Here is a 57,671-nt window from a genome sequence, read left to right on the forward strand (position 1 = left end):
AGATTAAGCAAGATGTTGGGAGCTATGAGAGAACAAAGAGCTTTTATATAGCTCAGTTATTTGTTTTGACTAAGTTCTGTCTCTTTAACTTGTGGCTTCTCCTTTTGGTCATATGGATTTTTCAAACAGGCTCAGTTTTAAATATACTTCCTACTTCCATTATATAACTAATGAACCTCTCGTACACAGGATGGGAAGAGAGTGTTTTTGTATTTCCTATCAGGATGAGCTTTCTCCTTGGGCGGGTTATTGCAACGTTCAACCGCCTTAAATCCCTTAAGAACCCTATCTCCCCCTCATCGTTTGAGCGTACAAATGAAACTACTATTACTTCTTTTTCCCTTCCCTGGAATCCATCAACGGAGTTGACCTCCACCTTAAAATCCCTCTCAATCAGCATCTGCTTTATGAGCTTGACCTGAGCTGCATAGGGAGTAATTATTCCAATTTCCCTCCTATCGAGTCCCATTCTGTGGAGCTCTAAAGCCACCTCAACGGCAATCTTTGCCTCCTCGTAGTTCTCGTACGACGTTGAACCTGAAGGCTGAAACTCGTAGGCATTTATTTTGGACGTATCAATGAAACCAATTGGGATTTCGCAAGATAAAACGCTTTCAAACTTTTTTGGTTTGGAGAGATTAAAGTCTGCCAACGTTCTATCCTTTACCTCAGGGGCAGCAATGAGCTTACCCTCGTAGAACTCCCTGTTTGGAAACTCCATTATTCTTTCGTTCATCCTGTACTGAACCCGAAGCATTGAAGAGAGCTCCGGTTCCCTTTCTATCAGCTTCTCAAAGAGAGTCCTTTCCAACTCTTTGGCCTCTTCGCTAACAACGGTGGGAGGAAGCTGTTTGTGGTCTCCTGCAATGTAGAACCTATCGGCTCTCATTATTGGAATTAACGTCGAAGGTTCAACCTGTTGGCTTCCCTCATCAATAACAGCAATGTCAAAGTGGAATCCTTCAAGGAGCTCCGATTTAACCATTGAGTTTGTGGAGATTACAACATCAGCATCGGAAACAATTTCTCTGAGTATAGAGCTTTCCATTTCCTTTAGTGTTTTTATCCTCATATCAATTTCGTAGTTTGTCAGTATCCATTCTGCCATTGACCTCATGACCTTCTTTGGAATTCCCCTGAAGCTCTTTCCCTTTCTTCCAAAGTAAACGATTTCTTCATCGCTCATTCCCCTTCTAAGCTGTGGAACAGGTTTTGTAAACTTCTCCCTCTTCTCTATGAGTTCCTTTACCTTCTCCCAACCCTCTTTAATCTTCTTGCTCTTTTCGTGCTCCTCGTAGAGAGCATATATGGAAAATCTCTCCAACTCCTCAAGAACCCTTGCAGGATGGCCAATCCTTACAAGTTTTAACTCAGGATACTTGCTCAGGTTTAAGAGAATGTTGTCTGCAGCTATGTTTGAGTCTGCAGTGGCCAGTACCTTTTTACCCCTCTTAACAAACTGGACAATTAGCTCCGTTACAGTACTCGTCTTTCCCGTTCCGGGAGGTCCGTGAATGAGGAAAAAGTCTGAGGAACCTAAAGCCAGACTTACGGCCCTCCTTTGAGTCTCATTTAGCCTTTTATCGACCAAATCAAACTCGAAAGGTTCTGCCCTTTCTGGTATTTTTAGTCCAAGAATGATGTTTCTCAGCTCCCTCTGCCTTCCAACTGCGTGGCGGAGCTCCTCTAAATTCTCCTCCATCCTCTTAAACGTAACGTCGTTTACGTAAAGGTCTATCCTTACTCCCTTTTTATAGACCCAGTTAGGAGGTCTATTGTCAAAGGCAACAGTTATCGTCTTTTCAGTTATTCTCACAACGGTTCCCAAAAGGTCACTCTTAAGGGGATTTCCCTTACTTATCAGGACTATATCTCCCGTTGAAATCTCTGTCTCTATCGGTTTTTCCCTCCAGAACCTCACAAGGTGAAGGTGGAACTTTGTTCCGGCCTTTGTTCCCTTTAAGTCCAAAACGGCCCTTCCCAAGAGCTCCCTCTCCCTTCCAGAGAGCTTCCTTATCTCCTCCTCCTGTGCCTCTATCTCTGCTAACCTTTCAAGGTCTATCAGGTACTTAAACTTCTCCACGTAGCGATGTACTGTACATATTTCAACTTCCTCCTCCTTAGAGGGGATGAACTCCTCAAAAAGCTTACACAGACTCTCATCCTTCAAGTAGATAAGCGTTTTCCCGTTTGCAGTGCAGGTTTCTCTAACATCCCCCTTCTTAAGTCCAAACTTCTTTAGTTCCCTCTGTAATCTCTTACCCTCAAAAATTCCATCTATCAGAATTGGCAACTTTTCACTCCAAATTTGAAATTTTCACTTTACGAATTTAAACTTTTGTAGAGTTTGGGCAAAGGAGGGAGTTTTGGTCATTCACATTGTAGGAATTGGCGGAATTGGAATGTCTGGAATTGCTCTCGTTCTAAAGTCAGAAGGGTATTCTGTTCAGGGTTCAGACATCAGAAGGAGCTCCATGGTGGACAAACTTGAGGAGAGTGGTATTAGGGTTTTTATAGGGCACAAAAAGGAAAATGTAATGGGTGCTGACATTGTCATTCACTCATCTGCCGTCAAAGAGGATAACCCCGAAATAGTTGCAGCGAGGGAGATGGGGATTCCCATTATTCCGAGGGCTGACGTCCTATCGGATTTAATGAAGCTGAAGGAGGGAATAGCCGTTGCCGGAACGCACGGAAAGACTACAACAAGTTCTATGGTTTCAAAAATACTCTACGGTGCAGGACTAAAGCCGACAATTTTGGTTGGAGGAAAGCTCTCGTTTTTAGGAGGAGTAAATGCCCTGAAGGGAGAGGGAAACTGGATAGTTGCAGAGGCCGATGAGAGCGATGGAACGTTTTTGAGGTTAAATCCTACCTTTTCAGTAGTTACAAACATAGATGCTGACCACTTAGACCACTACGGAAGTTTTGAAAACCTAAAGAGGGCCTTTTTAGATTTTGCAAACAGGGTTTCTTTCTACGGAAGGGTTTTTTTGTGTACTGAGTGTCAGAACGTTAGGGAAATCGTTCCAAAGATTTACAAGAGAAAGGCAACTTACGGATTCAAGAATGCGGATTTCACAGCTGAAAACTTAACGTTTTTAAAGCTTGGAAGTCTTTTTGATGTGAAGTACAAGGGTGAAAAACTTGGAAGAGTTAAGCTCAACGTTCCTGGGAAACACAACGTTTTAAACGCATTGGGAGCTCTATCCGTTTCTTTAGAGGTAGGAGTTCCCTTTAGTGAGATTTCTGAAAACTTGGAGGAGTTTAGAAATGCAAGCAGGAGAATGGAACTCAAGGGAACTGTAGGAGGTGTTACGTTCATCGACGATTACGGCCACCACCCTACGGAGATTGAAGCATCCTACGAGGCTCTTAAAAACTCCTTTCCAGACAGGAGATTGGTCGTCCTATTTCAGCCCCATAGGTACACGAGAACCGCTCTCCTGTGGAACGAATTTGTAAAAGTTTTAAGGGAAATAGACAACCTCTACATTTGCGATATATATTCTGCCGGTGAAGTTCCTATTCCAGACGTTTCCGCTGAAAAGTTAGCAAGGGAGTGTGGAGCTCTCTACTGTGGAAGTCTCGAGGATGCCTGTAGAACCCTGAGGAGGGAGCTAAAGCCCGGAGATGTGTTCTTATCCCTTGGTGCAGGTAGCGTAACGAATGCCTTTGAACTAATCACAGGAGAGGTTAATGGAGAGAGTCTTTCTGTTTGATGGGAGCAGTCTTGCATACAGGGCTTACTATGCCCTTAAAAATAAGGGATTTAAAACGACTAAGGGATTCCCTACAACGGCGGTTTACGGGTTCATAAGGATATTTTTAAAGCTCCTGAAAGACTACAAACCTGAGTATTTGGCAGTTGTCTTCGATGCCGGAAAGAGAACATTTAGAACAAAACTGATGAAAAGTTACAAGGCTAACAGGAAGCCAACTCCGGATGAGTTTAAAGTTCAGCTTCCATACATAAAGAGATTTTTAGAGTGTCTGGGAGTAAGGGTTTTAGAAAAGGAGGGTTACGAGGCTGACGACATTATAGGTACTCTTTCAAAAAAGTTTTCAAAGGAGGGAGCTCAGGTAGTAATTGTTACTCCAGACAAGGATATGAGGCAGTTGATAGATGAGAACACCGTTGTAGTAGCAATATCCAACAAAACTGGTAAATCAAAAACTTACGACCTCAAAACATTCAAGGAGGAGTACGGTATAGAGCCTGAGCAGATTCCCGATGTTTTTGGACTTTCTGGAGACACTATAGACAACATTCCAGGAGTTCCAGGAATCGGTGAGAAAACAGCCCTTGACCTCATCAGGAAATTCGGCTCCCTTGAGAACATTTATCAAAATTTAGATAAATTGACTCCAAAGAGGAGGGAGCTCCTTGAGAAGTTCAAGGAGCAGGCATTTTTAAGCAGGGAACTTGCAAGAATAAAGACAGACGTTCCTTTAGACGTCACTATTAAAGACCTTAAATTGGAAAAGCCAAACGGAGACTGTTTGAGGGAGCTCTTATCAGAGCTTGAAATGAGGAGCGTTGCAGTTGAACTTAAAAAGCTCTTTCCAGACCTTGACTTTGGAAAAGAGATTGAGAGAGGGAGGGAGCTCTCGGAAGAGGAGTTGGAAAGGTACTTATCAGTTGGAGATCTCTTTACCAGACCTTCAGTTACGGTAGTTCCAATTGATGGGAAATTCCTAATTTCTACCCCTAAGGGTTTTTTAAAAGTTGATAGAGAAAAAGCCCTTGAAATTGTAAAAAAGTCTGGGAAAATCTTTACCTACAACTTGAAGGAGCTCTACCACAGTTTAGGGGAAGAAATCTCTAAAAGGGATGTTGAAGACCTTTCTCTTCTATACTACTTAAAGAATCCACTTTTGAAAAACTACACACCTGAAACCCTTCTTAAGGAGTTCTTGGAAAGTGTAGACCTTTCGCCGATTGAGGACTATATCCACTATACCTTTAACCTATTTGAAAAGCTCAACAGCGAGGTGAAAAAAAAGGGACTATCTGAAATTTATAAAAAGATGGAACTTCCCCTGTCCTACGTCCTTTACAAAATGGAAAAGAGGGGAGTCCTCTTTGATGTCAGTTACTTGGAAAACCTTGGAGGTGAAATAGTTGATGAGACGGAGAGTTTAAAGGAGAAAATTTACGAAGAGGCCGGAGAGGTTTTTAATATAAACTCCCCGAAACAGCTTTCCTACGTCCTATTTGAAAAATTGAAATTAAAGCCCCTTAAGAAGACAAAGTCTGGTTACTCAACGGACGTTGAAACCCTGACGACTTTAGCCCTTGAAGGAAGCAGAATAGCTGAGTATCTACTTGAATATAGGAAATTAACAAAGCTCTACGGAACTTTTGTTAAGGGAATACTCAAGCACGTTGGAGAGGATGGAAGGGTTCACGGGAAGTTTCTCCAAACGGCAACGGCAACGGGAAGGCTCTCTTCCGTAGAACCTAACCTTCAGAACCTTCCGGCTTTCGATGAGTTTTCAAAGAAAGTGAGACAGGCCGTAACGTCTTCGGAAGGTTATACCCTTGTTTGGGCAGACTACTCTCAAATAGAGCTCAGAATTCTTGCTCACCTCTCCGGAGATGAAAAATTGATAGAGGCTTTTAGAACGGGAAGGGACATACATACAGAAACGGCAAGGTACCTTTTTGGAAAGGAAGAGATAGGCGAAGGAGAGAGGAGGATAGCGAAAACCGTTAACTTTGGAATCATCTACGGCATGAGTCCCCATGGCCTTTCTGAGAGGTTGGGAATACCAATAAAGGAGGCCGAAGAGTACATAGAGAACTACTTCAACCAGTTCCCAAGGGTAAAGGAGTACATAGAGAGGACTCTGAAGGAAGCCTACGAGAAAGGTTACGTGAGGACACTTTTTGGAAGAATTAGACCCCTTCCAGAGTTAAAGGACAGGAGCTACCAGGTAAGGAGCTTTGGAGAGAGAGCTGCCGTAAATGCAATAATTCAGGGGACTGCGGCTGACATAATGAAGCTGGCTATGGTGGAACTTTACAGGAAATTGGAGGAAGAGGACAGTTACTTAATTTTACAGGTTCACGACGAAGTTGTGATTGAGGTTCCCGAGGAAAAAAAGGATAAGGTAGTTCAATTGGTAAAGGAAACTATGGAAAACTGTATAAATCTATCAGTTCCCCTCACGGCAAAGGTAGAATCTGGAAAGAGGTGGAGCTAAATCGATAGCAAAGAAACTGTATAAACATTTGCTCCATGTCTACATAGCAGAAAAGGGAAAAAAGGGTGATAGTTTTCTAGCTTTGAAAATAGATATTTTTCACTTTTCCAGAAAAAATCAAAGCAATACTAAATTGTAATTTAAGGTAATTTTGTTACAATTTTTTTGCAATGAATATTAGAAAGTTATTTATAAATTTATTGTTATTAACAATCTTAGTGGATTCCTGTTTATTGAAAGAGGAAGTCTTTGTTATAACATTCAATTCAGCTCTCACCATTCCTTTTAAAATTGCAGAAGTTTTTGGGAAATTTGAAAGTACTGATTTTAGTATTAAGATTGATATTGTAAATAAGAAAGATTTTATAAAGTTTCTCAATCTGAGTAAGTACTCTGTAGTTATTGCAGATAAGGATACTGCCAATAAATTGGTAGAATTACTACCAAATTGGTATAGAATTTGTAAAGTTGCTGAAGGAAAAAATGATACTTATTATTTACTTGCAAAGAAAAAATTTATTCTTAATAAAAAGGAATTTTCCTATTTGATAAAATCATGGAATTTTGGAGTAGATGAATTAAAGGACCCTGCAGTTCTTAAAATGATGGAGATTAAGGATTTGAACTTAAAGTTTTTTCATTGTAAAGGTTAACTATATTATGAAATTGGATAAATACTGGCTACTAACGATAATAAGCATTCTTGAGTTCATTTTACTACCGATTTTATCCTATTTCGTCACAAAGAAATCATTTGAGGGGCACATCCTTAATACCTTAATTGGAAGTGCCGAAAGTTATGTTGAAGTTTCAGCAGTTTCTGTTGGTTCAAAAAAGAGAGTTAACGAACTTATAGGTATTCTTGAGAGAGCTCCCTACATAGAAAAAGTTTATCTTAAACAACCTCCTTCTTTGGAAGGGGAATTTCTTATAAAAAAGAACTTAATTTTCCCCGATGGAAAAAAGGAAATATACATAGCCTTAGATAAAAACTTTATTGAAAGTAAATCTCAATTAATAGCTTTGAAAACATCTTTATTACTACTTTTAATCATAGTTCCTGGTAATATTGTAATCTTATACTTTATTCAAAAGTTATACTTAAAACCTTTAGATAGAATAAGACAGGACATAAAAAAAATTTCCAAAGGTCAGTTAAATAAACTTCCATACTCAAAGAATAACGATGAATTTGACCGTATTAGAATCAGTATTAATAATATGATTGAGAAAATTGAGCAAAAGAATATAAAAGAGGAGATAATATCTCAATTCATACATTTGTTAACAATAGGCAAGGGATTTAACGGAGAGTTCGTATCGTTAATTAAAAAGGTTCTTTCAATGGCTGGGTGTGATGGAGCTATTATAGGAATAAAAGATTTTGATGATTCAAATCAAGTAAGCTTGAGATTGATTATTACAAGTGAAGGGTCAAAAGTTTTTAGAAAAAAAGTAGACGATTTGGAAGGTATAGAACCTCTTCTTCTTGAAGCAAACAGAGAAATAGAAACAGATAAAGAAAATATTTTATCATCTTTTGAAAGGGAAATAGGAATAAAACATGTCTTTGCCATACCACTATCATCTTTTTCTGAAATTTTAGGCTTTACCATTTTCTTTAAGAAGTCAAAAGAACCTTTATCTGAGGAAAATAAAAATTTTTTAAGAAACATTTCTCGTTCTATAGCTATATCTACCCAAATTAGAAAGTTAATTTATAACTTAGAGAGAAAACTCCAAGAGGAAAAAGAACTAACCAAGGGAATTGTTGAGAGCTTTGTACGAGGAATTGAAATAAGGGACGCCTATACAAGAGGACATTCAGAGAGAGTTGCTTACTACTCAAAGAGAATAGCAGAAGAGTTGGGACTTACTCCAAAAGAGGTAGAAGCTACGTATATAGCGGGACTTTTACACGACATTGGAAAAATAGGAATACCGGACAGTATACTTTTAAAACCTTCAAAGTTAACAGATGAAGAGTACGAAATTATCAAAATCCATCCGGAGTTAAGCTATGAATTACTTAAGCATATAGAGCCCTTAAAGGATTCGCTTCCCGGTATTAGATATCACCATGAAAGGTGGAATGGTTCCGGATATCCTGAAGGGCTTAAAGAAAACAAGATACCCATTCAAGCGAGAATTCTAGCTATTGCAGACTCTTTTGATGCTATGACAAGCAACAGAATATACAGAAAAGGAATGGAGAAGAGAGAGGCCTTAAAAGAAATTTCTTCAAAAGCTGGGAAATTCTACGACCCCGATGTTGTAAACGTTGCTTTAAGGGTTTTCATGTACGAGACCCCTCCTGTCACTTCAGAGGAGTATTACCTGTCCTCGGAACTTTTCAAAACTTTAGAGGAAAGAAGACTCGACTACTTTTTAAGGGACCATTTAACCGGAGTATTTAGTAGAACCGCTTTAGAGTTTGCATTCTCTGTTGCAAGGGAAAGGTTTCCTCATCTGTTTGCCTTTACAGTAGATATTAGAAAGTTAAGAGAAATTAACATCAAAGAGGGTTGGAAAAGAGGAGATTACATTCTTAAAAAGACGGTAGAGCTGCTGAACTCTGAACTTCAGAATGCTGTTATTGTGAGATACTCAGGAGACAATTTCCTTGTATTTACAAATAAATTTGATTCACTCGATAGTGTAATAAGGAAGTTGGAAGCCGAACTTCAAGTAGAACTTACCTATAACGTCCTAACCCAGATAAATGATATTGAGCAGTTAAAGAAGGAGTTAACTAAGCTGGAGTTTGAAACCTAATATTTCTCTTATGTAAAAATTCTGTAAAAATTTTGTTAAAATTTTTCCAACTTACGTGGCGGGAGGATAGGATGAAAATCCATGAGTATCAGGCAAAGGAGATTTTTAAGAAGTACGGTTTACCAATTCCAAGAGGAATAGTTGCCCACAATGCTCATGAAGCGGAGTGTGCTGCAAAGGAACTTGGAACACCAGTTGTAGTAGTAAAGGCTCAGGTTCATGCCGGTGGAAGGGGAAAAGCTGGAGGAGTTAAGCTTGCAAAGTCTCCTGAAGAAGCCGGAGAAATTGCAGCTCAAATGATTGGGAGTAGACTTAAAACCTACCAGAACCCTGAAGGCCTTCCCATAAACTGCGTCCTTATAGAGGAAGGAGTAAACATTGATAAGGAGTTTTACGTAGGGTTAACTCTGGATAGAGAAGTTTCTAAACCTGTTTTCATGGTTTCAGCTGCTGGTGGTATGGAAATTGAGGAGATAGCAAAGACAAATCCTGAATTGATAATAAAGGAGCACGTTGACCCCGCAATAGGTCTCCTACCGTATCAGGCGAGAAAGATTGCATTTAAAATAGGATTGACAGATAGAAAATTGATAAGTCAATTTGTAAAAATCCTTATGACCCTTTCAAATATGTACTTTGAGTTGGATGCCTCTTTGATTGAAATAAATCCCCTTGTTAAAACAAAAGAGGATTCTTTTGTTTGCTTAGATGCCAAAATAGACTTTGACGATAATGCTCTATTTAGACATCCCGATGTTCAGGAACTTGAGGATGTAACTCAGATAGACCCGTTGGAGCTTGAAGCTAAAAAATGGGATTTGAACTATGTAAAGTTGGATGGAAACATAGGATGTATGGTTAACGGTGCCGGTCTTGCAATGGCAACCATGGACACAATTAAGTTCTACGGCGGAGAGCCGGCAAACTTCTTGGATGTTGGGGGAACTGCAACTGTAGAGAGAGTCGCAGCTGCATTTAAACTCCTCCTTTCAGACCCTAAAGTAAAGGCAATCTTTGTAAACATATTCGGTGGAATTGTTAGGTGCGATAGAATTGCTGGAGGAATCATAGAGGCCGCAAAACAGGTGGAGTTGGATAGGCCTCTAATCGTAAGACTTGAGGGAACAAACGTTGAGTTAGGTAGAAAGATGCTTGAAGAGAGTGGACTCAACATCATCCCTGCAAAGGATATGGCCGACGGTGCTCAAAAAGCTGTAAAAGCTGCAAAAGGAGAACTATAAGGAGGGGAAAATGAGCGTTTTAGTAGATAAAAATACCAAAGTTGTTGTTCAGGGATTAACAGGAAAAGAGGGGTCCTTCCATGCAAAGCAGTGTTTGGAGTACGGAACAAAAATAGTTGCTGGAGTTACTCCTGGAAAGGGAGGAATGAACTGGAGCGATGATGAGGGGAAGTTTATCGTTCCTGTTTTTAACACCGTTGAGGAGGCGGTAAAGGAGACAGGAGCCAATGCTTCTCTAATATTTGTTCCACCGGCCTTTGCTGCAGATGCCATTATGGAGGCAGCTGATGCAGGAATAAAACTTATTGTTTGTATTACTGAGGGAATACCTGTAAACGATATGGTAAAGGTAAAGAGAGCTCTCCAGGGAACAGGAGTGAGGTATATAGGGCCAAACTGTCCTGGGATTATAACTCCAGAAGAGTGTAAAATGGGAATTATGCCCGGTCACATATTTAAAAAGGGAAGAGTCGGAATAGTATCCCGTTCTGGTACATTAACATACGAAGCGGCATATCAATTGACAACGAGGGGAATTGGACAGTCAACGGTCATCGGAATCGGCGGAGACCCCGTACCGGGAACAACCCACAGGGAAGCTGTAGAAATGTTTAACAACGACCCAGATACGGATGCGATTGTTCTAATCGGAGAGATTGGTGGAACCATGGAGGAGGAAGCTGCTGAGTACATAAAGGAAAAGGTTGAAAAGCCTGTTGTTGCTTACATTGCTGGAGTTACAGCTCCTCCGGGTAGGAGAATGGGACACGCAGGAGCAATCATTACCGGAGGGAAGGGAGACGCCAAGAGCAAAATGGAAGCACTAAGGGAAGCAGGTGCCTACGTCTGTAACACTCCTGCTGAAATTGGCGAAATGATGGAGAGAGCTCTAAAGGAGAGAGGAATTATCTAAAGGAGGAAAATATGGCTGCAAAGGGTGTAGTTGTTGTTAGAGAGGATTGGTGCAAAGGGTGCAACATCTGTGCTTCAGTTTGTCCAACAAAGGTTTTAGAGCTTGACAAGGTTAGGGCAATAATGACAGTTGCCCATCCTGAAAAGTGTATTGGCTGTAAGCAGTGTGAAATGATATGTCCAGACTTCTGTATCTACGTTTTTACTCCAGAAGAGTACGAAGAAGTAGCAAACGCTTAAGGAGGAAACTATGGCTAAGCTTGAACTAAAGTATGGAAACCACGCCTGTGCAGAGGCTGCAATTTTAGCAGGTTGCAGATTTTACGCCGGCTATCCCATTACTCCATCCTCAGAGATTGCAGAGAGGATGGCAGAGCTCCTTCCAAAATACGGAGGAGCCTTTATCCAGATGGAGGATGAGATTGCCTCAATGGCAGCAATTGTCGGAGCATCATTTGCAGGTGCGAAAGCAATGACGGCAACCTCCGGACCGGGCTTTTCACTGAAGCAGGAGAACTTAGGTTATGCATTTATGACAGAAGCTCCCTGTGTAGTTGTTAACGTCCAAAGGGGAGGCCCATCAACAGGTCTTCCAACACAGATTGGACAGCAGGAGATTATGCAGTCCCTATGGGGAACCCACGGCGACAAACTCATTCCGGTCTTCTATCCGGGGAACGTTCAGGAGATTATGGAGGAAACAATCAGAGCCTTCAACTGGGCCGAGAGGTTAAGGACTCCTGTTGTTCTCCTCCTCGATGAGGTCTTAGGCCACATGAGGGAAACTGTGGATATGGAGCTCTTTACTCCCGATAAAGTAGAAATCTGGAACAGAAAGATGCCCGAAGTTCCTCCCGAGGAATACCTTCCTTACAAACCTGGAGAGGACGATGTTCCTGCAATTGCTCCCTACGGGACACCAGGTTACAGGGGACATGCAACGGGACTTCACCACGACTATACAGGTTTTCCAACAACAAACCCGGAAATGTGTGAGGAGCTCATAGAGAGACTCATCAGAAAGGTCAAGAGAAATCAGCCCGAAATGGAGAAAAACGAAGAGTATAAGTTGGACGATGCCGAATTTGCAATTGTTGCCTTCGGAACAACGGCAAGGGCAGCCAAAACAGCTGTAGACATTGCAAGGGAAAAGGGAATTAAAGTTGGACTCTTAAGGGTTGTAACAATATGGCCATCCCCTGAGGAAACACTAAACAAGCTTGCAAAACAGGTCAATGCAATACTCGTTCCGGAGCTCAACATGGGACAGTACGTATTAGAGGTTGAAAGGTGTTCCAAGGGAGAAGCTCCTGTTTACAGGCTAAACAGGGCAAACGGAAAGGTTATCTTCCCTTCAGAGATTGTTGAAAGGATAGAGGAAATAGCAAAAGCTAAAGTTTAAGGAGGAAGTTATGGCTGTTTCATTTGAAAAGATAATTGAGAAGAAGGAGTCCTACTTTAAATACTTGAGGCTTGATAAGCTCCCCACTATCTGGTGTCCAGGGTGTGGAATAGGACAGGCCTTAAAGGCAACCTGTATGGCCCTCTACGACTTAGGAATAGACAACGACCAGGTTTCAATGGTATCAGGAATCGGGTGTTCATCAAGAACTCCAGGTTACTTTGACGGTTTCACACTCCATACAACCCACGGTAGAGCTCTCGCCTTTGCAACTGGATTGAAGCTCTACAAACCTGAGCTAACAACAATCGTATTTACAGGTGACGGAGACTGTTTTGCCATTGGTGGTAACCACTTTATCCATGCTGCCCGTAGAAACATAGATATTACAGTTGTAATGATTAACAACTGGATTTATGGTATGACCCACGGACAGGTATCACCAACAACACCAACGGGAGCTCAAACAACAACAACTCCCGGCGGTAACTACGAGCCGAACTTTGACGTTGCAGAGCTTGCAAAGGCTGCCGGTGCAACTTACGTAGCAAGGGGAACGGCTTACCACGTTACAGAGCTTAAAAAACTGATTCAGGACGGTATAAAACACAAGGGATTTTCGTTCATTGAGGTCCTTTCACCCTGTACGATAATTTACGGTAGAAAGAACAGAATGACATTTGAAGAGATGTACATGTGGTTGAAGGAAAACACCATACCCCTTAAGGCCTGGGAGAAACTTCCTGAGGAGAAGAGGGCAGGAAAACTTCCAAGGGGAGTTCTCTACCATGATGACTCAAGGCCTGAGTATACAGAGGTTTACTGGAACAGGGTAAAGCAGCTTTCTGGAGGTGAAAAATGAGATACGAAGTTAGGGTTATAGGTTCTGCTGGTCAGGGTTCCATTCTGGCTGCCGTTGTTCTTGCAACAGCAGCAGCCGAAGAGGGGCTCTGGGCTACCCAAACGGCAGCTTACGGTGCTGCTATGAGAAGCGGAACATCCTTAGGTGACGTTGTTATATCCGACCAGCAGATAGACTTTCCCCAGGCTACAGAGCTTGATGCAGTTATTATTCAATCACAAGAGGCATACGACGAGATGGTAAAGGGTAAACCTATAAGATTAGACCCTGAGTGTAGTGAGGGCTCTGCAGATATACTTGCAAATGTGAAGCCGGGAGCTCTCGTAATTGTTGATGAGGACTTGGTTCAGTGTGATCTTGACTGTAACCTCTACAGGGTTGTTTCTGCCCCAATTGCAAGAACTGCTGCAGAGGTTCTCGGAAGGCGTCAGGTTATGAACATCGTTGCTCTTGGTGTTTTTCAGGTTGCAACGTCACTCCAGTTTGATGGAAAACCCCTCATATCCGAGGAGTCCTTCCTGAAGGCAATTGAGAAGAGCGTTCCAAAGAGGTTTATTGACCTTAACAAAACGGCATTCCAAGAAGGGGTTAAAATAGGAAAGGCTGCTTTAGAAAGAGTTTAGGGGGCTCTGGCCCCTTTTCTTTTTGGGGGAGGAAATGTCGCCGAGAGAAATAGCCTCATTTATGGAGAAAAATGACAAGATAGCCAAGAACTTTAACATGAAGGTTACTCATGTAGAGGAGGGGAAAGCAACTGTTGAAATGGTAGTAAGTAAGGAAATGCTGAATGCAGCGGGAGTTTGTCAGGGAGGAGCAATCTTTTCATTGGCAGACTTTGCCTTTGCAGTTGCATCGAACAGCTACGGAAATGTAGCCTTAGCGGTTCAAGCAAACATCTACTTCTTAAATCCTGCCTTTGAGGGTGAAAAGCTAACGGCCCTTGCCTACGAAAAGGAGAGAAAGAAAAAGACGGGACTCTACTGTGTAGAGGTCAAAAAGGAAGATGGAACCTTGGTTGCACTATTTACAGGACAGGTTGTCATTAAGGAAAGTAAAATAGTTGTATAATACAATTAATCTTTGATTTTGGAGGTCAGTGTGGCCAGAGCTCTAAGAACAGTTTTTGGCTTTAGAAAGTGGATAGCCTCAGTTGAGATTATTCTCTACATATTTATGTTTATAACCCTCATAATGACGGCCTACCACCACATTTTTGGAGGACACTAATTGTCAAGACCATCCTGGGACCAGTACTTTATGTCCATTGCCCAGATGGTCTCAACGAGGTCAACCTGCCTCAGAAGAAAGGTTGGAGCGGTTTTAGTAAAAGATAAAAGAATAATATCAACGGGGTACAACGGCCCCCCTTCAGGTTTAAAACACCCTGAGGAAGTTGGTTGTTTAAGGGAAAAATTAGGAGTTCCAAGTGGAGAGAGGCACGAGCTCTGCAGGGGACTCCATGCAGAGCAGAATGCAATAATACAGGCAGCTCTCCACGGAGTTTCAACGAAGGGTTCCGTTTTGTACTGTACTCACTGTCCATGCTCCCTCTGTGTAAAAATGTTAATAAATGCAGGGATTGTTAAGGTCATTTACAGGGAGGGATATCCCGACTGGCTTGCAAAGGAAATAGCAAAGGAAGCTGGTCTTCCACTCATCCAATTTGAGGATAAATAATCATATAATTAAGTTCCAACTTCACCACTGGAGGAAAGGTTTTGAGGGTAATTCTCTTATCCTGTAATACTCCCGATTTGAAAGAGATTTCCGAAAAACACAGACACTTTTCATTTACCTTTCTCGTGGATGGAATATCAAGGGCCTGTTCTCACCAACTTGTAAGGCATAGACCAGCTTCCTACAGTCAGCAGTCCCAAAGGTATGTAAGTATGGAAAATTTCCCTTACGTTAAGCCAAAATCCCTTGAGGGAATTGAAGTTTCAATGGAGGGAAGGAATTACAACTACGATGAAGTAATGGAATTTTTAGGAAAAGTTTACAGTAAGTTTGTCGAGGCTGGGGCTCCCAAAGAGGATGCGAGGTTCGTTCTTCCAAATGCCTGTGCTACAAGGGTTCTCTTTACTATGAACGGAGAGGAGTTGGTTCACTTCCTAAGGCTTAGAACCTGTTCCCGAGCCCAGTGGGAGATAAGGGAAATGGCTATTAAGATGTTAATTGAGCTGAGGAGGAAATTTCCGGAGCTCTTTAAGAACGTTGGTCCCAACTGCTACTACTTGGGTTACTGTACAGAGGGTAAAAAGAGCTGCGGAAGGCCTGATGAGGTGAGGAAATTCTTTAAAAACCTGGAGGAAGTAAATGTTCAAAATAATTGAAAAAGCAGCAGGGTTAATCGAAAAGTTGGGAGTTGAAAACTACGATATTTATGCTGTGGAGGGTATAGGAACTTCTGTAGAGGTTAAGGAGAGAGAGGTAAACAGAATAAAGAGCTCGATAACAAAGGGCTTAGCCATCAGACTTGTGTCAGAGGGAAGGTTAGGGTTTGCCTATACGAACGATGTTTCCGACGATGGAGTTAGAATAGCGATTGAGTGTGCTAAGGAAAATGCAAAAATATCGGAGCCGGATGAGTACGCTTTTTCTATGCCCCAGAAGAGTGAATTGGACTTTCCCCTCTTTGATGAAACCTTTGATGAAATACCCATAGAAAAAAAGATTGAAATTGCGAAACAGTTAGAGGAGGAGGCACTAAGTTACAGCAGCAAGATTAAAAGGGTAAGGAAAGCCTCCTATTCAGACTCTAAGGGAACTGTTTACTACTACAACTCAAACGAGAACTCCTTTTCCTATACAACTTCAAACTTTTCATTGAGCATCCTGTTGGCTGCTGAGGAGGATGGGAGCTCCCAAATGGGTTGGGATTACCAGTCAAGCAGGTTCTTCCAAAATCTCAATCCCAAACTTGTAGCTGTAACGGCAGGTAGTAGCGCTGTTGAGCTCCTTGGAGCAAAACCAATAAAGACAAAGAGGGTTCCCGTAATATTTAAAAATACGGTCTTTGCAGAGCTGATAAGCACCCTCTCTTCGGCATTCTTGGGAAACAACGTTTTAAGGGGAAAGTCCCTATTCAAGGACAGGTTGGGCTACGAGGTTGCAAGCCACGTACTAACGGTTTACGATGACCCACTAAACTTGGATGGAGCTGGAAGTTGCCCGTACGACGATGAAGGAGTAGCTACGAAGAAAAAGGCAGTTATAGAGAGGGGAGTTTTGAAGAACTTCCTGGTTGACATGTACTCTGCTAAAAAGTTGGGACTAAAGCCTACGGGAAATGGAATAAGGAGCTCGATATCATCTCTACCTACATCGGGAGTTACAAACTTGGTTGTTGAGAGGGGAGCTCTCAACCTCCAGGAGTTGGTTAAAACACCAAAAGAGGTTATTTTAGTTACGGATGCAATGGGTCTCCATACAATTAATCCAATTTCTGGAGAGTTCTCAATCGGCATAAGTGGAATTTACTTTGTTGATGGTGAAAGGGTAACTCCTGTTACAGGGATGACAGTTGCGGGAAATGTTAAAGAGCTCCTCAGTGGAATAACTGAGGTTGGTGCCGACCAGAAGTGGCTTGGAAACGTTTGTTCACCTTCTGTTTTAGTAAAAGAACTAACGGTTAGTGGAGAGTAAATGAAAAGTATTAGAAGGGAGAAATTAAAGTCGACACTTGTAAGGGAAATATCGGACATTGTAAGAAGGGAGATAGACTTACCGGAGGGAATCTTTATTACCGTTCAAGGGGTTGAACTCTCAAAGGACGGCTCAAAGGCTACAGTTTTTATTTCGGGACTTAAAAAAGAGGATGTTTTAACGGCGGTTGAAAGGCTAAACAGAGCAAGTGGATACATTCACCACCTTTTGGGCAAGAGGATTAGAGTGAGAACGGTTCCAAGACCTGAGTTTGTAGTATCTCCAGAGGTAATGTTATGAAGTTAAATAGAAAGGAAACGGCAGAGCTTATAAAAGCTATGGAAGGTGACATTCTCATAACAACCCATAAAAATCCAGATGGTGATGCCGTTGGAAGCTCGTTGGGCTGGTACAACTTCTTAAAGAAGTTGGGAAAGAGTGTAAAAATTGTTTACAGGGATAGAATCCCCTACTTCTTTGACTACCTTCCAAATGTTAACGAAGTAGAAGTGGCTGAAGAAATAAGGAGGGAGTTTGACTGGGTAATAATAACCGACGTTTCTGAGCCTAAAAGAACGGGATTCGAGGAAATACCTGCCAAGAGGTCGCTCGTTATAGACCACCACATAACTGCAGAGCCCTTTACAAACTATTTCATTGTTGAGCCAGATATATCAAGTACGTGTGAGCTCTCATACTACATAATGAAGCTTATTTCTGAGGAGCTTATAGACAGGAGTGTTGCACTTCCCATATACACTGGAATCTTAACCGATACCGGCAGCTTTAACTATTCAAACACTTCACTTGATACTCACTTGGTGGCAGCAGAACTTCTAAAAAAGGGAGTTGAGCCCTATACAGTCTATACAAGCATCTTTGAAAGAAACAGGATTAACAGGTACAAGCTCTTAGAACTTGTTCTTAAAACTCTAAAGTTTGCCCTTGACCAAAGAGTGGCCCATATAACACTCTTCAGGAAATTTTTGGAGGAAACAGGAGCGTATCCTGAGGAGTCTGAGGGGTTTATAAACTATCCGAGGTCAATAGATGGTGTTGAGGTGGCAGTCTTTTTTAAGGAAATTGAGGAAAACTTCTGGAAGGTTTCGTTAAGGTCAAAAGGGAAGATAAACGTAGCTGAAGTAGCCAAGAACTTGGGAGGTGGTGGCCACAGGATGGCTGCCGGTTATGAGAAAAGGGGGAGTATAGACAAGGTGAAGGAGGAGCTCTTTAAGGAGCTTGAACTGGCCTTTGAAAAGGAGTACTACGAAAGTATCTCTTAGAAGGGAAAGCCGAAGGATATGTGAAATCTACCCCTTCCCTGACCGGGAACTTTCTTAAGCTTGTAACCGTAATCAAACCTTAAAGGCCCAACTGGAGTAAGGTAACGAATTCCAAAACCTACAGATGAGTACCAGTTGGAAAGTTTAAACCGGGAAGGTTCTCTAAATACCCTTCCTGAATCGTAGAAGAGAGCTCCCTCCAAATTCTTGGTTAGACTTCTTCTAACCTCTAAACTAAAAAGTCCGTAAGCTTTACCGCCTATGTAGTTGCCCTTCTCATCCGTAGGTGATACTGTTCCGTACTTGTATCCCCTAATGCTCTCTGCACCACCTAAAAAGAACCGGTCCTGAACGGGAACTGGCTTTCCCCCTATGGAGTTAATAATACCTCCATTTAACCTTACTACAAATATTTCCTCTCCAATGGGAAAGAGGTAGAGAAACTTTTCCTCTGCCATAACGTAGTCTGTATCACCTCCTAAGAGAAATCCTGATAGGGAGAGATTTAAAAATGAAAGGAAACCCCTTTTAGGGTTTGATTTGTTATCCCTCCTGTCGTAAGTCTGAGAATAGACAAAGCTTCTCTTTAAAAAGGAACTTTTAGCCCTTATTGAGGTGTTACTAATTCTCTCCCTTGAAACTTCAATCCTAAAGGTTTGAAAGAAGGATTTACTCTTTCTCCTTAAAAGTTCAAAGTTGTAAGTAGTTTTGTCAGTCTTAAAACTCTCGTATATCTGCTCCTTCTTGACTATGGAGTAGGAAGTGTCCCATTTCCTGAAGGGGAATTGAGGTTTCATCACTTTAAAAACGGCATCGTAGCCCTCTTTCTGTCTGTACTTTCCAAAGAGGAAGTACTTCAGACCATAACCAAAGGGGGATGTAGAGCTTAAGAAACCATTTGTAACTATTCCAGAATCCGTTCCGTATCCTACAAACCCCTTAGTTTTTAAAAGACTTCCCTCTTGGAGAGTTATAATCTCAGAGATTGCAGAATCTGTCTTGAATTCCTTAATGTCTATCTTGGAAAAGAGCCTGCTGTCCATTAAAAGGGAGTACTGTTTCGTTACTTTCTCTTTTGAGTAAATTTGGGATGGTTTAATCAATACAAGGTTCTTTATGTACTTTAATTTTGTTCTTTTAAGGCCCTGAAAGATTACGTATCCAAATCTATACTCCTTTCCAGGAAAAATTCTAATAAAGACCCCCATTAAAACCTCATTTCCCCTCCTTCTTAACTCCTTCTTTCTGTAAATAACTTTAACATCGGGAAATCCCTTAAATCCATAGCAGTCGGAAATTTTGTTTAAGATATCTTCTAAAACTCTATCACTGTAGACAGTGGGAAGTTTTATTTCCTTGAAGCAGTTGAGTGTGTCTCCTTCAACCTTTAGTGAAACGATTCTGTAAATTGGCCCCTTTTCCACTATAAACTTAACAGTTCCTTCTTTAGAAACAGAAACATTGACCTTAGCAGATAGGTAACCTTTCCTCTTTAGATTGCTAACGAGTTCCAATTTTATAGAATTAACATCCCTTTGAGAGAAAGGTTTTCCTGTTAGCTTCTCTATTTTTCTTCTATCAACCAAATTTTCATCGATTCCCAGGAATTTAAACTCCTTAAAGAAAACTTCTGGTCCTTCGTATATTTTAAATTCAACAATTTCCTCACCATCAACTGCCCTCGTAGTTGCCTTTACAGATACAAAAGGGAACCCGTTATTTTGGTAGAAAGTTTTTATGTTCCTTACAGAGTTTTCAATCTCAAATGGGTCAACAGCAGCTGCTCTACGAAAAGTTAACAGTTTTGAGAGTTTTTTTTCTGAAAAGTGCCTGTTTCCATCAAATTTTACAATGTACTTTTTCCCAGTCTGAACAGAGATTAAGAGTTTCACCAAACCTCTATTTCCTTCAATCGGCTCAAGTCTTAGATTAACCCTTCCATTGTAGTACCCTCTATTCAGCATTAAATCAACGATTTTTTCCTTAAGTTTAGATAGAAAGGAGTACTCAGGAGTTTCTCCTGTAAGCTCCCTAATCTCATTCTCTACCTCTGATTTGATGGATGTATCACCATTAAAATTCAGTTCTATCTTTGATATTCTGTAGAGAATTAAATTCTTGACAGTGAACAGAACCACATAACCGCACTCTGTTTTTTTTACAGCATAACTGATATCGGGTTTCGAGTATCCCAGTGAGCGAATCTTCAAAAAGAGTATGTACTTGGCATTTTCTATATCGCTCTTGTTTACAGGTTTTCCAAGAAGCAAGAAGGAGACCACCTTCTTTACATTATTTACATTAGTGAGATTTCCAACATTTCCCCTAATTTCTACCTTTTTGATTAACCTATAGTCTACAATTTTTAACGTATCTCCTTTCCTTTTTACAATGTACCCTAAACTCTCGAGGAGACTTTTGGCAGAGGAAACACAGTCTGTAAATGTACAAATTCGGGAGGATTCCTTTTCTATTTGGTAGGCAATCGATTCGTCAAAACAGACCCCCTTTTCTACTTCTATTTCAAGTCCATAAGCGTTGGCAAATAGAAGAAAGACTAACCAGAAATACCCTTTACGTATGGTTCTCCTCCGTAGAAAACAGTCTTGACTTTCCCTTCCTCTTCCAATTTTTCAACTATACTTTCAACCTCTTCCTTCAGGACTCCTAAGGCATCAGCAATTTCATCAACGGGACACGGCCTCCTTACAACTATTTGATAAATCTCCTCTCTAAGTTCATTTACCGGCATTTTTCTCTTCTTAGCAACAGACTTTGCAATGATTTCTGTGTTTGGATAGTTAACTGTTTTGGCTATCTCGGAGAGCTCCTCGTACGATAGCCCCTCTACTCCGTAAGCCGGAGGCCTTACCACCGTGTTTAAATGCCACTTATCGGGGGAAATTTTATAGACCAACTCTCCTAACCTTTCAACTTCTTCCTTTTTATCGTTTATTCCCCTTACAAATAGAGTTTCTAACCATATTTTTGATTCTGTTTCACTCTTTAATCTCAAAATTCCCTCAACTACTCTGTTCACAGTTAATCCAGAAACAGGTCTGTTCAACTTTTTAAACGTTTCATCAGTTGCAGCATCAAGTGAGGGAAGAATTAAATCGATTTCCCTAACGTCGTTTATAACATCGTCCCTATGAAGAAGGGAACTGTTTGTTAAAAGTGCTAATTTAAACTGGGGAAACTCGTCCTTTATCCACTTAACCAGATCTCCCAACCTTGAAAAGAGAGTAGGTTCTCCATAACCTGAGAATGTTATATAGTCTATGTCAGGATTTCCCTTCAGGAATTCCGAAAGTTCTGACTTAACTTCATCGAATGGAACGTACTCAGCCCTGTTTAACGTCTTCTCGGTTGTGGCTCCAACTTCACAGTACAGGCAGTCCATACTGCAGACTTTGAAGGGAACGAGGTCTACTCCTAACGAAAATCCTAACCTCCTGGAAAATACAGGTCCAAAGACGTATTTCATAATTCCTCCTATTTTAAAATAAACACTCAATTTATACAAATTATCGGAGGAGGAAAATGGAATCAAGGGAACACTGGAGCTCCCGGATAGGCCTAATCCTTGCTATGGCTGGAAATGCAGTAGGCCTTGGGAACTTCCTCAGATTTCCTACTCAGGCAGCCCAAAACGGCGGTGGAGCCTTTATGATACCTTACATGATTGCCATGCTTTTAATAGCAATACCCTTAATGTGGACCGAGTGGGCAATAGGTAGGTACGGAGGAGCAAAGGGGCATGGAACGACCCCTGCAATCTTTCGGCTACTCTGGAAGAATCCGATTTCAAAGTACATAGGCGTTTTGGGTCTATTTGTTCCCTTTGTTGTCCTCTGCTACTACATATACATTGAATCCTGGACTTTAGGATACTCTTTCTATGCCCTTTTGGGACTTCTCCCCCACCCAGACCCAAGTCTGACACAGAGCGAATTTCTAAAGCCATTTGAAAACCTATTAAGGGAGTACACAAAACCGTCGGTCACAGCTTACATATTTTTTCTTATTACAGTTGCTTTTAACGGATTCATTCTCTACAGGGGAATCAGTGGAGGTATTGAAAAGTTTGCAAAAATAGCAATGCCTACGCTCTTTATACTGGCTCTGTTTTTAATGGTTAGGGTAATTCTAATAGAGACACCTCACGGAACAGCTGTTCAAGGATTGGACTTCCTATGGCATCCTAATCTGTCGGAGCTCTCAAACCCAAAGGTTTGGCTTGCAGCAGCAGGACAGGTATTCTTTACGTTGAGTTTAGGATTTGGAGCAATAATTACCTATGCTTCATACATAAAAAAGGACGATGATATAGTGGCCTCAGGGCTCTCTGCAGCTTCCCTCAACGAGCTTGCCGAGGTTATTTTAGGGGGGTCGATAGCAATTCCTGCAGCTGTTGCATTCTTCGGTGTAATTAATGCAACGTCGGTTGCAAGTAGTGGTGCCTTCAACCTTGCCTTTGTAACGCTCCCTGCACTCTTTTCTCAACTGACGGGAGGAGATATATTAGGATTCTTCTGGTTCTTTTTGCTGTTTTTTGCAGGAGCTACATCCTCTGTTGCCATAACGATGCCCATAGTTGCCTTTTTAGAGGACGAGTTTGGTCTATCGAGGAAGATTGCCGTAACTGTAACTGTAATTTTCACCTTTTTGGTGGCTCAGATACCAATTTTTATGCCAAAGGCCCTTGATGAGATGGACTTCTGGGCAGGAACGTTCTTTGTAGTTCTCTTTGCACTCCTTGAGGTTGTTGTTTTCTTTTGGCTCTTTGGAGGAGAGAGGGCATGGGAGGAGATTAACAGGGGAGCTCTCTTCAAAGTTCCTAAACTTTTCTATTACATCCTAAAGTACGTGACTCCCCTTTCTCTCTTTGCAATCCTTTCAGCCTGGACCTTAAGCCAGCTTCCTCAGAAATTAGTTACTGGTGATTTTCAGGTATGGGCAGCCCGCTTTGTAATGATTTTCATCCTTGCCCTTCAGGCTTTTATGGTTTACTTAGCAGATAGGAGGAGGAGAAATGAAGGGTAGTTCACTTCTCTTTATGGTCTTTTCCTGGATGACAGTTTTTGGATTTGTCGTTTTCTGCTTTACCGTTATTTTAAGGGAAGGGAAAAATTTGAAGGGGAAGGATAAGGAGGAGTTTGAAGAGTTTGAGGAGATAACATGATAAGACTGAGGAACTTAAGGTTAAAGAACTTCCTTTCCCACGTTCAGACAGAAATAAACTTCAACGACGAGACCTACGTTGTATTGGGAGAGAATGCCTCGGGAAAGACTTCTATCTTAAGGGGAATATTCTTTGGTCTTTTTGGTGAGGATTTGAGAAAGAGTAGGTTGGAAAAGCTCATAAACAGAAGGTCAAACAGTGGGGAGATTGAGCTGACATTTATCCACAGGGGCAACGAGTATACAGTTTTGAGGGAATTTTCTGTAAGGAGAAATACTGCAACTCTGTTTAAAAACGGAAAGCTTGAGGCAACCGGAGTGAATCAGGTTAAGGAAGTAGTCAGAAATTCACTGGGTTTGATGCCTGAAATATTCAAGAACACAGTTTTTGTTCCTCAGGGAGAAATAGTTGGGCTTTTAAAGGGAAGTCCTTTGGACAGGAGAAAAGTTCTAAATAGGCTTTTGGGGCTTGAGGAGTACGAAAAGAAACATGAGATGATAAAGAAGGAGAGGAAGGAAATTGAGGGCTTTAAGAAGCACTTAGAGGCTTCAATTGTTGGAGTGGAGAAGGAAAAGGAGGAAGGAAAAAAGTTAGAAAAGAGGATAGAAGTTTTAAACGAGAGAATAGGGACACTATCAGATGAAGTCAAAAATGAAAAGGGTGAAGTGGAGAGGATTCAAAAGGAGTTGGAAAAGTTAGAGGAGAAGAAGAATGTTTACACTCAAATCTCAACAGAATTAAGTAGTGTCCAATTAAATATTGGAAAAATCAATGAGAAAATAAAGAAGTTAAATGAAAAACTTAAGGAATTAAAAGAAAAGAAAGGAAATATTTTGAAACTTAGAGATGAGATTAGACCTCTAAAGGGAGCTGAAGAGTTAAGTGAAGTCGTTCAAGAGTTAAAGCTTTTAACTAAGGAGCATGAAAATCTGAGGAAAACTTTAGATGAAAAAAGCAAATTGTTAAGTGAAAAGGAAAGGATAAAGGAAAATTTACCAAAGTTGGAAGCTGAATTAAATAACTTAATCAGGAAAGAAGAAGAGCTAATAAAAAATAAAGAATTATTGGTAGAAAAATTTAACGATTTAAACAGGCTGAAGGATGAATTTACAAAAGTAACATCCGAAATTGAAATGAAAAAAGCCCAACTCTTAAAGCTCAGGGAAGAGATTCCAGAGGTGGACCTAAGTGAATTTGAGAAATTGAGATTCAACTTTGAGGAAAAACTCAGTAAGCTTAAGGATTTACAGGAAAAACTGAATTTAATAAGGAAGGAGAAAGAGGAACTCTCTGATAGAGTTAAACTACTGCAGAAAGGAAACTCTAAGTGCCCCGTTTGTAACGGAGATTTGACTGAGGAGAAGAGGTTAAATCTGATAGAGGAATCTAAAAATAGGTTAATCAAGGTCAGTAATGAGGAGGAGAAACTTTTAAATGAAATTGAGAAGCTGAATGGTGAAATCAAAAGTCTGGAAAAGGAAGTTAAGTTAAAGGAAAACTTAATCGTTAAAAAAGAAACTTTAGAATCTGAAATTAGAGAAATTGAAAAAGAGATAGAGGTACTATCGGGGAAAATCCCTAAGTTTAATCAGGATGAGATTAAGCAGTTAGAAATTTCAATTTCGGATTTGGAAAAATCAAGATTGGAAGTTTTAAAGAGAAAAACAGAGCTATCCCAAGAAATTAAGAGTTTAAGGGAATTTATTGAGAGACAACCTAAGGAGCAAGTTCTCCAACTAAAGAAAAAGCTCAATGAGCTTGAAGGGGAAATTTCCAAACTGAAGCAAAGGGCAAAGGAATTAAAGGAGAAGTACGAAATTCCAGTTTCAAACGGTAAGGAACTTTCAGAGTTCTTGAGAAAACTAAAGGAGAAGGAGAACCTCCTTAAGAGGTTAGAGGGTGAAGTTAGCTCAGAGGGGGATTTAAGGAAGGAACTTTCAGAACTTGAAGAGGAGTTGTTGAGACTTCGGGAAAGGGAATCCTCCCTCAGGAGGAGGTTGGAGGAACTTTCATTCGAAGAGGGACTCTACAGAGCATTTAAGAAGAGCTCCAAAGAGTTAATATCCCAGTTTCAGAAGAAGAAGGAGGAGCTGAGTAAATTAATTGGAGAAAAGGCCGGTTTGGAGGAAAGCCTTAAGAGGTTAAAGAGGAGAATTGAGGAGGGGGAAAGGATAAAAGAAAACTTTTTAAAAGTTCGTCAGGCTGTGAACCTTCTTTCAGAGGTAGAAAGGAGTATGCACCCGGGGGAGGGATTTTTAAAGTTTGTAAGAACGATGCTGCTTCCCCAAATAGCATACTACTGTAAGGAGTTCTTCTCCATTTTTGATTTTGAGTTTGGAGACCTCTACATAGATGAGAACCTTACAGTAACTTTCGGAATTCCCGGTCAGGGAACGATGAGCTTGGATGAGCTTTCTGGAGGACAACAGGTTGCATTTGCCCTTGCTCTGCGATTTGCAATGGCAAGGAACTTTTCTCAGAGGATGGAGCTCCTAATTTTGGACGAGCCGACCGTTCATTTGGATGCCCAGAGGAGAATGGGGCTCACAGAACTCCTTACAGCTTTAAAGACCAAACTTCCTCAGATGCTCATTGTTACCCACGACCCTGAACTTGAGGTTGTGGGAGATAGGGTAATCAGGGTAAGGAACCACGGAGGGAGCTCCTTTGTTGAAGTTGGAAGTTAACGTTTATCTACCTGTTCTCCTTTACGTTGTAGTTCTTATTATTTCAATTATTTCTGAAGTTTTAATTAGGAAATTCATCAGTAATAAGTTTGAGAAAACAGTAGTTGATGTAACTCTGCTCGTTCTATTTTCCCTAATTCTCTTTTTCCTTGGATGGAATCTCTCTGAAAGTTTAACAAACTGGAATTACAGGGAATTATTCAAGGATACTGCTGTATTGATTTCCTCCCTCTATATGGTAAGGGCTGTTCATATTCTTTCTCAAAGAAAAGTTATTAAGTATATTCCTTATCTAACTTTTCTAATTGCTTACGTTTTATCCTTGATTTATATATTTTCGCCCAATCTTTCAGACTTCTATTTAACACTGATATTAAAGTTAAGGAAGTTATTTGTGTCGCTTGGAGTCATTATAATATTTTTGGAATTCTGCTCTGCAGTAAAATCTGAAAAAAATAGAAGAATACTTAGAATATCGGGTTTATTTACCTTAATAACAATTTTCACTATGTGGATTTTTAATTATTTAACATTCAGTTCTCAAACAATAGTTGGTGTAGCAATAGTTTTAATACTTACTTCATTACTAATTTTAGTATATTCAAAGTTAATACCTAAACTTAGTGAATTTCTGCAGAATAAAATCTCAGATAGAGATGTAGAAGTAGTCGAATCAAACTTAAAGTTGTTATCTTTTGTGATTTACATTATTTTGTTTATTAAATCACTATCTAATTTTTCCAACTTATATAAAGTTATCAATAAGCTCTACTTGATTTACATAATAAAAACAGATTTAATAAAGATATCCCTCGGAAATATTTTAAACGTCTTAATTTTAGGGTTGATTCTCTTCTCTCTTCTAAATGTAGGGAAGAAACTCATAAAACTAACATTTCCTAAGGAGAGGAGGGAGGTAGAGGGAGGTTCAGCAGAAGCATTGATATTCAACTTAGGTGTTCTATTCAATTTAATTATTTTGCTTTCAGCATTAGGAATAACCTGGAAGGTTCTCCTTCCAATAGCTGGAACTTTAGGTGTTGGCATTGGGTTTGGCCTTCAAACAATAATGAACAACTACATTAGTGGTTTTATACTCCTGTTCAGCAAAAAGTTAAAGGTTGGAGATATTATAGAGCTCCCCTCAATATCGGTGTCTACGCTTGGAAGGGAGGTTCCGAGTGTTTTTGGAAAGGTAAGCGATATAGGAATACTTTCAACAATCGTAAGGACGAACGATGGAGTTGAAATTTCCATCCCAAACTCATCATTTATAAACTCACCCATAGTAAATTTCTCCTTTAGAGACCCGTACGTTAGAATGAAAATTCCCGTTGGTGTTTCGTACTCCTCAGACCCCTTAAAAGTTAAGGAGATACTTTCCTCTGTAATTGAGGAAATTCCACACGTGGTCAAATTTCTCCCTAAGAGTGTAAGATTTGAGGAATTGGGAGATAGTGCAATTGTTTTTACAGCAATTTTCTGGATAGATGTAAGAAAACACATAAGAGTAAGAGATGTTGTAAGTGAGTTTTACTACAGAGCTTGGTATAAATTGAAGGAGAGCGGAATAGAGATTCCATTTTCTCAGAGGGATGTTTGGTTTAGAAACCCTCTAAAGGTTGAGGTTGAAAACTTAAAAGAGGAGGAGAATTGATAAAGGTCATTTTAGAGCTTGAACCGGAGGACTTTTACACAATTGTTGGACACCACGAGGAGAACCTTAAAAAGCTTGCAGAGATACTCAACGTAAGGTTAGGTTCCCGCGGAAACGAGATAATGATAAACGGGAGCTCCGAGGGCGAGGAGAAGGCAAGGAAATTTCTAAAGGACTTAGAAGGACTTGTAAAGTCAGGCCATAAGCTTACGAAGTCAGACGTTGATATGTACATTACCCAGCTCTCTGCAAGGAAGGAACCAAGGATTAAGGAATCTGCAGGAGAAGTAATAGTAACAACCTACCGTGGAAAGAGGATTGTTGCAAAAACCCCTACACAGAGGAGGTACTACGAAGCAATAAAGAACAACGACATAGTTTTCGGTGTAGGACCTGCAGGAACGGGAAAGACCTACTTAGCAGTAGCAATGGCAGTCTCCTACTTTAAAAAGGGGCTTATTAACCGCCTTATTCTCACAAGGCCTGCAGTAGAGGCCGGAGAGAAGTTGGGCTTCCTACCGGGAACCCTTCAGGAAAAGATAGACCCTTACCTTAAACCGCTCTACGATGCCCTCTTTGAAATGATAGAGCCTGAGAAGGTCAATTCGTACCTTGAGAGGAACATTTTTGAAATAGCCCCTCTTGCCTACATGAGGGGAAGGACTCTGAACGATGCCTTTATCATTCTCGATGAAGCTCAAAATACTACAAGGGAACAGATGAAGATGTTTTTAACGAGGTTAGGATTTGGTTCTAAGGTTGTGATAACTGGAGACGTTACACAGATTGACCTTCCATCAAATAAGACATCTGGACTTGTCGAAGCTACGAGGATTTTAAGGGGTATAAAGGGAATAGAGATTGTTGAATTCTCAAGGGAAGACGTTGTGAGACACAGACTGGTTCAGGAGATTATAAAGGCCTATGAAGAGTTTGAGTCAAGAAAGGAAGAATAGTTTAATTGTTTATTCCCTAGTTCTCCTACTGAGTCTTCTATCGACCCTATTTCTACTTCCACTCAACTTTGTAAATATTCCCCTTTTAAAGCCGGGAGAGGTTAGCCCTGTTGATATCAGATCTCCGGTGTCGGTCAATGCGGTAGACGAGGAGGAGACAGAGAGGGAGAGGGAGAGGATAAGGGAAAAGTACCTTCCGATATTTTCCTACAGGGAAAGGGCTTACGAAGAGGTACTGGAAAAGTTAAACAGTCTTACATACCTAACCCCAGAACAGAAGAAGCTTGTTCGGGATGTACTGAACTCTTACTACAAGAGGGGAATAATATCTGAGGTTCCAAAGGGTTTTAACGAAATAACAGTGGTTACTTATGGTAGAAGGAAAAAAGAAAACCCTCAAAATTTCTTAAAGGTTGAAACCATCCGTAAGGAGTTTAAAAAGGACTTAACAAAGGTTCTAAGGGATGAAAATCTCGCAGAAAGGGTGTCTGAAGACTTAAAAATTAAGCCAAATTATGTTTTCCTTAAGGAGGAGAGTGAAAAGCAATGGAAGGAAGCTGAATCGAAGGTTAAGCCTATTTACATTAAAATTAGAAAGGGAGAAGTAGTAGTTAGAAAGGGTGAGAAAGTATCACCTAAGGCGTCAAAAGAATTAAAGTTAATAAGGAAAGAAGTTTTAAAAAACAAAACTCTAAATAAATATTTCTCAATTTTTTTACTTTCTTTAGTTTCATACCTGTCAGTAATAAGACTCTATAAGGTCATAAGTCCATCTGCGTACAGCTTAAAGAACTTAATTTTTTCAATGTCTGTAATTACTATAGATATCTTTCTCATAAAGTTCTTTACATTTCTCTCAAAATTGATAATTGAGACACTAAACTTACCGGTTAATGAAAGCTTAATCTACATTCCGATTGTGACGTCTGTTATTTTTGGCTCAATGTTCATAAACAAGAAAGTTGCACTTATACACATTCTTCCAGTAACAGCTCTCTCGGGATTTGTCATTTCAAAACCTGAGTTTTTAATAGTTCCCGTCAGTATAGGAGCTCTCTTCTCAGCCTTTGATTCGAGAAAGTTCAAAAGCAGGGAAGTCATTTACAAATCCGCATTTAGGGGAGCTCTCGTAACAGTTATCCTACAGGAAATCTTTCTAATTTACTACAGTGGTTTCAACTTAAGGAGTGAAAACTGGATAGAGCCTGTACTCACGATAGCAGGAGCTCTAATTGCGGCCGTTTTTGTCAACGGACTAAGCCCATTGATAATCAGTCTTTTTAACTTTACAACCGATTACATCTACATGGAACTCATAAACTTAAACCACCCCCTCCTTAGGAAGTTAATCTTAAAGGCTCCCGGAACTTACAGCCACTCTGTAATGGTAGCTACCCTTGCAGAGGCAGCAGCCGAGGCAATAGGAGCAAACGCTCTACTGGCAAAGGCAGGAGGGCTTTTCCACGACATAGGTAAACTGAAAAATCCTCAAGCGTTTATAGAGAATCAATTTAACGGAGTGAACATCCACGATAAACTTCCCCCTGAAAAGAGTGCTGCAATTTTGAGGTCTCACGTTGAGTACGGAGAGGAGTTAGGAAGGAAGTACAAACTTCCAAAGAGAATAATTGACATAATAAGGCAGCACCACGGAACAAAGTTAATGAAGTACTTCTACCACAAGGCTAAGGAACTCTACGGTGAGGACAAGGTTGATGAAAAGGTGTACAGGTATCCCGGGCCAAAGCCTCAGTTTAAGGAGTCTGGAATCGTAATGTTGGCAGATACCGTTGAAGCTGCCGTTAGGTCTATGAAGGATAAGAACATAGACCTTGATTCCTTTATACACAAACTGATAATGGATACTATAGAGGAGGGACAGTTGAACCAGAGCGGTCTATCTTTAAACGAGATAGGAATTATTGAGAAGGTCTTTAAGAAGGTCTTATCCGGGGTTTACCACAGTAGAATAGAGTATCCGGAGGAGAAGAAGGAGTAGTCATGTTTGAAGATGTTGGAAAAACACTTGTTTTTCTGGGTCTAATACTGGTCGTCCTTGGAGTTACGTTGGTTCTACTCTCAAAATTTGGAGGCTCAATCCCCTTAGGAAGGCTTCCTGGAGATATTTACATTAAAAGGGACAACTTTGTTTTCTTCTTTCCTTTGGCAAGTAGCATCCTAATAAGTATCTTGCTCTCACTACTTTTCTTCGTAATAACTGTTTTATCGAGAAAGCAATGAAAAAATTACTTCTCTCAGTTCTTTTAATTCTAATTCCCAACCTCTGTTTCGGAGAGGTTGTTAAGGAAGTACAGATTGAGGGGCTGAAGTGGACTAAAAAAAGGTTTGTTTTAAGGGAGCTCCTTTTTAAATCGGGGGATGAGTTTTCAGAAAGGAAACTCAAAGAGTCCATAAGGAACCTCCTAAATACCCACCTTTTCTACGAAATCAGACCGGTAGTTAAGAGGACTAAGGACGGGGTAATTGTTAAGCTAAAAATAAAGGAGAGATTTCCAATAGTTCCACTTCCAAAGCTTAGGTTGAAGAGCTCCGGCTCCTACAGAGCCGGAATGGAAGTCAGGGACTACAACCTGTTGGGAATGGGACACAGGCTCTACACAGGGTACGTTAAGTGGTTCAATACGAGTTCTGAAAGTTACTCTGTTTTTACATACTTTGACCTGTACAGGGTAATAGAAAACAGGGGAAACATTTATGGGGGGATTTACTACTCCTCTGAGGAGGAGAGTTCAGAGAGTGAAAGCTACAGGGTAAAGAAAATTGACCTACCCATTGGAGTTCACTTCTTTTTAGATGAAAGAAAAATAAGCCAGATAAGGTTTGGAATAACTCCTTCATTTTCAAGGTATACCGATGTCTTAAGCGATAAGAAAATATACTATGCAAACCTTTCATATACAAGGGACCTTTCAACCGACATGGTCTACTTTGTAAAGGGCGGAATTTTCAACGTTTCTATAAATCAAGCTGTTCCAAAGGTTTCTGATTTAACAACTGGGAGAGTTGACTTCAGCTTTTCAAGGTCCGTTCAAGTGTCCGGAACAGAAACCAGGAACTACTGGTTAGGTATGGGAACAAAGTTAGGCTACTCAGGTAAGGGATATAAGATAGTAGCTCCCGTTCCAGGATACAGGAGCCGATTAACCGAATCCAAAAGGTATATAGCAGGAAGTTATGGAATAAGAGCTCCAATAATTGACAAGAGCGTCTACTTCTTCCCGAAGGTATACTTGGGTAACACGTTCAAGGGAACCGATGGTGTTTTGCTCTCTACAGGATTTGAGGTTACTGCATTCTGGGCTAAGCTTACTGATGGTATCATAAGATTTAAAGTTTTCAGGGGTTTGGGAAAGGATGGAGATACTCAAACCTTACTAAAACTCACTTTTAGGTGGTAGATATGAAGGTATCCTTAGTTCAGTTTTCCTCAAAGTTGGGAGAGTTTGACTACAACCTTGAGAGAACAGTCGAGTTTGCAGAAAGAGCAAGGAAGGAGGGCTCCTCCATCTGTATATTTCCGGAGCTCTCACTGACAGGGTACAACGTTTGGGACTTAACATTTGAAGTTGCAATAAGGCTTGATTCCCCAAAGTTCTCTCCCCTTTTAGAGCTAAGCAGGGAGATAGATATAGTTGTTGGATTCGTTGAGGAGAGTCCCGAGTACGTCTTTTACAACAGTGCCGTTTACCTTTCAGATGGAAAAATTAAGCACCTTCACAGGAAGGTATACCTCCCAACCTACGGGATGTTTGACGAGGGAAGATTCTTCGGAAGGGGAAACAGAGTAGAGTCATTTAATTCTGCTCTCGGGAGGAGCTCCATCCTCATATGTGAGGATTTGTGGCACATGTCAACCGTTTACCTCTCCTTCCTTCAAGGGGTAAAGTTTATATTTGCCCTCTCATCAAGCCCCGGAAGGGGTTATAAGGAAGAGAGAATGTTTGGAAATGCGGAAATTTGGCAAAACATGGGAGAGTTCTACTCTCGAATGACGGGCAGTTACTTCTTTTTTGTAAACAGGGTGGGAACCGAGGATGGATTTGTCTTTTCAGGGAAGTCCTTCGTTTCAAATCCCTTCGGTGAAATAGTGGCAGAGGCATCTCCCTTTGAGGAGGAGATTTTGACGGTTGAAGTAAAAGAGGAGCTTGTAAGGTCTGCAAGAATAGGCCTTCCTCTCCTGAGGGACGAAAGGCCGGAAATTGTACTTGAAGCTCTAAGGAGGCTAAAAGATGAGATTTAAGTTAGAAAAAGCTTTAGAGATAAAGGATAAAGAGTTTATAAAAAATGCCCTGGCAAGATTTATTAAGGAGGAGGTTGAAAAGGCCGGTTTCAGGAAAGTTGTTGTTGGAATTTCTGGAGGAGTTGATTCAGCACTATCTGCCTTTTTGGGAGTTGAAGCCTTAGGTAGGGAAAATGTAATAGGAATTTCAATGCCCTATAGAACGTCCTCTAAAGAGTCCATTGAGGATGCAAGGACCGTTGCCGAGGTTTTAGGTATTGAGTTCTACGAGATAGATATAACCCCTCAGATAGATGCATACTACGAAAAGCTCCCGGAAGCCGACAGAATAAGAAAGGGAAACAAGATGGCTCGGGAGAGGATGAGTATCCTGTACGATTTTGCCCACTGGAAAAATGGCCTCGTCCTTGGAACGAGCAACAAGAGCGAAATTTTCATAGGTTACTCAACAAGGTGGGGAGATAGTGCCCACGATATTAACCCGATAGGTGACCTCTACAAAACTCAGGTTTGGGAAATGGCCGAGTTTGTGGGTGTTCCTGAAAAAATAGTTAGGAAAAAGCCATCTGCTGACCTCTGGCCGGGACAAACCGACGAGGGTGAAATAGGAATTACGTACAGGGAGCTTGACTTGATTCTTGTCGGCTACGTGGACTTAAGGTTGAGAAAGGAGGACTTAGTATCCTACGGTTTTGAGGAGAAAAAGGTTGAAAGAGTCCTGAGTATGGTTAAAGGAAGCCAGTACAAGAGAAAGTTACCTATAATTTGTAAAATTTCCCAGCGGACGGCAGATAAGGATTTCCTCTACTTAAGAGATTGGGGGCTTTGATGATTGTCGATTTTAAGGAGTTAGGTGTTTTTGGAGCTAAGGAACTGAAGAAGAGAGGGGCTGACTACGGAGACCTGTTCTTTGAGAGGCGCTTTACCTTCAGCGGAAAGTGTGAGGATAACAGGATAGAGAACATATCCACCGGCCTTGAGATGGGAGTAGGGATAAGGTTTGTTAAGAACTTTAAAACCTACTACGGATTTACAAATGAAATTTCAAAAAAGGCCATTCTAAACATAATTGAGAATCTATCCTCTGCAGCCAAGGGGGAAGAGGTCATCCTAGACTTTACAGAAAAGAAGAAAAGGTACGAGGAAATTGTTGAAGGGCTTGATTTTGACATTCCAACAGAAAGGAAGGTTGAATTTCTTAAAAGGGCAAACGAAAAGGCCAGAAGCTTCGGGGATAGGGTAAAACAGGTTACGGTTGTTCTGAGGGACCAGATTCAGGAGGTCTGCATTGTAAATACAAACGGGAAAATCGTTGAGGATGTGAGGCCAAGGGTTGTTTTCTATACCCTTGTTGTTGCATCTGACGGTGTGGAGCTCCAAACAGGCTATGAGCCCGTAGGGCACCTCGGTGACTACTCCCTATTTGAAAGGGTGACACCTGAGGAAGTTGCAAGTGTAGCTGCAGAGAGAGCTCTAAAAATGTTAAAGGCAAAGCCTGCCCCTGCAGGAGCATTTACAGTTGTTATCTCCTCTAAAGCTGGCGGAACAATGATTCACGAAGCTGTAGGCCACGGACTTGAGGCAGATTTGGCAAACCTGGGACTTTCGGTCTACTCAGGAAAGGTAGGTCAAAAGGTTGCATCTGAGTTGATTACCGTTGTTGATAACGGCTTTATGAAGGGAAAGTATGGAAGCTCAGGATACGACGATGAGGGTATTCCTACCGGCAAAAATGTTTTAATAGAGAACGGCATCTTAAAGGGTTACATGTACGACCTCATAGAGGCAATGAAATCAGGAGACGAACCTACAGGAAATGGAAGGAGGCAGTCTTACAAGCACGTCCCCATACCGAGAATGACGAATACCTACATAGCTCCAGGTGATACAAACCCTGAGGAGATTATTGAGGACACGAAGAGCGGAATTTTGGTTGTGAAGATGGGGGGAGGTCAGGTCAACACGGTAAACGGCGATTTTATTTTTGAAGTCTCCGAGGGCTACTTAATAGAGAACGGCCAGATAACTGAGCCCATAAAGGGGGTTTCACTAATAGGTAACGGTCCAAAGGTTTTAGAGGAGATAGATGCAGTTGGGAACGACATAGGTTTTGCGATAGGGACCTGTGGAAAGGATGGTCAGGGAGTTCCCGTGTCTGATGGAATGCCCACCGTTCGAATTCCAAAGATAACGGTTGGAGGGACTAAGTGAGGGCTGTCGCTTTAAAGAATGTAGAAGTGGAAGGACTTGGAAACTTGAGGGAGTCCTTAGAGAGGAGAGGAGTTAGTGTTGAGGAGCTCCCTGCCTATAAAGGTGAATTTCCAGAAATTAGCGACTTTGACCTCCTTATAGTTTTAGGTGGTCCTATTGGTGTTTACGAGGAGGATAGGTTCCCGTTTTTAAGGAAGGAGAAGGAACTTCTAAGGGAAAGTCTATCTCAGGGAAAGAAGATTTTAGGAATCTGTTTGGGAGCTCAGCTCCTAGCTGAAGTTTTAGGGGGGAAGGTACAAAAGGGAGAATGGGGAAAGGAGATAGGTTGGAAACCGATATATCCTCAGGACCACCTTGAAATTCTCTACAAGGATGAAGTTACCGTTTTTCACTGGCACGGTGACACGTTTGAAATTCCCCAAGGATGCGTAAAAATGGCATCCTCACAGATGTACAAGAATCAAGCATTTAGGTTAGGTAACCAAGCAGTTGGCCTTCAGTTTCACATAGAGGTAACTCCTGAGGATATAGAGGGTTGGATTTCAGCTTACAGGGATGAGCTTAAAAGTGAAGGACTCAACGAAAGTGAAATACTTGGGAACGAATCCCTATGGAAGAGATTGAAAATTTACTGTGACGTCTTTACAGAGTACCTTTTGAAGTTATAAAGCTAATCTTGACATCATAATAAATTCTAATAATATAATTGACACCTGAAAACGTAGAGAGGTCTGCTATGGTAAAGAGAGGAGTTCTTCTTCTAACACTTCTATTAATAACTGCCTCCTGTGGTAGTGAAAAAGCGGCAGAACCCGTTAAAGTTAAAAGTGTCTCTGGAATAAAAACTGAAACTGTTAAGGCAAACCAGGTAGTTGAGGAAGCTTCATTTTCAGGCTATGTAATTCCAAAGAAGGAAATTCTCCTATCCCCCAAAGTTGTTGGTTACCTTATTAGAGTAAATGTGGCTCCTGGAGATAGGGTAAAGAGAAATCAAGTACTGGCGCTTATTGATAACTCGGATATAAAGCCTGACGTTGAAAAAGCCTCTGCAGGAATCAAGGAAATAAATGAGACTCTAAAGGAACTTGACAGGGCTTTGGAGGAAGTAAAGGCAAGGAAAGAAGCTGCTGAGGCCAACTACATTCTTGCAGAGAGAACGTTTGAGAGATTTAAAAACCTATTAAGAGAAGATGCTGTATCAAAGCAAAAGTTTGATGAGGTAAGGGCTCAGTACAAGGCAGCAAAGGCAAACTTGGAAGCAGTTAAAGCCAAGGAACTACAAATATTACAGAAAAAGAAGGTACTACTTGCAAAGAGAGAACAGATAGAGGCTGGGTTGAGGAAAGCAGAGGCCTATCTCTCCTACACCAAGTTAAAATCCCCGGTTAACGGCCTCGTTCTCCAGAAACTTGTAGACCCTGGAAATTTGGTTTCCCCTCAGACCCCCGTACTTAAGGTGGGGGAGTTTCCACTTTTAGTGAGGGCTTTTGTTGATAATAACTACATTAATAAGGTAAGGGTTGGAAGTAAAGTAAACGTTGTTGTAAAGGGTAAATCCTACGAGGGAAAGATTGTCGAGGTTGACGAGAGTTCTGACCCTGTTTCACATAAATTCGGAATTAAGGTTTTAGTTCCTGAATTGAAGGAAATTCCTGGAACCTACGCCGTTGTTAAGTTTCCTGAAAAAGTAGTAAACACAATAACTGTTCCAGAATCGGCCATTTACAGGTTAGGAGCTCTCGAGTATGTTTTTGTCATTAAGGACGGAATAGCCCACCTCAGATTGGTTAAAACCGGAGAGAGAATAGGAAGCAGGGTTGTTGTTCTGTCAGGACTAAATCCTGGAGAGAGGATTGCTGTAAGTAACGTTAACAACTTAGTAGACGGTGCAAGGGTAGAGGGGTAACACATGAAAAATATCAATTTGGGAATAGCAGGAAACATCACTAAAAGGTTCATAACATCAAAACTCACTCCCCTTTTTCTTGTTGCATCACTGATAATTGGAGTATTTGCAGCCGTTCTTACTCCAAAGGAAGAGGACCCACAGATTGTTGTTCCAATGATTGATATATTCATTCCCTATCCGGGAGCTTCCTCAAAGGAGGTTGAAAGAAAAGTTTCAACGAGATTTGAAAAGTTAATCTGGGAGATAAAGGGAATCGACTACGTCTATTCGGTTTCAAAACCGGGAATGTCCCTTATTGTTGCCAGATTTAAAGTCAACGAGGACATGGAGGACTCTCTCGTTAAGCTCTACAACAAGCTAATGTCAAACATGGACAAACTACCTCCTGGAGCTCTCCATCCCCTCGTAAAGCCAAAGGATATTAACGATGTTCCAATAGTAACTCTAACACTTTGGAGTGAGGATAAGAGCCCTTATGAGTTGAGGAAGATAGCTAAGGAGCTCTGCTTACAGTTAAAACAGATTAATGATGTTTCAAAGTCCTGGATAATCGGTGGAGATGTAAAGAGATTTAAAGTTATCGTTGATAAAAATAAGTTGAAGAACTACCACTTATCTCTACTGCAGGTAGCTCAAGCGATAAAGTCAGCTAATGCCCAGGTTAATGCAGGAAAGATAACTGAAAACAACACAGAGTACCCGGTAGAGGCCGGAGAGTTCATAAAGACAATAGACGACCTTAAGAACTTAGTAGTTGCTGTTTACAGGAACAAACCAGTTTACCTAAGGGACGTAGCAAATGTAACGGAAGCTCCAATAGACCCTGATAATTACGTTTTCATAGGTTTCGGTCCCCACTCTGAGGAGAAGGGGGTAAGTAAAGAATTTATCGAAAAGCACGGCAATCAGTTCCCTGCAGTAACAGTTGCCATTGCTAAGAAAAAGGGGACAAACGCCGTAGTTGTTGCAGATAAGATTCTTGATAAGGTTAAGGAGATAAAGGGAAGGATTCTTCCAAGTGACGTTCACATAACAGTAACGAGGAACTACGGTAAGACGGCAGAGGACAAGTTTGATGAACTAATGTTCCACTTAGGTGTCGCCATATTTGCAGTTGTTATCTTTATCGGTATAACGCTCGGTGTAAAGGAAGCTCTCGTCGTTTCACTTGCAATTCCAACGACATTAGCTCTAACCCTATTCGTTGACCTCCTTACAGGATACACTCTAAACAGAGTTACGCTCTTTGCTCTCATCTTTACCTTGGGTCTTTTGGTTGACGATGCTATTGTTGTAGTTGAAAACATACATAGACACCTTAAACTTAAAGAAATGCCTCCTCTTCAAGCTGCCATTTATGCAGTAGCTGAAGTTGGAAACCCCACAATTTTAGCAACGTTTACAGTAATCGCAGCTCTCCTTCCCATGGCCTTTGTTAGGGGGCTTATGGGACCTTACATGAGGCCAATTCCTGTTAACTCATCAATTGCAATGTTCTTCTCCCTCATAGTTGCATTTGTAATTTCTCCCTGGGCTGCATACTACCTCCTCAGGAAGGAATCGGAGAAAGAAGGGAAAAAGGTTGTACTTGAAGAAACAAGAACCTACAAGATTTACAATAGATTGATCCGTCCTCTCCTCGATTCAGCTTTAAAGAGATGGGCCTTCTTAGGAACCATTGTTCTACTAATGGTGGGTTCTGTGGCTCTCTTTTTCACAAAGACCGTTGTTGTCAAGCTCCTTCCATTTGACAACAAGAGTGAATTTCAGGTCGTTGTAGACATGCCGGAAGGAACGTCATTAGAGGAGACAGCAAGGGTTGCAAAAGCTATTGCAAACTACGTCCAGACGATTCCAGAGGTAACCGACTTTGAAGCCTACGTTGGAACTGCCAGTCCCTTTGACTTTAACGGCCTTGTAAGGCACTACTACTTGAGAAGGGGAGGAAATGTAGCAGACATTAGGATAAACCTTATTGACAAACACGAGAGGAAGAGGCAATCCCACGATATAGCTAAGGAGGAAAGACCTAAAATTCAAGCTGTTGCAAGGTCTGTAGATCCAGGGGCAAATGTAAAGATTGTTGAGGTTCCTCCAGGTCCACCTGTTCTTGCAACTTTGGTTGCTGAGATATACGGTAAGGACGATAGCGTTAGAAGGAGAATTGCAAAGGAAGTTGAGGAAATTTTCAAGAAAACACCTGGAGTTGTTGATGTTGATACACTTGTTGATGATGACTACTACAAGTACAAGATAGAGGTTGACAGGGAAAAAGCGAGAAAGTCTGGAGTAACAGAAGAACAGATTGCCCAGACTGTTAGGATTGCACTAAACGGGGCTTCCGTTTCTGAAGCTCACACGAAGTACGATTCTGACCCGGTTCCGATTTTTGTAAGACTCCCAAGAAATCAAAGGGACGACATTAATAAGTTGTTGGACCTTGCTGTAATGAATAAACAGGGGAAATTAATACCTCTGAGAGAAGTAGTGAAGGTTAAGAGAGTCTTAGCCGATAAGACTATCTATCACAAGAACCTTCATCCTGTATCCTACGTAATAGCTGATGTATCAGGAAAGTACGAAGCTCCCATATATCCTATACTTGCTATAAATAGCTACCTTAAAAATCACCCTCTTCCTGACGGTTACAAACTTGAGTACTCCTTTATTCCTCCTTCCATTCCAAAGACCGACTTTAAACCTAAGATGAAGTGGGACGGAGAATGGCAGATAACCTACGAAACGTTCAGGGATATGGGAGCAGCGTTCATTGTTGCTTTGATGCTAATATACCTACTTATCGTTGGTCAGTTCCAATCCTTTGTTATTCCTATGGTTATTATGGCTCCCATTCCTTTAACCATGATAGGAATAATACCTGGACACTGGATAATGAGCCAAATATTTGGAAAGACAGCCTACTTTACTGCAACTTCAATGATAGGTTTTATAGCACTTGCAGGTATTGTCGTTAGAAACTCTATCATCCTTGTTGACTTTATTCTCATGAGGAAGAGGGAGGGAGCTCCCCTCAAAGATTCCATAATTGAGGCAGGGGCTGTTAGGTTAAGGCCTATTGTTTTAACTGCTGCAGCAGCCATGGTAGGTTCAGCGGTTATTCTCTTAGACCCTATTTTTCAGGGTTTAGCAATCTCTATACTCTTTGGCGTTTTTGCGTCAACTACATTAACCTTAGGAGTCATACCTGTGTTATATTACATTTTTGAAAAGAGAAATTGGGAAAATAGATGAAAATTATGATAAACTAAAAGTTAAGTTAGATTGAGGGAGGTAAGAATGAAGATAGATAAATCAATACTTATATTGGCTTTCTTCTTAGGTTTTTCAGTACCTTCATTTGCGGGAGATATCTGTTCAACAAAACTGGAAGCTGAATCTGTGAAAAATCCCCTTCCTGTTAAGTACCAACAATTAAAAGCACAAAACGAGGAACTCAAGAGGAAGTTAGAAGACTGTAAAGCAGAAAAGGAAAGAGTGAAAGAAGAGATTTCACGTTTAAATGAAGAAATCTCTACTCTTGAATCTAAAGAAGCAAGGCTTAGGATACAACTTTTACAGTTACCTTCAAAGGAGAGCTTAGAGGAGCAGATAAGGAAGCTTGAAAGCGAGGAGGGAAGGTAAAATGAGGAAAATGATAGCAGCATTTTCAATAGCAGTTTTAACAGGAGTTGGAATCGCTCAAGCAGGTTGTCCTTCTCCAACGGAAAAGTACGTTCTCTGCTCTCCCGATTTTGCCTTCTACCCTGAATCACTAATAAAGGCCTATAACCAGGCAAAGAAGGAAAAGGAGGAGTTAGAGGCAAAACTCAAAAAATGTAGAGAGGAACTTTCCCTTTTAAGGGCAAAGGAATCAGAACTTAAATCTCGTTATGGCATCCTTTCTAACCAGGTAGAAGCTTTGAAAAGTAAGATAGCAGAAATACAGGCTCTCCAGAGGAAGCTCGAGGAGCTGAAGAGAAAAATGGGTAAGTGTGAGGAGCTCCTCAAAAAGTGGAGAGGTTTACCTAAAAGGTATACTGTTAAGAGAGGAGATACTCTCTGGGGAATTGCTTCTAAGGATTACATCTATGGAGACCCATGGCAGTGGCCACTCATTTACAGAGCGAACAGGGATAAAATCAAGAACCCCCACCTTATTTATCCAAAACAAACCCTCAAAATACCGAGGGATATTAACTGTCAGGACATAATTAACGCAAGGAAGGAAGCTTTAAGAACTCCTCCTCCAAAAGGGGTGAAACCCAAAAAAGTGGGTCCTGTTAAGGCTGAGGATGTTCCCAAAACAGCGACTGACTACTTCTTATGTAAGGGATGCAAAAGATGAAAGTAAAAGAAAGTAAGGAAATAAGATTACAGAAGGTTGTAACCAAAACTGGTGTGGAGCTGCTACGAATTGTGGTAGCTCCCAACCACTTTTTTCTTGAACAGAACCCAGAAAAACCCAGCAAGTATGGAGTGGCCTACAAGAAATTGAAGGAAATGTATCCCGATTTCTTCATGTTCTGGGAAATAAAGAACGATGAATACACAGGAAGGTTGTTGACGGGAGCTCTCCTTGAAAGGGGGGAAATTGATAAATTCATAGATTCTATTCTAAACTCCGAAGAGTATAAGGAATTTGAAGATTCGAAAGATGACCTATCTTAAGCAAACCATTCCATCATAAGGAAGGAGTCTCTACGATAAATTTCCATCCCGCTACGTTCAGATAAAACATAACCATTAGAGAGGCAAATGTATGCCTTAAATCGCTTTATATCCCACTACGTTCAGATAAAACTTATGTGGAACAGAGAAAGCCCCAGCCCGAACTCAACTTTATATCCCACTACGTTCAGATAAAACTTCTCCAAGCTCCTCCTTTCCCTTCCCGAATATAACTTTATATCCCACTACGTTCAGATAAAACAACTTGACGATGCACGTAGGGGGTATGCTTTGATAAAGGGCTTTATATCCCACTACGTTCAGATAAAACCTTGAAATCCATATTCTCTGAATTCAAAGAGCGACAACTACTTGTTACATTATATCATATACTGAAGAGGTAACTTTTTACAGCAAATCGGCAGTAGCAATTTTAGAATTTTCTAAAAATTCGACTTAATTGACTGTCTTGTAAAGCCTTTCTGCTACTGCATATAAAATTCGATTTGCTGCAACTATAGAAAATTATCTGTTACATTTTTATCTTCGCCTATGACAGTTTTTGTTACTGCATAAGGGCTCTTAAGTTCGTAAAAATAAATGGAGTCATTTTCCTCTATGATTTTTTCTAATTCAGCTTTACATTTGGCCAAGTTAGATATGCTTATTTCTCCCTCAAACACAGAGTTTTGAACCCAGTTTAAATATTTTCTTAGTGTTTTTCTTACCTTATCAATCCTTTTTACATCTACATCATAGGTTACAATGATGAACATTTACCACCACGCCTTCAAAGGAGTATAAACTTTATCTCCTGATAGATGTTTAATTAATTTATAACATTCAAGGCGTATCAAATAACGGTAAGAAACATTTCTTTTAAGACTTCTATGCTTAATTGTGGAATTCAATTTTTCATCAAAAGCTTTTAAAAACTTCTTTCTTCCCGATTCGGATAAGTATGTATAATTTAAATCGATATCAAAATCCTTTTTTCTTAAAATATTTTTGTTAACTAATGAGAAAATAATTGAATCTACGATTAGTGGTTTAAAAATTTCAGAAATATCTAAAGACAGAGAAAATCTGCTTGTGGAAGGTTCATGAAGATAACTAATAGTTGGATCAAGCTGTGTTTTATAAATCTCCGATAAAACTACCGAGTACATTAAGGAATTTCCATATGATATAAGGGCATTTATAGCATTTGATGGTGGTCTCTTTTCCCTTTTTATCATCCGAAAGAAATCGTCCCTTAGAATATTAGGAAATCTATTGTAATAGAATTCTCTAATCCTACCCTCTGTATTCATAAGGGAAGGTATGTCTTTGTGGCTATAAATGTCGCTTAGGAGCTCCTCAATATAATCTGTGCTAATTCCTCTCTTTCTTAAATTTCTTGCTATATGAAAAGAGGCTCCCACCACAAAGGAGGATGCAAGAAACAAACGGTTTTCAGGAATGAGATAGTGTTTTACCTGATTAACTACTAAATAGCCAGAAACATTCCTCTTTTTCGGCAAAATGCTTCCAGAATAAAATCCATGGTAATTGAAGTAATGAACGACTATCCCTTTTTGAGACAAGAAATTAAGGAGTGATGTATTTATATTAATCTGTCCAAAAAGGTAAATGTCGCAGATATTTTCTACTGGGAAATATCTCTTCTTTGTTTCATCACCATCCAAGTATTCAAAAACAAGTGTATTGTCTTTTCGTTTTAATGTTCCCGATTTAAACAGATATAATCGTGTCAATCCCTCCCTCCTTAATCGGAAAAACAAAATGTATAGTAGGCACACTTCTTACAGTAAGGTAACTTCTTCACTGGTGGTGGTTTAGGCGAGGAAAGTATATTTTTAATGTCTTTCAAAATTTCTATCATTTGTTTTCTTATACTGTCAGTTAGTTCAATAAATTCCCTCTTTCTTTGTCTTGGATAGTTAATTATTCCCTTCTTCTTTATACCAAATTGTTCCAAGTAAAAGAGATAATAGTAAAGTTGCCAGCGGTCAGCCTCTTCCATCTTTCTTGAATATTTGATTTCTCTAATATTTCCTCCAGAAACAATATCAATAGAAATTAAATTGTCGATAATAATGTCCCTTTTTGCATCTGAAGGATATGCTGTATCATGGAGAAGTTTTCCTAAAGTTATTTTCTCTGAGTTCTCCTCTAACTGAATTCCCCTATCAAAGAGCCACAGTTTCCTCTTACATACAAAGTAGTAATTAACTTTAATTCCATTCGTTCTAAGTTCATCAAAATCCACCTGACCTATCAAATAATTTCTCCAAAATTGGGTTCTGTACTTGTATCTAATCCAAGTTCGCTATCATAATCAAAGTCAACAGTGAGAATTTCCTTCCCGAATTTACCAGAAACAATTTGAGTTGGAATGACTTGTTTTAATTTATAAATAGGCATACTTAATGTAAACTTATTTACATTATAAATTGCTCTAAGCCTTTCAAGATGATTTCTTGTTTTATCCAGTACAATCTCTATTGCTTTTTGTATTTCATCAAAATTCTCATCGTAAACTTTTTTCGGTATAACGTTTACATTCAAGATTTCTCTAAAAAGTTTCTGAGCATCTCTTTTCGTATCAGCTTCAAATCCTGCATCCAATAATTCCATATTTTCAGTAAATTTCTTATAAAAGCTTGTATTTGATATTTTTCTAATATCATAAACACTCATCATCAAATCCTGCTTTTTATCATCAGTTAAGATTTGACAATTAAACTCTCTTAAAGCTTCTAATGTGAAATTTACAATTTCTTTGTTATAAATCTTTCCCTTATCTGAAGGCTCTTGCGTAGCGATTACAACATTAGGCTCGCTATCTTCATTAATAACTCTCCCTTGTTTCCTATAAACTCTCCCCATTCTCTGGATTATAGAATCTAAAGAAGATATCTCTGTAAACAGAACGTCGTAATCTATATCTAAGGAGGCTTCCACAAGCTGAGTTGAAATCCACACAATAGGCTTATCAGGAATTTTTATCTGCTTCTCCTTCTCTATTCTATCCTTTTGAATGAAAAGAGAATGTAAAAGCTTAACATTAACATCCTTATTTTCGCTTAAACGCTTAAAGAGTTCTTGAGCTTTTCTTACGGTATTTGTAATTACCAAAACTTTCTTACCTCTATTAAACTGAGAAACGATTTCACTTAAAAGTTCTTCTATTGACCTGTCTTCCAGTTTGATTTTATGCTTCTTTTCGGGATTAAAAACCGGTTCTAATTCCTCAGCGTAATCTTTCAAATATTCATTAATAAAGGGATGGATTGTTGCACTCATAAAGCAGAATTTTCCGCCGTAAATAGCTATTTCTTGAAGTCCCTTTATTATCACTGCAAGGGTATCTGGCGAATAACTCTGCGGTTCGTCCAACACTATTTTTGAATACATTAAAGTAGCATAAATCCTTTCGTATCCCGGATATTTAAAAACAGCCGTAAATAGCTGATCAGCCGTTGTTACAGTAATTGCCATGGAAAATTGCCTTGCAGCTTGAGTTCTTACAATGTGTTCTTCTATAGAAAGCGAATCTTCTATTTCTTCACTTTTCCCCATTCCATAAAACAGAGCATCACTATGCAAAAGCCCTATTTTTTCCTGTTCTCCTTTAAAAACACTGATGAGCCTGTCATACATGGCATTAACAGAAACTCTAACAGGAAGAGTATAAAAAGCTTTATCCCCTCCAATCCAGTTAATAGCAAATTCTGTTTTCCCTACACCTGTCGAAGCAGTGAGTAATACGCTCTTATTTCTTAAATCTTTTGCTTTTTTCTGAAATGGTTTCAAATCTCTAAAATTACTCTTCTTGGAAAGATAGGATATCAGTTTTTCTTCAAGGTTACAGATTTTTCCTTCCTCAACAGGCAAATGTGCCGATGCTGAATAGTCTAATCTATGGAGAATTCCTTTCAGTAAGATAAAAATTCTATTCCTTTTAATATTTTTCACCTTATTAGAGGAGTTGAAGTAGTAATTTTGCAACTTTTTATAAAGGATTCCTGCTTTATCTGTGAGCACAGACGATATGGAAAATCCATATTTTTTTAACCAATTCAAATCATATATTTTGTTCTTTATATCCAGCTCAATAACTTTCCGAAAATATTCCGGCGAGAAATCTAAGTTTCTATTGTGATGAAATAAGACGGAAAAAAGAACATAATCAAAATATCCTTTAGGAATAGTCCTTTTTATTTCAGGAGCGTACAAAAATATACCTGAAAGGTAATTATGAGGAATTTCTTTATTCAAAGCTCGAGGAATTCTTGCAGTTTCATTCAAATATTTTCTTATCTTTCTCTGAAAATGAGAAGAAACTTTACCTAAATCATGAAATAGACAAGCAATTTTTAAAGCATTCCAGAAATCTTCATTAACTCCAGAATTTTTTAAATCTTCTCCGTATATTTCCCTTATTCTTTCCAGTTCCCTTAAGAGATTCTCCGTATGCTCTTCTAAAGTTTCCGGAACCGCTTTGTTTTTATCAAAGTAAATTTTTGCATAAACATTTCCCATTCTAAATACTCTTCTTTATTTCGTCTAAAGGATTTTTCATAGCTTTGTTATAAATAAGAACACTCAAATTTCTATCTTCCAATATCAAAAGCCATTCATCCTCATCATTATCAATTTTTCTCAATGTCTTTAAATTATTAAGTTTTCTCTTTATTCTCATCAATTGCATATCTAACAACTCTTCTTTTACTGTTTCAACTGCTGTATCTAAAATCTGAAAAATAAGTTGCTTTTCTAGTTGCAAAAGAGCCAAAGATAGAAAATTTAAAAGGAATTTTTATGTTTTTCCATAAAATTTTCACTTTATATTTAATCAAATCTTGAATTTCAGGATATTTATAGTTTAACTGTTGCACAATCTCGTTACACATTAACGTCTCCAACTAAATCAATAATCCTGCTATCCTCTCTATCAAAAAGGAGCTCCCCGTCCTCTATAAGAGCGTCATCAATGTAAACCACTTCCCTTTTTTCAAAATATCTAAGACCAGTTTTTTCCAGTAACTCCTTGTTATATTTAAAATTCATCCTATAATTTATGCCTGCAATTCCCAAACTCTGGGCTGTTTCCTTATTCAAATAAATACCGTAATCAATATCGTGTTCATCTTCGGAAAAATCCCTAATTTCAGGTTCAATAAAATCTATATGATCAATCCTGACTAAATCTTCTTTCCTTCCGAGAGAAGGATACTCATTCTTTAGAACGTTTTCCTTAAACAACTTTAAGTATTTTTCATCTGCATGAATGTATATATTTAAACTAACATCGTAAATATTAGCCACATAAGTTGGAGACTTTGAGAATGATTTATTAAATCCTTCCAAAAACGGATATCCTTTTTCTTTAACTCTTGATTTCCTATCAAACTTCACAAGCATCTGCAAATCATAAACAACAGATGAAAATTTCCCCTGTATGCTCACAGCCATAGGGATATACTCGCTTGCACCAATCACAGTATGAAACCAACCCCTAACGGTAGATAGAGGAGGTAGGGGATAACTGTCCCAGAAATTAAAACTCATAGGTTTTCTATAGTTTGCAAAAGCTTGATAGGCCTTTATTTTAAGAAGTTTCACTTTTAACTCCATAGTATTGATTTACTTGATTTTTTAGAGTTTCAAAGAAATCATTAACATTAAGAACCTTTTCAGGCAAAAGTTCCTTTATTTCTTCTTCATTTTCCCAGTATCCATCCACAATACCTATGTAAGAATTATCCTTAACTTTCTTTCCGTTAAAACTCATATCAAGAACTGACGAAATAATTGATGTTTCCAAAAGATATTTCCTCATTTCACGATTATATCTTACCTTCAATCTTCCCAAGAAAAACGGATTTTTAACATTGTAAACTCCTCCAATGGAGAAGAGAGGATTCAAATTCTCCATCCTACCCTTAATATTTCTGTTTAACACCTTCAATACATCTAAAACCATATTAACTCTTCTTGCCTTTTCGGAAGGTTCAAGTGAGATATTATCATTCGGATCTTCTCCAACCCTATCTAACTCTATCGTGACTGTATAGGAATACAGAGATAAGTGATGCTCAAATTGAAACGGATTCGGAGTAGTTCCTGCTCTTTGAGCAAATTTTAAATTTATTCCGAATTCTACATCTAAGAACATAGGTTCAAGGGATATAGCGGGCGTTATTCTTACGACTGCAGGACGTGTTAAAGCTCCCCGGTCTTTTTCTGTTTTCATATAACCAAATAAGTCAGCCTCTACGTAGTCTTTTATATTGGCTTCAGGTTTAAACTGAACAACATCTTGCTCTGCCGTTAAAGGCTCTTCCTTACCGCTATCCACGGAAAACAATTCCTTCAACATTCTGTAGATATCGTATCTAATCGCCTGTCTTGATTCGTACGACAAAAGTTCGCCTGAACGGGAAAGCTTTTTAAGTTCTGAGATATTTCCTACTCCCTCTCCATAGTTCAAACTCATAGCCTCAAAGATTACTGAAACCGTTAACCCCTTTGGTTGTAAGTTAACCATTGCTTGTTACCTCCTCTCCAAGTAATCCGTTTAAAAAACTGTATCCGATACAGTAAAAATTCTCCTTATTTTGCAAAGTCTTAACAAAAGAAGAGGGAATCTCTTCACCATAAGCCATATAAGTCCTAAGCAAAACATCCATAAACTGTGAAGTGTTTCCTATTCTAAGAGAATTTAAAAGCTTGTAGGAAATTGACTGTATTTTGTTTTCCGCATTTTTATTTCTTAGAAGCTCTGCAAGTTTTCTACCTTCGTCATAAACGTCCCACATTTCTTTTTTCGACACGCTCATCTTTTTATCCCCTATTTCGTTAATAAACTTTGAAATAACTAGAGTTAAAAGTTGAAGCCTATACGGATTTATATTTGTTTCGTAATTTCTTGAACCACCCTGATAAGCCATGAATATTTTTGCAATCTTATTCAAGTAATCAAAATAAAGTTTATTTTCTAAAAACAAATGGATAACTTCTAGAAGAATCGAAATTTTCGTATCTTTTATTTTGTAATAACTCTTAGAAAACTGTTCTAGAATCTCTTTATTTTTTTGTTCCCTTAAGAACTCTGCTTTTTCTCTTGATAAATTAAAGGAATAAACCTTTGGAATTGTTTCATTATTCAAGTCAAGTTCTAAAACGGCAATATTTTGAAGAGTAAAACGAGCCTTCTCATAAGATGCTTTTAAAACAAGTTGAGTAAAGAAATCTAAAAGAACATTCTGCGTTAAATTCGGATTCAATACTTTCATTAGTAACCTGTTTTCACTAACTAAATCAACAACAGAACTGTCTGAATTAACAAAATAGAAAATCTTTCGTCCATCTTTTTGAACAGGAGTCAGACCTGCAAAATAAGAAAAATAGATAATTTCACAGATTTCGCATAAAGGAAGTTTGGGAACAAAGTTCCATACAAAGTTTACAGAGTCTGGATTGAGACCATAGAACTTAGAAATTCCAGTGTCAAATACCGTATTCTTTTTTGCTTTTCTTTCCATACATGATATACATATGAACTTTTTGTCTTTTTTTACTTTGTTTTGTCTTAGGGGTTCCTCAAAATCTGTATAAAACTTTTTAAATATGTCTTTATTCACACTAAGATTCAAGAAACTTTTTTGACCGTAGATATTCCTTAGATAAATCTGAACATCCGTTTCCCAAAATTCTTTCTTGTCTCTTTCTAATATTTCTATAGCTTTCCGAAGAATATTTATTAAAAGATCTATATCCTTTCTTATTTTATTTTTTGAAGGAAGCTTCCCCAATTTGTTTTTTAACAGTTTAAATCCCTGAAGTATCTTCTTAAATCTATCAAAAATCTCAACTAAAACTTTTTGAGAAGTTTCATTATTCTGAACTCTACTACGAAAGTACTTTCTATTTAAATAATCTAAATTTCTTTCAGCTTTCAGATATTCTAAATCGCTAACATATTCCTTAAAAAGCTTTATCAAATTTTCATACCTACCATACTGATTAAAAGCGTAATTAAAAAACTTCTCAGAAAACCCTTCAAAGATTTTTCTATCAAACTCTATGTAGTTATCTCCGAACCTTAGCAAACTCTCGTCTTTTGAAATAAGTTCCTGATTATCTCCAACAGTTCTTAATTTCCACAAATGGGAATTTATATTTAAAAAACCGAGAATTCCTGCATTATAAAGCCAATCTCCGAGATATACTCTTTCCATTACTTTACCTCTACCATTCCAAATCCCTGTCCTGTTCTGTTTCCAATACCTATCTTAACGATGTAATTAATATCTTCCGGATGACCTTGAAGCTGGAAAATCCCTCTATTTCCTGTTAAAGTCATAAATGGAATGCCCGTTTTCTCCCTAAATTCTTTCAGAGTATGTTTTACCTTTTGAACACTCATTTTTATTTCTTTAAAGGAAAGAGGCTCTCTTAAACCGTACCCTCTTAAAGTAGAAAGAATCTTATTCATTGTGAAGTTAAGTTCCTTTTCAAAATTGTCATCTGTAAATAAAATTGGTTTCTTCTTTCCATTTATGTTTTTCTCAATTAGAATCGGAGAACAGGTTTTCAAGGTAACTGTTCTTTTGGTTACCAACCTATCGTTAACAGGAGCTATCCTCTTTATTTTCCAGTTTATTTTTTCTCCATTTACTAACATTGTGTCATCCGTACTAAATCTGAACGTCTCTAAATTTCTAAGGCCGTTGTACAGGGAAATTATGAACCGATAGTCAGCTGAACTTATCCATAAGCTTAAAAATGAGTTTTCTGGAAGGTAGAAGGTTTCTACGTTTTGGAGCTCCCTAAATTTCTCTGGAGTAAATTGACTGTCTATCTGTAAAGGTTCTTTTCTTATAGTGAAGCCCTGAGGAAAGGACAGGTTGAATGTAAAGGCTTTAGGAACGCACGAATCGTAGAGAGAATGTTTGTATTCTAAGTCCGATAATTTTAAAGCCTCTTTAAATAAAGAAACAATTCTATGTCTATAAATTATTGGAACCTTTGATGTATGAATCAAGATTTTAATCTTCACTGCTTTCCTCTTATTAGTGTTCTTAAATGATAAGTTTGCTATAAAATCTCCAAGTTCCCCTCAAAATTATTAAAATCAATATACGAAATTTTTTAATTTTTGTAAAGAAAATTACATTCTCAGGAATTTTTTCAGAAACTCTTTCCAGTTTCCAAAGGGAACTTCTGTAAAGTCCAGGTCTGAAAGTAAGGAAGGATTTAAGAAGTAAACCCAAGCTTCTACAAACTCACTCATTGGTATTAACCTTACATATTTCTTCTTTCTTATGTAGTAACTCTCTTCAGGAAAAAGCTCGTTAAAGTCTTCAAACATATCAATGGCTCTTAATGTTAAATCATCAACCCTGTAAACCTCTCCAAATACCCTTCCCTCCCCCTCAATAATCCCGGGATAACCATCGTTAAGATGGACTAACTTTGCGCCGTACAGAACTCCGTGGGAAACAAAAACGGAATCAACTAAAAAGGCATGGGCGGAAAACCCAGACATCAAAGTTCCGTAAACAAAGAGGAGCTGATACCTCATAGGAGCTCCCCTCTAAACATCAAGATTTCTAACCTGCTTTGCAAACTTCTGAATAAATTCCCTTCTCGGGTCAACTTTATCTCCCATCAGAACTGTAAAGACCTCATCAGCCTGAACAGCATCCTCAACGGTAACCTTTAAAAGTGTCCTATTCTCTGGATTCATCGTTGTTTCCCAGAGCTGTTCTGGGTTCATCTCCCCAAGACCTTTGTACCTTTGAATGTATATTCCTTCCCTTCCCTTGTCCATCAGGTAGTTGAAAAGTTCATCTACAGTTTGAAACTCAACAAGTTCTCCTTTAGCCGTTCTAACTCTATAGGGAGGTTCTCCCAAAACTTCCCTGAGTTTGCTCTTTAAGTCCCTACCCTGTCTAAACAGGTCTGACATCAGAAGGTCCTCATCGACAAACTCTTCTTTCTTCAAGTACTTGTCGAAAGGAATTCTTGCAAGGACTTTAAACGAGCAACTTTCCTTATCCTCAATAATTTTAAATTCCGTGCCTGAAAGTTCCCTCGGTAGATTTTCTTTCAATTTTTCTACTAAATTTTCTACAGATTCTCTTGAATAGAGCTCCTTGTAATCTGCTCCAATTCTCAAAAGCAGGCTGATTAAATCTCTATCCCTTTTTCTGGAAAGAACGGAAATGACCCTCTGGAGTTTTAAAAGGGAATCTACAACTTTTAGGGAGTCTTCTCTATTAACTTCCTTTCCTTCTTTACTCAGTAGCTTTACAGAATCAATGGCAAACTCTAAAACGACCCTTTCTAACTCTTCATCGCTCTTTATGTAGATTTCCTTCTTTCCCTTTTTAAGCCTGTAGAGGGGTGGTTGAGCTATGTAGAGATGACCTTTTTCGACGATTTCTGGAAACTGACGGAAGAAGAACGTTAAGAGGAGGGTTCTTATGTGAGCTCCATCAACGTCAGCATCTGTCATGATTATTATCTTGTTGTACCTGAGCTTTGATATATCAAAGTTCTTACCAACACCGGTACCGAGTGCTGTTATGATTGTCTTAATCTCATCGTTAGATAGAACCTTTTCAATCCTTGCCTTTTCAACGTTTATTATCTTTCCCTTTAGAGGAAGTATGGCCTGAAATCTCCTATCCCTTCCCTGCTTTGCACTTCCACCTGCGGAATCTCCCTCAACTAAAAAGAGCTCCGTCCTCTCTGGATTCCTCTCGGAACAGTCTGCCAATTTTCCTGGAAGTGAAAACTCCTCAAGGGCACTCTTTCGTCTCGTTAGCTCCCTTGCCCTCTTTGCAGCCTCCCTTGCCCTTGCAGCAGTTATAACTTTCTCTGCTATCTTCCTTCCAATGTCAGGCCTTTCTGTTAAGAAGTTCCAGAGTTTTTCGTAAACTATTGAGGCAACAACAGGTCTTACCTCTGAGTTTCCCAGTTTTGCTTTTGTTTGACCTTCAAATTGGGGATTCGGAACCTTCACAGAAATAACTGCAACTAAACCTTCCCTTACATCATCGCCAGTAACGGAAATCTTTGAATTCTTTGGAATTAAGTTGTTCTCCTCTATGAATTTGGTTATAGCCCTCGTAAGGGCCATCCTAAACCCGGCAACGTGTGTACCACCTTCTCTGGTATTTATGTTGTTCACAAAGCTGAATATCTGTTCTGTGTACGTTGAGTTGTACTGGAGGGCAACCTCAACCAAAATGTCTTCCTTTTCCCCTGATATGTAGATAGGCTCTGGAAATAAAGGGTCTTTCTTTTCGTTTATCTTCTTTACAAATTCTACAATCCCACCTTCGTAGTAGAAGACCTCCTTTTTTGGAGGTTCAACCCTTTCATCTGTAAGAGTAATTCTTAATCCCTTGTTTAAGAAAGCGAGTTCCCTCAACCTGTTGGCCAAAATATCCCAGCTAAATTCAGTTACCTCAAAAATTTCTGGGTCTGGCTTAAAGGTTACTATTGTTCCCCTCTTTTTTGTTTCTCCAACACACGTAAACTGTGTTACGGGATTTCCCTTTTCGTAAACCTGCTTGTAGACCTTTCCATCCCTATGAATTTCAAGTTTCAACCACTCTGATAAGGCATTAACAACAGAAACTCCTACTCCGTGAAGTCCACCTGAATACTTGTAGGCCTTCTTTTCAAACTTTCCTCCAGCATGGAGAACGGTAAGAACAATCTCTGCAGCTGGCTTTCCATACTCTGGATGTATGTCAACCGGAATTCCCCTTCCGTTATCTGCAACTGTAACAGAGTTGTCTGGATGAATAATGACATCAATTTCTGTACAGTACCCTGCGAGTGCCTCATCAACGCTATTATCAACTACCTCAAAAACCAAGTGGTGGAGTCCATAGGTCCCAGTATCTCCAATGTACATTCCCGGTCTCTTTCTAACTGCCTCAAGCCCCTCAAGAACCTTTATTGCCGATGCATCGTACTTTTCACCACTCTTCATTTAAAGCTCCCTCTATTTTATGTCTTAGAATTATACAGTCTGGTGCCCCGCACTATTAATTTAACTTGCCTTTTTCTTGCCTATCAGTTCATTTATAATTTTTGATGCCCTATCGGAGGTAAGGAGATTAAAGTTGACCTTTGATACATCCGTTCCCGTCTCTGCTGCTAACTTCTTTATGAGTTCTATCTGTTTTGCCGTTGCTCTCTGGTTTCTCTCCACCTCCTTTTTAGGTAAGAGCTCCTTCAGTTCACCCCTGTAAGCTTTTCTACCTATAGAAAAGAGTGATAGCCCTTTCTGTATTGCATCTGTTACCGCTCCCTTAAGAGCATCACCGGGAGTGTAGTTTTCACTTCCTCCAAAAACCTCCTTGAAAGCCTCCGTTTCTAAAATCCATATCCTTAACTTTACCCATGCAACGTATCTCTTTTCTCCCTTCCTTTCTACCCCATCTATAGAATGTTCAAGGATTTTGAATCCCCAGTTCTTTGCTCCAACAACCTTGTTGAGAGCATCAATTACAGATTGGGGTTTGTATCCATAGAGAGTCCTTCCTCTACCTGGAACTTCCTGAACGGCGGAAGCCCCTTCACTTTCTAAAATTTGGTCTATTTTTTCTACAATATCCTTCCAGTATTTTAGATTTTGGGAGTTCAAGGAAACCTCCTGAAGATTTGGTTAGATTGCGGGGCACCAGATAGAATTTAGCTATAAGTAAATATATGAATTTTCTAAAACAATTCAATGGAGAAAAGCTATTGAATATCAAAGGCTTCAGTGAGGAAAGGAGAATTCTCTTAAAGTGTGTTTTAGGTGTCGGAGCTCTCTCTCTAACCCCTTTCTGTGGAGCTCTAATCTACCCTGAGCCTGAAGGAAAGGGGAATAGAGGAGAAATAGGAAGAAAGGTTGATTTAAACAGTGCAAGTTTTTTGCCGGGAATCTACGGTGGAACGCTCTACTCCTCCACATCCTCAGACCCTAAAACGTTCAACTTGGTTCTGGCCAACGAAACTTCCTCAACAGATGCCGTTGGAGAGCTCTTTGAGGGATTGACTGATGTTGATTTGAAAACTTTAAAACCTAAAGGCTGCTTATCCAAAAGGTGGGAATTTAAGGATGGCGGTTTAAGGTGGATTTTCAAGTTGAGAAGAAACGTTAGATGGTTTGATGGAAGGTTGTTTACTGCCGATGACGTTGTTTTTACATTTAACAGAATTTACTTCAACGAGAAAATTCCAAACTCTACGAGGGATTCATTTTTAGTTGATGGAAAGCTCCCGAAAGTCAGGAAAATTGATGGGTTTACAGTTGAGTTTTTACTCCCCGTTCCCTTTGCCCCCCTCCTATACTCCCTGTCCGCTCCAATTTTTCCAAAGCACGTTGTTGAAGTGGCAGTGGAGAGTGGAAAGTTCATGGAGTTCTGGAACGTTTCAACCCCTCCTGAAAAACTGGTTGGAACGGGCCCTTACAGACTCGTTAAGTACCTCCCCGGCCAATACTTAATCTACGAGAGAAACAGGAAATACTGGAAAGTTGATAACTACGGGAAAAGACTCCCCTACGTTGATAAAAAGGTAAAGTTCATAGTTCCCGATAAGAATACGGAGCTCCTTAAGTTCAAAGTAGATGAAATAGACTTTTACTCCATGAGGGGAAACGACTATCCAGCGCTCTCAAAGGGTAAAGGTGACTATACAATCTACAACTTGGGGCCCTCTCTAACTGCCGATTTTATATCCTTCAACCAGAAGAGGGGAACTATTCCGGAGTGGAAAGTAAAACTCTTCAGGAACAGGCTCTTCCGGTGGGCAATCTCACATTCGGTTGACAGGAAGGGCATAGTTCTAACGGTTTACAACGGACTCGGTTATCCTGTTTACTCTCCAGTTACTCCGGCAAACAGACTCTACTGGGATGAGAACTATCCTAAGTTTCCCTACAACTTGAGAAAAGCCAAAGAGCTCTTAGAGAAAGTAGGCCTTAGGGACAGGAATGGAGATGGTTGGTTGGAAACCCCCGATGGACACAGAGTTGAAATTAACCTGCTTACGAACTCAAACAACCCGGCAAGGGTCCAGATTGGTGCAATTCTAAAGTACGACTTAAAACGAATAGGAATAAAGGTAAACTTCCAGCCTTTGGACTTTAACAACTTGGTTGAAAAGTTGCTCCATACTCACGACTTTGATGCTGTAATAATTGGCTTAACAGGTTCAATAGACCCAAACGGTGGGAAGAACGTCTGGATGAGTAGCGGCCAACTCCATCTATGGAATCCGAATCAAAAGAAACCTGAAACCGATTGGGAAGCTGAAGTAGACAGACTTTTTGAACTCGGAGCTAAAACACTTGACTTTAAGAAAAGAGTGGAAATTTATAAAAAGGCCTACTGGATAGTATCCTACGAACAGCCTTTAATCTACATTGCAGCTCCTATTGTCTTAGAGGCTGCAAGGAACAGAGTGAAGAACTTTTACCCGACGGTTTGGGGAACTTACGAGCCTGAGAGAATTTTCATCAACGAAAAATCAGTGTAGAAAGAACTTTTTTATTAAGTATGTTGAAACGGCAACTTCTAAAAGCTTAATGGCCGCCGAATAGAGGATGAGTTTCCTCTTCGGCAGCTTCTTAAATTTTAGGTACAGATTCTTTATCCTCTCCTTCAAAGCTTTGCTCCAAACATGATTATCTTTCGCGGGCGAAAAGACCCTACGCCAAAAGGAGGGGATAAAAGCCCGCAGGTGCGTATAACTTACCAAAAGATATAACATAAAACCGGTGAAAGCAAAAAGAGTAATAGTTAATAGATACCTTATCCATCATGCAGGAAGGCTCTGGAATCAAGTAAACTACCTCATAAAGAATTAGGTCAGCAAAACCTGTCTAGAAAATCCTCACAGAGTAGTAACATAGGAAAAACAGGATTCAGGATAGAAGAAAATGGAATTAGATTCTCATCCGAATATCTCTGAATAGATGCAGGATACAAGAAAATCAAAGCTTTAGTGAGGAAAGGAAGTTATACTACTTTAAGCATCCTGAACTGATAGATTGTTGCTTGAATTAAACCCTAATTACTTTTTTCTTAGACTTCATAAATTAACAAAATAATTTTAATATTTGCAGTGATTAAAAAGGAATCATTTTAATTGACGTGGGAAATCATGATGTTTATTAGGAGATTTAACATAAGTGAAAGAAACGACTTGCTACAGGTAAATGAGTATCCACGAAAGATAAATTTGTCTTTTGCTGTTACCCTGGGAGTTCTTTTTCTCTTTCTTTTAAAGAGAACATATGGAATAATATTTTGCCTTTTTGCTATTTTTGACATCTTTTTGGATAAAAAATTAAGCGAAACTCTAAATTATGATGAATTTGTCAATCTGATAAAAAATAATGGTTTTAAAAAATTGGAACTGTCAATAGTAAATGTCCCTAAGCTTTCCGTTAAACTGTCCTGGGATAGTTTTATTAAGGCTCCAATTGACGTTTTTAAAGGTCAATCCAAATCCAGGAAGTTCCTGGCCTTAATTGGAATGATTATGTCTCCGGTAACATTCACTTTTGGTTTCGTATATTCTCTATTTGAGTTATACCTTATTTACCTGATTTCAAGGAAGAAAAACTTATTGATTCTCTTTTCAAAGGAAATTTATTACAAGCTAACAAGGGAAGTTCCTGTGTTCAAAAAAGAGTCGGAAAAGGAAATTTTTTTCAAAATTAAATGGTATGGTATTCCAGGAATAATCTTAATACCAAAGAAGTACTATAAGGAGTTAAGC

General features: G+C 39.5%; 52 protein-coding genes, 1 pseudogene and 1 CRISPR repeat array (1 of these 54 running past the window's edge). Of the genes and pseudogenes, 37 read left to right on the top strand and 16 right to left on the bottom strand.

All coding sequences use genetic code 11. From position 1 onward, the window contains the following. Positions 1-167: pseudogene (locus tag FN732_RS00005) on the top strand (IS5/IS1182 family transposase); the annotation flags it as partial. On the opposite strand, the gene FN732_RS00010 reads toward FN732_RS00005, so the two are convergent. Further along, a complete protein-coding gene (locus FN732_RS00010) occupies positions 122-2,293 on the bottom strand; it encodes an IGHMBP2 family helicase (RefSeq protein WP_142933263.1) in 2,172 nt (723 codons plus the stop codon). The pseudogene FN732_RS00005 and the gene FN732_RS00010 sit on opposite strands and share 46 nt — an antisense overlap. Before the next feature lie 73 nt (positions 2,294-2,366). On the opposite strand from FN732_RS00010, the gene murC reads away from it, so the two are divergent. From murC to FN732_RS00090, 17 genes are all read left to right on the top strand, one after another. Continuing rightward, a complete protein-coding gene (gene murC, locus FN732_RS00015; RefSeq protein ID WP_185954176.1) occupies positions 2,367-3,722 on the top strand; it encodes a UDP-N-acetylmuramate--L-alanine ligase in 1,356 nt (451 codons plus the stop codon). Next, positions 3,700-6,210, top strand: coding sequence for a DNA polymerase I (polA, locus tag FN732_RS00020; protein ID WP_142933265.1), 2,511 nt, complete (start codon positions 3,700-3,702; stop codon positions 6,208-6,210). Before murC ends, polA begins: the two co-directional genes overlap by 23 nt. Positions 6,211-6,380: 170 nt before the next feature. After that, positions 6,381-6,863: a hypothetical protein gene (locus tag FN732_RS00025; protein WP_185954177.1), complete on the top strand. Its 483-nt coding sequence runs from the start codon at positions 6,381-6,383 to the stop codon at positions 6,861-6,863. Between the two features lie 7 nt (positions 6,864-6,870). Continuing rightward, positions 6,871-8,985, top strand: a complete 2,115-nt coding sequence (locus FN732_RS00030) for an HD domain-containing phosphohydrolase (RefSeq protein ID WP_142933269.1) — start codon at positions 6,871-6,873, stop codon at positions 8,983-8,985. Positions 8,986-9,056: 71 nt separating this feature from the next. Continuing rightward, positions 9,057-10,226 (top strand): ADP-forming succinate--CoA ligase subunit beta, encoded by a 1,170-nt coding sequence (sucC, locus tag FN732_RS00035; protein ID WP_142933271.1) that lies wholly within the window; start codon positions 9,057-9,059, stop codon positions 10,224-10,226. A 10-nt stretch (positions 10,227-10,236) separates the two neighbouring features. Then, positions 10,237-11,139 carry a succinate--CoA ligase subunit alpha gene (gene sucD, locus FN732_RS00040; protein ID WP_142933273.1) on the top strand — a complete coding sequence of 301 codons (903 nt, stop codon included), beginning with the start codon at positions 10,237-10,239 and terminating at the stop codon, positions 11,137-11,139. A gap of 11 nt (positions 11,140-11,150) precedes the next feature. Then, the gene (locus FN732_RS00045) at positions 11,151-11,378 is read left to right on the top strand and encodes a 4Fe-4S binding protein (RefSeq protein WP_142933276.1); all 228 of its coding nucleotides are present in this window, start codon (positions 11,151-11,153) and stop codon (positions 11,376-11,378) included. Between the two features lie 10 nt (positions 11,379-11,388). Beyond that, positions 11,389-12,540 carry a 2-oxoacid:acceptor oxidoreductase subunit alpha gene (locus FN732_RS00050; protein WP_142933278.1) on the top strand — a complete coding sequence of 384 codons (1,152 nt, stop codon included), beginning with the start codon at positions 11,389-11,391 and terminating at the stop codon, positions 12,538-12,540. Between the two features lie 10 nt (positions 12,541-12,550). After that, positions 12,551-13,402 (top strand): thiamine pyrophosphate-dependent enzyme, encoded by an 852-nt coding sequence (locus tag FN732_RS00055; RefSeq protein WP_142933280.1) that lies wholly within the window; start codon positions 12,551-12,553, stop codon positions 13,400-13,402. Continuing rightward, positions 13,399-14,025 carry a 2-oxoacid:acceptor oxidoreductase family protein gene (locus tag FN732_RS00060; RefSeq protein ID WP_142933282.1) on the top strand — a complete coding sequence of 209 codons (627 nt, stop codon included), beginning with the start codon at positions 13,399-13,401 and terminating at the stop codon, positions 14,023-14,025. The genes FN732_RS00055 and FN732_RS00060 overlap by 4 nt, the downstream gene beginning before the upstream one ends. Before the next feature lie 34 nt (positions 14,026-14,059). Continuing rightward, positions 14,060-14,470 carry a hydroxyphenylacetyl-CoA thioesterase PaaI gene (gene paaI / locus FN732_RS00065; protein ID WP_142933284.1) on the top strand — a complete coding sequence of 137 codons (411 nt, stop codon included), beginning with the start codon at positions 14,060-14,062 and terminating at the stop codon, positions 14,468-14,470. 30 nt (positions 14,471-14,500) lie between these two features. Beyond that, positions 14,501-14,629, top strand: coding sequence for a hypothetical protein (locus tag FN732_RS09790; protein WP_281279900.1), 129 nt, complete (start codon positions 14,501-14,503; stop codon positions 14,627-14,629). Continuing rightward, on the top strand, positions 14,630-15,079 hold the full coding sequence (locus FN732_RS00070; RefSeq protein ID WP_142933286.1) for a deoxycytidylate deaminase: 450 nt from the start codon (positions 14,630-14,632) through the stop codon (positions 15,077-15,079). A gap of 41 nt (positions 15,080-15,120) precedes the next feature. Beyond that, the gene (thyX, locus tag FN732_RS00075; RefSeq protein ID WP_142933288.1) at positions 15,121-15,735 is read left to right on the top strand and encodes an FAD-dependent thymidylate synthase; all 615 of its coding nucleotides are present in this window, start codon (positions 15,121-15,123) and stop codon (positions 15,733-15,735) included. After that, entirely contained in the window at positions 15,719-17,047 is a 1,329-nt protein-coding gene (locus FN732_RS00080) for a TldD/PmbA family protein (protein ID WP_142933290.1), read from the top strand. The genes thyX and FN732_RS00080 overlap by 17 nt, the downstream gene beginning before the upstream one ends. Next, positions 17,048-17,347, top strand: a complete 300-nt coding sequence (gene rbfA, locus FN732_RS00085) for a 30S ribosome-binding factor RbfA (RefSeq protein ID WP_142933292.1) — start codon at positions 17,048-17,050, stop codon at positions 17,345-17,347. It abuts the gene before it with no gap. Further along, positions 17,344-18,330 (top strand): DHH family phosphoesterase, encoded by a 987-nt coding sequence (locus FN732_RS00090; RefSeq protein WP_142933294.1) that lies wholly within the window; start codon positions 17,344-17,346, stop codon positions 18,328-18,330. The genes rbfA and FN732_RS00090 overlap by 4 nt, the downstream gene beginning before the upstream one ends. Here the strand turns inward: FN732_RS00090 and FN732_RS00095 are convergent. Together FN732_RS00095 and FN732_RS00100 are read right to left on the bottom strand one after the other, a co-directional pair. Further along, positions 18,327-20,612 carry a BamA/TamA family outer membrane protein gene (locus tag FN732_RS00095; protein WP_185954178.1) on the bottom strand — a complete coding sequence of 762 codons (2,286 nt, stop codon included), beginning with the start codon at positions 20,610-20,612 and terminating at the stop codon, positions 18,327-18,329. The two genes, FN732_RS00090 and FN732_RS00095, sit on opposite strands and share 4 nt — an antisense overlap. 275 nt (positions 20,613-20,887) lie before the next feature. Continuing rightward, positions 20,888-21,817 (bottom strand): radical SAM protein, encoded by a 930-nt coding sequence (locus FN732_RS00100; protein ID WP_142933298.1) that lies wholly within the window; start codon positions 21,815-21,817, stop codon positions 20,888-20,890. Between the two features lie 56 nt (positions 21,818-21,873). Here FN732_RS00100 and FN732_RS00105 point away from each other — a divergent pair, with 56 nt between their 5' ends. The 17 genes from FN732_RS00105 (at position 21,874) to FN732_RS00180 (ending at position 41,864) form a co-directional block, all read left to right on the top strand. Then, a complete protein-coding gene (locus FN732_RS00105) occupies positions 21,874-23,376 on the top strand; it encodes a sodium:neurotransmitter symporter family protein (protein ID WP_142933300.1) in 1,503 nt (500 codons plus the stop codon). Then, on the top strand, positions 23,366-23,515 hold the full coding sequence (locus FN732_RS09515) for a hypothetical protein (RefSeq protein ID WP_185954179.1): 150 nt from the start codon (positions 23,366-23,368) through the stop codon (positions 23,513-23,515). The genes FN732_RS00105 and FN732_RS09515 overlap by 11 nt, the downstream gene beginning before the upstream one ends. Next, positions 23,512-26,202 (top strand): AAA family ATPase, encoded by a 2,691-nt coding sequence (locus FN732_RS00110; protein WP_142933302.1) that lies wholly within the window; start codon positions 23,512-23,514, stop codon positions 26,200-26,202. Before FN732_RS09515 ends, FN732_RS00110 begins: the two co-directional genes overlap by 4 nt. Then, the gene (locus FN732_RS00115; RefSeq protein WP_142933305.1) at positions 26,186-27,859 is read left to right on the top strand and encodes a mechanosensitive ion channel family protein; all 1,674 of its coding nucleotides are present in this window, start codon (positions 26,186-26,188) and stop codon (positions 27,857-27,859) included. Before FN732_RS00110 ends, FN732_RS00115 begins: the two co-directional genes overlap by 17 nt. Continuing rightward, positions 27,856-28,815 (top strand): PhoH family protein, encoded by a 960-nt coding sequence (locus tag FN732_RS00120; protein ID WP_142933307.1) that lies wholly within the window; start codon positions 27,856-27,858, stop codon positions 28,813-28,815. The genes FN732_RS00115 and FN732_RS00120 overlap by 4 nt, the downstream gene beginning before the upstream one ends. After that, positions 28,784-30,814, top strand: a complete 2,031-nt coding sequence (locus FN732_RS00125) for an HD family phosphohydrolase (RefSeq protein WP_142933310.1) — start codon at positions 28,784-28,786, stop codon at positions 30,812-30,814. Before FN732_RS00120 ends, FN732_RS00125 begins: the two co-directional genes overlap by 32 nt. Before the next feature lie 2 nt (positions 30,815-30,816). Then, entirely contained in the window at positions 30,817-31,056 is a 240-nt protein-coding gene (locus tag FN732_RS00130) for a DUF2905 domain-containing protein (RefSeq protein ID WP_142933312.1), read from the top strand. Then, positions 31,053-32,234: a POTRA domain-containing protein gene (locus FN732_RS00135; RefSeq protein ID WP_142933314.1), complete on the top strand. Its 1,182-nt coding sequence runs from the start codon at positions 31,053-31,055 to the stop codon at positions 32,232-32,234. The genes FN732_RS00130 and FN732_RS00135 overlap by 4 nt, the downstream gene beginning before the upstream one ends. Before the next feature lie 2 nt (positions 32,235-32,236). Continuing rightward, positions 32,237-33,076 carry a nitrilase-related carbon-nitrogen hydrolase gene (locus FN732_RS00140; RefSeq protein WP_142933316.1) on the top strand — a complete coding sequence of 280 codons (840 nt, stop codon included), beginning with the start codon at positions 32,237-32,239 and terminating at the stop codon, positions 33,074-33,076. Continuing rightward, complete coding sequence (locus FN732_RS00145) at positions 33,066-33,905, top strand: NAD+ synthase (protein ID WP_142933317.1); 840 nt, start codon at positions 33,066-33,068, stop codon at positions 33,903-33,905. Before FN732_RS00140 ends, FN732_RS00145 begins: the two co-directional genes overlap by 11 nt. Further along, positions 33,905-35,287 (top strand): TldD/PmbA family protein, encoded by a 1,383-nt coding sequence (locus tag FN732_RS00150; RefSeq protein ID WP_142933319.1) that lies wholly within the window; start codon positions 33,905-33,907, stop codon positions 35,285-35,287. The genes FN732_RS00145 and FN732_RS00150 overlap by 1 nt, the downstream gene beginning before the upstream one ends. Beyond that, positions 35,284-35,955, top strand: a complete 672-nt coding sequence (locus FN732_RS00155; RefSeq protein ID WP_142933321.1) for a glutamine amidotransferase-related protein — start codon at positions 35,284-35,286, stop codon at positions 35,953-35,955. The genes FN732_RS00150 and FN732_RS00155 overlap by 4 nt, the downstream gene beginning before the upstream one ends. Positions 35,956-36,023: 68 nt before the next feature. Then, positions 36,024-37,193 carry an efflux RND transporter periplasmic adaptor subunit gene (locus FN732_RS00160; protein WP_142933324.1) on the top strand — a complete coding sequence of 390 codons (1,170 nt, stop codon included), beginning with the start codon at positions 36,024-36,026 and terminating at the stop codon, positions 37,191-37,193. 3 nt (positions 37,194-37,196) lie between these two features. Then, positions 37,197-40,448 (top strand): efflux RND transporter permease subunit, encoded by a 3,252-nt coding sequence (locus FN732_RS00165; protein WP_142933326.1) that lies wholly within the window; start codon positions 37,197-37,199, stop codon positions 40,446-40,448. Between the two features lie 45 nt (positions 40,449-40,493). Continuing rightward, on the top strand, positions 40,494-40,838 hold the full coding sequence (locus FN732_RS00170) for a hypothetical protein (protein WP_142933328.1): 345 nt from the start codon (positions 40,494-40,496) through the stop codon (positions 40,836-40,838). Between the two features lies 1 nt (position 40,839). Next, on the top strand, positions 40,840-41,541 hold the full coding sequence (locus tag FN732_RS00175) for a LysM peptidoglycan-binding domain-containing protein (RefSeq protein ID WP_142933330.1): 702 nt from the start codon (positions 40,840-40,842) through the stop codon (positions 41,539-41,541). Next, the gene (locus tag FN732_RS00180) at positions 41,538-41,864 is read left to right on the top strand and encodes a DUF7132 family protein (RefSeq protein WP_142933333.1); all 327 of its coding nucleotides are present in this window, start codon (positions 41,538-41,540) and stop codon (positions 41,862-41,864) included. Before FN732_RS00175 ends, FN732_RS00180 begins: the two co-directional genes overlap by 4 nt. Before the next feature lie 39 nt (positions 41,865-41,903). Further along, a CRISPR array of direct repeats spans positions 41,904-42,195; the repeat unit is 29 nt; unit sequence CTTTATATCCCACTACGTTCAGATAAAAC. A gap of 184 nt (positions 42,196-42,379) precedes the next feature. Here the strand turns inward: FN732_RS00180 and cas2 are convergent. The 12 genes from cas2 to FN732_RS00240 all read right to left on the bottom strand — a co-directional run bounded on the left by cas2 (position 42,380) and on the right by FN732_RS00240 (position 54,543). Next, on the bottom strand, positions 42,380-42,640 hold the full coding sequence (gene cas2 / locus FN732_RS00185) for a CRISPR-associated endonuclease Cas2 (RefSeq protein ID WP_142933335.1): 261 nt from the start codon (positions 42,638-42,640) through the stop codon (positions 42,380-42,382). Further along, positions 42,641-43,621 carry a type I-B CRISPR-associated endonuclease Cas1b gene (gene cas1b / locus FN732_RS00190; RefSeq protein ID WP_142933338.1) on the bottom strand — a complete coding sequence of 327 codons (981 nt, stop codon included), beginning with the start codon at positions 43,619-43,621 and terminating at the stop codon, positions 42,641-42,643. Positions 43,622-43,632: 11 nt separating this feature from the next. Next, positions 43,633-44,148 carry a CRISPR-associated protein Cas4 gene (cas4, locus tag FN732_RS00195; protein ID WP_142933340.1) on the bottom strand — a complete coding sequence of 172 codons (516 nt, stop codon included), beginning with the start codon at positions 44,146-44,148 and terminating at the stop codon, positions 43,633-43,635. Next, complete coding sequence (gene cas3, locus FN732_RS00200; RefSeq protein ID WP_142933342.1) at positions 44,145-46,412, bottom strand: CRISPR-associated helicase Cas3'; 2,268 nt, start codon at positions 46,410-46,412, stop codon at positions 44,145-44,147. The genes cas4 and cas3 overlap by 4 nt, the downstream gene beginning before the upstream one ends. A gap of 1 nt (position 46,413) precedes the next feature. Beyond that, entirely contained in the window at positions 46,414-46,656 is a 243-nt protein-coding gene (locus FN732_RS00205) for a hypothetical protein (protein WP_142933344.1), read from the bottom strand. A gap of 119 nt (positions 46,657-46,775) precedes the next feature. Then, positions 46,776-47,495, bottom strand: a complete 720-nt coding sequence (gene cas5b / locus FN732_RS00210; RefSeq protein WP_142933346.1) for a type I-B CRISPR-associated protein Cas5b — start codon at positions 47,493-47,495, stop codon at positions 46,776-46,778. Next, on the bottom strand, positions 47,482-48,420 hold the full coding sequence (gene cas7i, locus FN732_RS00215) for a type I-B CRISPR-associated protein Cas7/Cst2/DevR (RefSeq protein ID WP_142933348.1): 939 nt from the start codon (positions 48,418-48,420) through the stop codon (positions 47,482-47,484). Before cas7i ends, cas5b begins: the two co-directional genes overlap by 14 nt. Beyond that, a complete protein-coding gene (gene cas8a1 / locus FN732_RS00220) occupies positions 48,413-50,113 on the bottom strand; it encodes a type I-B CRISPR-associated protein Cas8b1/Cst1 (protein ID WP_142933350.1) in 1,701 nt (566 codons plus the stop codon). The genes cas7i and cas8a1 overlap by 8 nt, the downstream gene beginning before the upstream one ends. Next, positions 50,113-50,934 carry a CRISPR-associated endoribonuclease Cas6 gene (gene cas6, locus FN732_RS00225; protein WP_142933352.1) on the bottom strand — a complete coding sequence of 274 codons (822 nt, stop codon included), beginning with the start codon at positions 50,932-50,934 and terminating at the stop codon, positions 50,113-50,115. The genes cas8a1 and cas6 overlap by 1 nt, the downstream gene beginning before the upstream one ends. 111 nt (positions 50,935-51,045) lie before the next feature. Beyond that, positions 51,046-51,459 (bottom strand): gamma-glutamylcyclotransferase family protein, encoded by a 414-nt coding sequence (locus FN732_RS00230; RefSeq protein WP_142933354.1) that lies wholly within the window; start codon positions 51,457-51,459, stop codon positions 51,046-51,048. Positions 51,460-51,471: 12 nt separating this feature from the next. Beyond that, entirely contained in the window at positions 51,472-53,886 is a 2,415-nt protein-coding gene (gene gyrB / locus FN732_RS00235; RefSeq protein WP_142933357.1) for a DNA topoisomerase (ATP-hydrolyzing) subunit B, read from the bottom strand. A 60-nt stretch (positions 53,887-53,946) separates the two neighbouring features. Next, positions 53,947-54,543, bottom strand: a complete 597-nt coding sequence (locus FN732_RS00240; RefSeq protein ID WP_142933359.1) for a Rad52/Rad22 family DNA repair protein — start codon at positions 54,541-54,543, stop codon at positions 53,947-53,949. Between the two features lie 101 nt (positions 54,544-54,644). Between FN732_RS00240 and FN732_RS00245 the strand changes: the two genes are divergently transcribed. Continuing rightward, the gene (locus FN732_RS00245) at positions 54,645-56,423 is read left to right on the top strand and encodes an ABC transporter substrate-binding protein (protein ID WP_246051234.1); all 1,779 of its coding nucleotides are present in this window, start codon (positions 54,645-54,647) and stop codon (positions 56,421-56,423) included. Here the strand turns inward: FN732_RS00245 and FN732_RS09520 are convergent. Beyond that, complete coding sequence (locus FN732_RS09520) at positions 56,415-56,552, bottom strand: hypothetical protein (protein WP_185954180.1); 138 nt, start codon at positions 56,550-56,552, stop codon at positions 56,415-56,417. The genes FN732_RS00245 and FN732_RS09520 overlap by 9 nt on opposite strands. Before the next feature lie 501 nt (positions 56,553-57,053). On the opposite strand from FN732_RS09520, the gene FN732_RS00250 reads away from it, so the two are divergent. After that, positions 57,054-57,671 carry the 5' portion of a hypothetical protein gene (locus tag FN732_RS00250; RefSeq protein ID WP_142933363.1) on the top strand. 21 nt of this gene lie beyond the right edge of the window, so 618 of the gene's 639 nt are visible here — the first part of the coding sequence; it begins with the start codon at positions 57,054-57,056; the stop codon falls past the right edge of the window.

Source organism: Balnearium lithotrophicum (genome assembly GCF_900182585.1).
GTDB lineage: Bacteria > Aquificota > Aquificia > Desulfurobacteriales > Desulfurobacteriaceae > Balnearium > Balnearium lithotrophicum.

What these genes read in the sequence shown, in the direction of transcription:
- polA (WP_142933265.1), top strand. Translation starts at nt 3,700, where the DNA reads ATGGAGAGAGTCTTTCTGTTTGATGGGAGCAGTCTTGCATACAGGGCT.
- FN732_RS00025 (WP_185954177.1), top strand. Translation starts at nt 6,381, where the DNA reads ATGAATATTAGAAAGTTATTTATAAATTTATTGTTATTAACAATCTTA.
- FN732_RS00030 (WP_142933269.1), top strand. Translation starts at nt 6,871, where the DNA reads ATGAAATTGGATAAATACTGGCTACTAACGATAATAAGCATTCTTGAG.
- sucC (WP_142933271.1), top strand. Translation starts at nt 9,057, where the DNA reads ATGAAAATCCATGAGTATCAGGCAAAGGAGATTTTTAAGAAGTACGGT.
- sucD (WP_142933273.1), top strand. Translation starts at nt 10,237, where the DNA reads ATGAGCGTTTTAGTAGATAAAAATACCAAAGTTGTTGTTCAGGGATTA.
- FN732_RS00045 (WP_142933276.1), top strand. Translation starts at nt 11,151, where the DNA reads ATGGCTGCAAAGGGTGTAGTTGTTGTTAGAGAGGATTGGTGCAAAGGG.
- FN732_RS00050 (WP_142933278.1), top strand. Translation starts at nt 11,389, where the DNA reads ATGGCTAAGCTTGAACTAAAGTATGGAAACCACGCCTGTGCAGAGGCT.
- FN732_RS00055 (WP_142933280.1), top strand. Translation starts at nt 12,551, where the DNA reads ATGGCTGTTTCATTTGAAAAGATAATTGAGAAGAAGGAGTCCTACTTT.
- FN732_RS00060 (WP_142933282.1), top strand. Translation starts at nt 13,399, where the DNA reads ATGAGATACGAAGTTAGGGTTATAGGTTCTGCTGGTCAGGGTTCCATT.
- paaI (WP_142933284.1), top strand. Translation starts at nt 14,060, where the DNA reads ATGTCGCCGAGAGAAATAGCCTCATTTATGGAGAAAAATGACAAGATA.
- FN732_RS00080 (WP_142933290.1), top strand. Translation starts at nt 15,719, where the DNA reads ATGTTCAAAATAATTGAAAAAGCAGCAGGGTTAATCGAAAAGTTGGGA.
- rbfA (WP_142933292.1), top strand. Translation starts at nt 17,048, where the DNA reads ATGAAAAGTATTAGAAGGGAGAAATTAAAGTCGACACTTGTAAGGGAA.
- FN732_RS00090 (WP_142933294.1), top strand. Translation starts at nt 17,344, where the DNA reads ATGAAGTTAAATAGAAAGGAAACGGCAGAGCTTATAAAAGCTATGGAA.
- FN732_RS00100 (WP_142933298.1), bottom strand. Translation starts at nt 21,817, where the DNA reads ATGAAATACGTCTTTGGACCTGTATTTTCCAGGAGGTTAGGATTTTCG.
- FN732_RS00105 (WP_142933300.1), top strand. Translation starts at nt 21,874, where the DNA reads ATGGAATCAAGGGAACACTGGAGCTCCCGGATAGGCCTAATCCTTGCT.
- FN732_RS09515 (WP_185954179.1), top strand. Translation starts at nt 23,366, where the DNA reads ATGAAGGGTAGTTCACTTCTCTTTATGGTCTTTTCCTGGATGACAGTT.
- FN732_RS00110 (WP_142933302.1), top strand. Translation starts at nt 23,512, where the DNA reads ATGATAAGACTGAGGAACTTAAGGTTAAAGAACTTCCTTTCCCACGTT.
- FN732_RS00125 (WP_142933310.1), top strand. Translation starts at nt 28,784, where the DNA reads ATGAAGAGTTTGAGTCAAGAAAGGAAGAATAGTTTAATTGTTTATTCC.
- FN732_RS00130 (WP_142933312.1), top strand. Translation starts at nt 30,817, where the DNA reads ATGTTTGAAGATGTTGGAAAAACACTTGTTTTTCTGGGTCTAATACTG.
- FN732_RS00135 (WP_142933314.1), top strand. Translation starts at nt 31,053, where the DNA reads ATGAAAAAATTACTTCTCTCAGTTCTTTTAATTCTAATTCCCAACCTC.
- FN732_RS00140 (WP_142933316.1), top strand. Translation starts at nt 32,237, where the DNA reads ATGAAGGTATCCTTAGTTCAGTTTTCCTCAAAGTTGGGAGAGTTTGAC.
- FN732_RS00145 (WP_142933317.1), top strand. Translation starts at nt 33,066, where the DNA reads ATGAGATTTAAGTTAGAAAAAGCTTTAGAGATAAAGGATAAAGAGTTT.
- FN732_RS00150 (WP_142933319.1), top strand. Translation starts at nt 33,905, where the DNA reads ATGATTGTCGATTTTAAGGAGTTAGGTGTTTTTGGAGCTAAGGAACTG.
- FN732_RS00160 (WP_142933324.1), top strand. Translation starts at nt 36,024, where the DNA reads ATGGTAAAGAGAGGAGTTCTTCTTCTAACACTTCTATTAATAACTGCC.
- FN732_RS00165 (WP_142933326.1), top strand. Translation starts at nt 37,197, where the DNA reads ATGAAAAATATCAATTTGGGAATAGCAGGAAACATCACTAAAAGGTTC.
- FN732_RS00170 (WP_142933328.1), top strand. Translation starts at nt 40,494, where the DNA reads ATGAAGATAGATAAATCAATACTTATATTGGCTTTCTTCTTAGGTTTT.
- FN732_RS00175 (WP_142933330.1), top strand. Translation starts at nt 40,840, where the DNA reads ATGAGGAAAATGATAGCAGCATTTTCAATAGCAGTTTTAACAGGAGTT.
- FN732_RS00180 (WP_142933333.1), top strand. Translation starts at nt 41,538, where the DNA reads ATGAAAGTAAAAGAAAGTAAGGAAATAAGATTACAGAAGGTTGTAACC.
- cas2 (WP_142933335.1), bottom strand. Translation starts at nt 42,640, where the DNA reads ATGTTCATCATTGTAACCTATGATGTAGATGTAAAAAGGATTGATAAG.
- cas3 (WP_142933342.1), bottom strand. Translation starts at nt 46,412, where the DNA reads ATGGGAAATGTTTATGCAAAAATTTACTTTGATAAAAACAAAGCGGTT.
- cas7i (WP_142933348.1), bottom strand. Translation starts at nt 48,420, where the DNA reads ATGGTTAACTTACAACCAAAGGGGTTAACGGTTTCAGTAATCTTTGAG.
- cas8a1 (WP_142933350.1), bottom strand. Translation starts at nt 50,113, where the DNA reads ATGGAAAGAGTATATCTCGGAGATTGGCTTTATAATGCAGGAATTCTC.
- FN732_RS00230 (WP_142933354.1), bottom strand. Translation starts at nt 51,459, where the DNA reads ATGAGGTATCAGCTCCTCTTTGTTTACGGAACTTTGATGTCTGGGTTT.
- gyrB (WP_142933357.1), bottom strand. Translation starts at nt 53,886, where the DNA reads ATGAAGAGTGGTGAAAAGTACGATGCATCGGCAATAAAGGTTCTTGAG.